A 55,965-nucleotide genomic window follows, 5' to 3' on the forward strand; every position below is an offset into this window, starting at 1 on the left:
CTTCGCGCGTCGCCATACGACCATGATCCCGCCGCGCGGGCCGCGGCGGGCCGGGTTGGCCTGGGACGCGGGCCGCGCGGGGCCGGTGCGCTCAGTTCTCGACGAGCGCCCGGCGCAGATCCGCCAGCTCGCGGTCGCCGAGGCCGTGCGCGCGCAGCCAGCCCGCCGCGCCGCCGTGGTCGGCCCGCAGCCGTTCGAGGAACTCGATCATCACGGCGGGTTCCACCGCGAGGATTCCGGTGCGCACCGGGGGCAGCCCGTGATACGACGGCAGCGCGTCGAGGCGGGCGCGGACCCGAGCCATCCGCTCGCCGGACAGGGCGTAGTCCGCCGCGATCACTTCCGCGGGCACGCCGACGGCGTCCAGCAGCACCGCGGCGAGCACGCCCGTGCGGTCCTTGCCCGCGGCGCAGTGGAACACCACCGAATGGTGGTCGGTGTCGGTGATCGTCCGCACGGCGGTCAGCACGGATTCGACGCTGCCGTCGAGGAGTTCGCGGTAGAGCGCGACCAGGTCGTAGTGCTTGGCGTCGGGCACCAGATCGGTGGGGGTGACGGTGGTCGCCGCCGCCTTGCGCACGGGCAGGTTGACCAGCCGGACGTCCGCGCCGGTGAGCAGGCCGTAGCCTTCCCGCTCGACCTCGTCGGGGTTGCGCAGGTCGATCAGGGTGCGCAGACCGACCCGGCCGGTCAGCAGGACCAGATCGTCCGCGGTCAGGTGCTGCGGGGTGCTGGCGCGGTACACCACGCCGAACCGGGTGACGCCGCCGGGCACGGGCAGCCCGCCGAGGTCGCGAACGTTGTCGATCTCGGCGAAGTCGACCCATCGCCGCGGGGAGCTGTCGGTGCGCATGTCAGTGGGCCCGGCCCGCGGCGGCCTCGTCGGCACGGCTGAGCCCGCACAGGCCGATCAGATCTTCGTGCAGCTCGAACCACACGGTGTGGTAGCTGTCCATGATCGGACGTGCCACCCAGGTGTGATCGCCGCCGTCGATGCGCTGCACCGCGCGCTCCAGGCGGCCCGCGTAGCGCGACAACCGCGGCGCGATCTCGCCGATCCGGCGCACCAGCGGAGCGACCTGTCCGTGCGCGGCGCGCAGACGATCGAGCACCGCGGTGTCGTAAGCACTGTCGGCGTGGTCGTTGACGGTCGCGGCGTCCTTCATCTGCCAGGCGGTGATGATCTCCTTGAGTTCGGTGTTGTATACGCAGAATTCGTCGTAGGCCGCCGCGATCACGGTGGGGTCCACCGTTTCGCGCTCCGCGGTGAGCAGGCGGGTGAGCTCGCCGCGGCCCTCTGGCGTGAGCCGCACGCCGACCGGGGTGACCGCGCACAGTCCGCGGGCGACCAGATCCGCACAGGCGGTCTCGGCCGCATCGTCCGCGAGGCTGTCCGCTACGGCGTCGGGGGCGACCCGGCCCTTGATGCCGATCAGGCGAAGCAGGTCGAGGTCGGAGGCGGGAAGGCGAACGGGGGTGGTGTGCTGCTGTGTCCGGCTGTCGCGCGGGGTGGTGTGCGGCAGAGCGTGATCGGACACAGGCGAAATCCCTGCTGTCATTCGTCCATTCTCGATCGAATGTGTTGCGGACGAGGGATTTTCGGCATCGGGGGACCGTGCGGAGAGCAGGCCGACCAGTTCGTCGGGAGACACCGTGGCCCAGCGGGCGAGCTGCGCCACGTCCTCGATCACGCTCTGGTCCACGGCCTTTCCGGCGATTTCGCCCAGCCACACCGCGCCTGCGCCGCCGTCCACGGTGACCACCTGTCCGGCGAGCGCCGCCACCACGCCGGGTCCGCAGCCGACCACGCACGGCCTGCCCAGTTCCCTGCTCACCAGCGCGGCATGCGAAGTGGCGCCGCCGAGTTCGGTGACGATGGCCCGCGCCGCGATCATCCCGTGCAGGTCGTCGGGGCTGGTGGTCGGCCGCGCGAGCACGACGGCTTCGCCTGCGGCGGCGCGGGTTTCGGCCTCGTCCGGGTCGGTGACGACGACGCCGGAGGCCAGGCCGGGGCAGGCCGACTCGCCGCGGGCCAGCGGCGGCCGATCCGTCTCCGCGCCGGAGGCCGGTCGCAGCACCGTGCGCACCTGCTCGGCCTCGACGCGGCGCAGTGCCGTCGCCGGATCGATGAGACCCTCGCTCGCCATGGCGACGGCGGCGCGTACCGCGGCGCGGGCCGAGCGCTTCGCGGGCCGCGATTGCAGCAGCCACAGCCTGCCGGATTCGACGGTGAATTCGATGTCCTGGATGTCGCGGCCGTCGCGTTCCAGCAGGTCGGCGGCGGCGAGCAGTTGCTCGTGCACGTCGGGCATGGTGACCGCGAGATCGTCGAGCGGGCGCGGGGTGGTGCGGCCGGAGACCACGTCCTCACCCTGACCGCCGATCAGCCATTCGCCGAACACGACGCGCTCGCCGGTGTTCGGGTTGCGGGTGAACAACACGCCGGTGCCGGAGAGCGCGTCGAGATTGCCGAACACCATGGCCTGCACCGTGACCGCGGTGCCGAGGTCGTCGGAGACGCCGCGGCTGCGGCGATAGGTCTTGGCCCGCGCGGAATCCCACGATCGGAAGACCGCGGCGACGGCGCCGCGCAGCTGCTCCCACGGGTCGCGCGGGACCGCGCTCTCCGGGTCGCCGAGCACGATCTCGCGGTATTGCGAGCGGAATCGGCGGTGGGTGTCCGCGGCGTACCCGGGGTTGCGGGTCTCGGCCGCCAGCGCACGTTCGACGTCGTCGTTGATGCCGAGGTTGAGGACCGTGTCCATCATGCCGGGCATGCTCACCGCGGCGCCGGAGCGCACCGACACCAGCAGCGGCCGTTCGGGGTCACCGAAGCGCCGGCCGGTGCCGCGCTCGAGCGCCGCGACGCCCGACCGCACCTGGAGCCAGATCTCCTCGCTCAGCGCACCCCGCGCGCGGAAGTCGGCCCAGCCCTCGGTGGTGACAGCGAACGCGGGCGGCACCGGCAGGCCGAGCGCCCGCATGTGGTCGACGCTCCACGCCTTGCCGCCGATGCGGTCACGGCTCAGCGCGCAGGTGCCGTCGAGTTCGGCAACGGTCGGTGCGGTGCTCTTCAGGGCGCTTCGGGGTCGCTCCACGGGCTCCACTCCGGTCGTCATGTCACTCCTCTTGGTTCACGTTCTCGACTCACCACCGCGGTCGGCGGGGGACGCGGGCCGATGACCGGGGCGCCCGGAAAGCGGCCCACCGGCGTGCCGGGCGAATGGCACAGCATCGGCGCGTCTTTCAGCCTGCCCGCGCGCATCGGCAGGTGCGTACCCGTCGTCCCGGTCAGCAGGACGAGCGCGGGCGCTATGCTGCCGCGGCGAGGCTGCGGCGCAGGTAGTCCGCGGTGATCGACCGCTGGTCGGCGACGAGGTCCGCGGGCGTCCCCGCGAAAACGATCTCGCCTCCGTGCTTGCCGCCGTCGGGACCCAGGTCGACGACCCAGTCGGCCCGTTTCACCACCTCGAGGTCGTGCTCGATGACGATCACCGTGTTGCCGCCGTCCACCAAGCGGTCCAGCAGCGTCATCAGGGTGTCCACGTCGGCCATGTGCAGTCCGGTGGTCGGTTCGTCCAGCACGTACACCCCGCCGCGGCGGTGCAGGTGATCGGCGAGCTTCAGGCGCTGCCGTTCGCCGCCGGACAGCGAGCTGAGGGAACGGCCGAGGGTGAGGTACCCGAGCCCGACCTCGTGCAGTGCCCGCAGCGGCGGCAGGATGCGGTCGCGCCCGCGCCAGAATTCGATGGCCTCGGCGGCGGTCATGTCGAGCACGTCGGCGATCGACGCACCGCGCACCGTGTAACCGAGCACCTCGGGGCGGTAGCGCCTGCCGTGGCAAGCCCGGCACACCGTGGTCACCGGATCCATGTACGCGAGATCGGTGAAAATGATTCCCGCGCCGCCGCATTCGGCGCACGCGCCGGCGGAGTTGAAGCTGAACAGCCCTGGCTTCACCCCGTGCGCCGCCGCGAACAGCTGACGCAGCCGGTCCATGATGCCGAGATACGTCGCGGGACTGGACCGCCGCGATCCGCCGATCGCCGACTGGTCGACCGCCACCGCGTCCGGGTGCGCGGCCAGGAACGCGCCCGACACGAGCGTGCTCTTGCCCGATCCGGCCACGCCGGTGACGGCGGTCAGCACGCCGACCGGAAAACGCGCGGTCACATTCTTCAGGTTGTACCGATCGGCCCCGGTCACCGTGAGCCAGCCCGCGGGCGTGCGCGGAGTGTCCTTGACCGGTCGCGTCCGGCGCAGCCGTTCTCCGGTGAGCGTGCCGGAGGCGCGCAGCTTCTCGACACTGCCCTGGAACACGACAGTGCCGCCGTCGCCGCCCGCGCCGGGACCCATGTCCACCACGTGGTCGGCGACCGCGATGACATCCGGCGAGTGCTCCACCACCAGCACCGAATTACCCTTGTCCCGCAACTGGATCAGCAGATCGTTCAACCGGTGCACGTCGCGCGGGTGCATGCCGACGCTCGGTTCGTCGAAGATGTAGGTCATGCCGGTGAGGCTGGAGCCGAGGTGGCGGACGACTTTGAGGCGCTGCGCCTCACCGCCGGACAGCGTGGATGTCTCGCGGTCGAGGGACAGGTAGCCGAGGCCGACGTCCTCGACGCGACGCAGCCGGGCGATCGCCGCGCTCGCGATCGGCGCGCCCACCGGATCGTCGATCGCGGCGAGCACGTCGACGAGATCCGACACCTCCATCCGGCCGTAGTCCGCGATGCCGAGTCCGTCGATGCGGCTCGCCAGCGCGGCCGCGTTCAGCCGCGCCCCACCGCAGGACGGGCAGACCTGTTCGCCGACCACCGCCAGCGCCGCCGCCCGGTTCTTCTCCGACAGCGCGCTGAGATCGCGTTTGATGTAGAGCCGGTCGAAGCGTTCCAGCAGGCCCTCGTAGGCGTTGTGCCCCATCGAACCGGTCTTGTTCAGGCGCGGCACGCGAAAGCCGTTGCCGCGCAGGAACAGCTCCCACTCCTCGGCGGTGAAGTCGCGTAGCGGCTTGTCCGGATCGAAGAGGCCGGATTCGGCGTAGATCTGCCACTGGAAGGTGCCGACCGCGAAGGGGGAGAAGCGGATCGCACCCTCGTTCAGCGACTTTCCGGTGTCGAGTAGTTTGTCCAGATCCGCGCGCACCACGTGACCGAGGCCGCCGCACTCCGGGCACATGCCGAGCGGGTCGTTGAACGAATACCGGGTCGCCTCGCCGGCGCTGGGCACGCCGTGCCGGGAGAACAGGACGCGGATGATCGACTGGATATCGGTCATGGTGCCGACCGTCGAGCGGGAATTGCCGCCGATCGGCTTCTGGTCCACCACCACGGCGGGCGCCAGGTTGTCGATGACGTCGGCGTCCGGGCGCTCGTACTTGGGCAGCCGGTTGCGGATGAACCAGGTGAAGGTCTCGTTGAGCTGGCGCTGCGACTCCACCGCCACGGTGCCGAACACCACCGACGACTTGCCCGAACCGGACACTCCGGTGAAGACGACGATCTGGCCCTTGGGAATACGGAGGGTCACGTCGCGCAGATTGTGCACCCGTGCTCCGACTATCTCGATGGTCTCTGCGTTCACCAGCGCCACGGTAGGCGGCAATGAGGTCTGATTCGGTCCTCATTGCGGGGCATACTAGGGGCCGTGACCGACACCGCCGCCCGGCTCCTCCAACTCCTCGCTCTGCTGCAGACGCGGCGGGAGTGGAGCGGGCCCGAGCTGGCTCGGCGGCTCGGCGTCACCGTCCGCACGGTGCGCCGCGATATCGAGCGCCTGCGCGAGCTGGACTATCCGGTGCGCTCGGGTCTCGGCGCGGTCGGCGGCTACCGGCTGGAATCGGGGGCCGCGCTGCCGCCGCTGCTGCTCGACGACGACGAAGCGGTGGCGATCACCCTGGGCCTGCGCCATGCCGCGTTCGGCGGTGTGGCGGGCAGCGAGGAGTCGGCCGCGCGGGCGCTGGTGAAACTCCAGCAGGTGCTGCCGGATCGGTTGCGCAGGCGGGTGGACGCCGTGCAGACCAGCACCGTCGATCTCGCCGGACCGCCCACGGGTCCCTGGGTGGACCCCGAAACGCTGGTGACGTTGGCGGCGGGGGCGCGCGATCACGAGCGAATTCGCTTCTCCTACCGCGACAAAGACGGCGCCGAGTCACGCAGGCTGGTCGAGCCCCACAGCCTGGTGTCGGCCGGGCGACGGTGGTATCTCGTCGCCTGGGACGTCGACCGCGCGGACTGGCGCACCTTCCGCGTCGATCGCATCGCGTCCCCGCTGCCCATCGGCGTCCGTTGCCCACCACGAGAACTCCCCGACGCCGATCCCGCCGCCTTCGTCACCCGCTCGCTCGCGTTGGCCCGCCCCGTCCAGCACGTCGAACTCCTTGTGCACGCCTCCGCCGCCGAACTCACCGACCGCTTCCGCGTCCGCACCACCGAAATCGAGCCCCTGGACGACCACACCTGCTTGCTCCGCACCACCGCCGACTCCCTCGAATGGACCGCCCTGCGCATAGCCCACCTCGACCTCCCCTTCGAAGTCCGCCACCCCCCGGAAATGTCCACCCACCTCCGCACCCTCGCCACCAAACTGCTCCGCGCAGCGGGCGATTCGAGTTGACTCCTCGTAGGCCTGAGACGGCATAGACCCCGGTCCATGCGGCTCGGGGTCGCCTCTCGGTCCGTCGAACCGGCTCTTCACGCCAGGGACGCACCTGATATGAAGATGCGGGTGGGACGTAAGAAGTTGCTGGAGCCGACCCTGACGGAGTTGCCGCACGGGCCGCATGGCCTGGCTCGTGAACTGGTGACCGGGTCGCAGCGGCAGCGGCTCTTGTACGGGGTGACGGTCGTCGTCGCGGATCGCGGCTATCTCACCGCGACGATCGCGGATATCGCTGCGGCGGCGAAGGTTTCGCGACGGACGTTCTACCAGCACTTCCCGGATAAGGAAGCGTGCTTCCTCGCCGCGGCCGAGACGGGTCGGGATCTGATGATCGAGCACCTCGAGCGCGTGATGAGGGAGGTATTCGCCGAACCGGTGGAGCCGCTCGAGGCACTGCGGCTCGGAATTCGCGAATACCTCTCCTTGTTGCGTGACGAACCGTCGTTCGCCCGCTCGTTCTATCTGGAGACGGCCCCGGCCGGGTCGCGCGCGATCGAGTCGTTCGAACGATGCCAACACTGGTTCGCCGGGTTCATCCGATCGTGGCGTGCAGGGGCAGGCCCCGTTGATCCATCGGTGCCGGACGATGCGTATCTGGCGGTGACCGATGCGACCAACGAGGCCGTCCGCAGGACCCTGCGCGCCGGAGGTGACTTGCTCGAGCTCGAGGACATCGTGCTGTACATCCACCGCACGCTGCTCGGGCTGGCAACCCCTGCCGGCTAGGGCACCACTTTGTCGCCAGGCCCGGTGAGGTCGCAGGAAGTATCGTCGCTGGTATTGCCGCCTTCAGAAACAATCCTCGCGAACACCTTCGCGCAGTTGTCCCGAACGGTGCCGGAGGTGTTTCCCCTGATAGTGGAGTTCCGCAATACTACGGTGCCCACTGGAACATTGATCACATCCGTCAACAGGCGTGGAAGGGTGTCGAGGTAGGCGGGCGCCACGTTGATGCCGCCGCCCGAGTCCGAGGCACTGTTTCCGGTGATGGTCGCACGATCGAAAGTCACGACGCCCCGGCCCCGGATGTCGACGCCGCCGCCGCGTCCGGCGAATCCGCCTGGGCGGTACCAGACTCCGGGATTGACCACGCGGTTGTCGGAGATCGTCGAGTCGGTGAAGGTGCAGGTATTATCGCATCGCACGCCACCCGCCTCGCCGGATGTGTTGCCGGTGATGATCGTGTTTCTCGTCTGTAGGTCCGACCCCGGCACGTTGAAGATCCCGCCGCCGTACCCGGCGCTGTTACCCCGGACCACGACATCATCGAGTACGAGGTTCGACGAATTGGAAATTCCGCCGCCGCCGGTGTCGTAATACGGGATCTCGTGCTGCGCGGTGACTCCGCCGGTCACGGTCGATCCCGTCAACGTCACGGGCGCGGAGATACTGAGCACCCTGTCGATCCCATTGGCATCCAGCACTGTCCGGTCGCGGCCCGCGCCACGCAGCGTTGTCGGCGCTGTGAGGTTCAGGTCTCCCGTGGTCGGATCCGGGTTGCGGCCCTGCACTTTCCGTGGGTCGGGAGGGATCGTCAAGATGTAGCGCCCCTCAGGCACCACGATTGTGCTCCCGGGCCGGGCATTGGCCGTCTGAATTGCCGCTCGCAGTGTGCAAGTGTTGGCGGCAGTACGGCATAGCCCGCTTTGTGGATCGGCCGCGACGCCGTCTGCCGTGGTGTCGACCGTGACCACCGTTGGTGAACCGGGTGCGTTGTCGGCGGAGGCCGCCCCGGGAAATCCGCCTGCGGATCCAACGATCAAGGCTGTGATGGCAACGGCGCGGGCCGCCGCCGGAGATGTGCTCGTCCTCATACAGTTTCTGATCCAATTCACGAACATGGAGTAAGGTACGCCCGCGTATGAGTGGGGTACGCGAGCGTCTACCACTATGTCGTAGCGCGGTGCGCCTCGGGGGTGTTTCCGGAAATCCGTTTCGCAGTTACCGATTCGCCTCGGTCGGCCCGGCGCACTTCCGAGATCGACCGTTCCCCGTGACACAGCGAAACGGCTTCACAGGTGTCGATGTGCCGTGATCCCGCAAGGCGGTAGCCGCAGGCGTTCGACCGAATTCTCAGCCCCGCCGAAACCACTCGAGACTGTGCCCGTGCGGCCCCGAATAGGCCACCGGCATACCGTCTTCGGTGAGAACAAACCGATCTCGCGTCTCCGAGCACGGTTTCGGCAGGAGACCCGGCCGACGGGAACAACGCCGCAGCCCTCATCGGCGATCCAGGCGCTTGAACCCATCGAACGGCCCTGACGTGCGCCGACATACCGTGCCGAGGCCAGCACGAGATTGGGCTGACGCTTGGCGGCGGGCAGCTCCTCGACGAGCGCGAGCACTTCCGGGTCGTCGGCGATCCGCCGCGACCGGTCCGCGTAGCACGGTGAGTGGCCGTACGCCTCGAAGCGTGCGAACCGTCGATAGCGTTGCGCGGTATCCACTTTCACCCCCCCGGGATGTACTGGGCAGCGCCCCGTACTGCCGACGCTATCAGGCGGTGTTCACAGGGCGGGGTGGAAGTCGATGTCGCGGTGGGTGCCGGGTGGGCGGTGTTCGGCGAGGGGGTAGAGCCAGCGGACGGAGGCGCGGAGGGGTTCGAGGTCAGGGAGCTCGATGGGATGGCCGTCGTTGTCGAAGATCATGCCGAGCAAGTGGTATCGGCCGTCGGGGAGGCCGAGACCGGCGGCTTGTTCGGCGGTCAGGTCGACGCGGGTGACACTGTGCCGTGTCACCCGCAGCGCTTCGACGGTGGCAGGGCGCACGGTGGTGTCGAGGGCGGTGACGACCGCGCGGAAGCGACACCCGCGCAGCCGCCACAGTTCCCACTCCCCGGCGCGCATTCTCGCGGTGCGCGCGGGCAACCGATGGGGCACCTCGACTACATAGAGTTCCCCGATTCGGACATCCCGGGCACGCACAACTCCAGCTTGCCACCGGTTGCCGGGCCCGTAACGCCCTGTTTGCTCAGTTGACCTCGTTCTTCATCTGTGCCGTGATGATGCGCTGATACCCGGAGCCGAAAATCCGAGGGAGCAAATCGATGACGCGGGCGTCGGCGCCGACGAGGATCTTGGCCTTGTCCTTCTGGATGCCGCGCAGGATGATTTTCGCCGCGGCTTCGGGCGTGGTCTTGGCCAGCCGATCGAAGTTGGCGGCGAGGGCGTCGCGGTCGCGATCGCCGCCTGCGCGGGCCTTCCAGGCGATCTCGGTCTTCACCATGCCCGGGTGCACGCTGCTCACCCCGACCGGATGTCCGGCGATCTTCATCTCCTGGCGCAGCGCGTCGGTGAAGCCGCGAATGCCGAATTTCGTTGCGTTGTAGGCGCCTTGGCTCGGGCAGGCGGCCAGGCCGAACATGCTGGAGACATTGGCGATGTGCCCGTCACCGGAGGCGATCACCTGCGGAAGGAACGCCTTGGTGCCGTACATGACGCCCCAGAAGTTGATGTTCACGATCCATTCGAAGTCCTCCCAGGTGAGTTCCTCGACGGTGGCCGTCAGCGAGACGCCCGCGTTGTTGACCAGCAGGTTGGCCGGACCGAAGTCGGCGTGCACCTCCTCGGCGTGCGCGTAGAACGCGGCGCGGTCGGTGACGTCGAGCTTGTAGGCGCGCGCCTTCGCGCCCGCCTGCTCGCACAGCGCGGCGGTCTCGCTGACATTGGCCAGGTCGCGCCCGGACAGCGCGAGACGCGCTCCGCTGCGCGCCAATTCGAGCGCGAGCGCCCGCCCGATGCCCGCCCCGGCGCCGGTGATGACGGCGACCTTGTCCTGGAAGTTCTTCACAGCAGTTGTCCTCGTGTCATTTGGTCGTGAAGCCGCCGTCGGCGACGAATTCCGCGCCGGTGCAGTAGGCCGACTCGTCGGAGATCAGGAACAGCACCACGTTGGCCAGCTCCTCGGGGGTGGCGGCGCGGGGCAGCGGCTGGTCGTGCACCATCGAGTTGGAACGGTCCGACGCGGCGGTCATCTCGGTGGCGACGACGCCGGGATGCACCGAGTTGACCCGGATTCCGTCCACGCCGAACTCCTGGGCGGCGGCCTTGCTCATGCCGCGCACCGCCCATTTGGACGCGACGTAGCCGAGGATGTTGGAGAACGCGATGATGCCGCCGATCGAGGAGATGTTCACGATCGAGCCGCCGCCCGCCCGGCGCATCGACGGCACAACGGCTTTCATGCCGAGGAACACGCCCACCTGGTTGACGTCGATCACCTTGCGGTAGTCCGCTTCGGCGAGCTTCTCGATCGGATCGACGTGCACGATGCCCGCGTTGTTGACCAGCCCGGCGACCGGTCCGAATGCCCGTTCGGCCTCGGAAACCACCGACTGCCACGCGCTTTCGTCGGTCACGTCGTGCGGAAGGAAGAGCGCCCGCTCGCCGATTTCGGCGGCGACCGCCTTGCCCTCCTCGGCGAGCACGTCGGTGATCACCACCGACGCGCCATGATCCGCGAGCTTGCGCGCGAACGCCGCGCCCATGCCCCGCGCTCCACCGGTCACGATGACCGTCTTATCGCTGACCCTGTCCATGTCCTGTCCTTTCACGCTCGATCGAGATCGGCGAGATGGTTGGCGGCGATGTAGCCGAACACCATGGCCGGGCCGATGGTCGCGCCCGCCCCCGCGTAACTGTTGCCCATGACAGCGGCCGAATTGTTGCCCGCCGCATACAGTCCCGCGATCGGTGCACCGTCCGCGCGCAGCACCCGGGAGTGCTCGTCCGTGACCAGACCGCCCTTGGTGCCGAGATCGCCCGGCACCATCTCCACCGCGTAGAAGGGCGGCTTCTCGATCGGCGCGAGGCAGGGGTTCGGCTTTACCGTCGGATCGCCGTAGTAGCGGTCGTAGGCGGATTCGCCGCGATGGAAGTCCTCGTCGCGTCCGGCGAGCGCGAAGCCGTTGAAACGCTGGACGGTCGAGGTGAGCGCGTCGACGGGGATGCCGATCTTGTCCGCGAGTTCTTCGAGGGTGTCGGCCTTCTTGATGATGCCCGCGTCGAAGTACTTCTGCGGGATGGCCTGCTTCGGGAAGGTGCCGAGGAACAGGTACCGGTCGCGGAAGCGCTGGTCCATGATGAAATGCGCTGGCACGTGGCCGATTCCGGATTCGTGCCGCTCGTACATGGTGTGCACCACGTCGACGTAGCTGGCCGATTCGTTGGTGAACCGCTGTCCCGCGTCGTTGACCATGATGGCGCCTGGCTGCGAGCGTTCGGCCAGGCAGAAGAACGGCGGTCCGTCGGGGTTGCGCACCGACGGGCCCCACCACGCGTCGTCCATGAGATCGAGTGCGGCGCCGACGTTCTCGCCCGCACGAATGCCCTCGCCGACGTTCTCGGTGGCGCCGACGGTCCACTCCGTGCTCACCGGCTCGGCGAAGAACTCCTTGCGCATCTCCAGGTTGTGCTCGAAGCCGCCGGCGGCGAGCACAACGCCGCGCCGGGCCCGCAGCACGATCGGCACGCCGTCGCGCTCGGCGCGGACGCCGACCACGGCGCCGTCCTCGGTGATCAGTTCGGTGAGCGGCGTGTTCAGCCACACCGGCACGCCCGCGTCGCGCAGCGCCAGCCACAGCCGGGCGACGAGCGCCTTGCCCAGGCTCAGCGGCAGGCGGCCGCGCAGCTTGTTCATGACCGCCTTGGCGCCGACCTTCATAGCCGTGCGCTTGCCCTTCCAGGTGCGCGCGATCATATTGAGATCGTGGAAGTCGCTGACGGTGAAGGCGATTCCCTTCGGACCCGACATCGTCGGCTGGTTGATCAGCGCCAGGTCGTCGCCGAGTAGGCGACCGTCGACGATGGCGGGCTCGATGCTGCGTCCCTGGGCAAGGCCGCCGGGCAGTTCCGGGTGGTAATCGGAGTAGCCGCGGTCGTAGACGAATTCCAGGTGCGGGGTGCGGCTGGTCAAGTACGACATCATGCGCGGGCCGTTGTCCAGGAACGCGTCCTGCTTGGCCTGCGGAACCCGATCGCCCACCACGGATTTCAGGTAGACGCGGGCCAGATCGGGGCTGTCCGGCACGCCTTCGCGCACCAGCACGGGATTGTTCGGGATCCACACACCGCCGCCGGAGCGGGCGGTGGAACCGCCGAAGGTGCGGCTCTTCTCGATCAGCACCACCGACAGGTCGCGGTAGGCGGCGGTCAACGCGGCGGTCATGCCCGCCGCGCCGGAACCGACGACCACCACGTCGTAGACGGCCTCCGTGGACTTCTGCTGAGACATCGGTCTGCCTTTCTGGTTCAGTAGCCCGCGCCGGTGAGCATGCCGCCGTCGACGACGACCTCGGTGCCGGTGCAGTAGCCCGCGGCGTCGGAGGCCAGGAAGACCACCGCCTCGGTGACCTCCTCCGGCTTGCCCCAGCGCGGGATCGGCAGCCCGGCGAAGAACTTGTCGCCGTCCACGCCGGAGGACGCGTTGGCGGTCATCGGCGTGGCGATGCCGCCGGGATGTACGGAATTCACCCGGATGCCCGCCTTGCCCAGCTCGCGCGAGGCCGACTTGGTGATGCCGCGCAGTGCGAATTTGCTTGCGCTGTAGGCGGAAAGCCCCGCCGCGCCGATGAATCCCTCGACCGAGGAGATGTTGACGATGGAGCCGCCGCCTGCCTCGGTGAGCGCGGGCGCCGCGGTCTTGATGCCCAGCCAGGTACCGGTCACGTTGACGTTCATGATGGTGCTGAAATCGGCCAGGCTCATCTCCGCGATGCTCTGGAAGCGCAGGATGCCCGCGTTGTTCACCAGCACGTCGAGCTTGCCGAACGTCTCGACGGCGGTGGTCACCGCCGCGGTCCAGTCGGCTTCGCCGGTCACGTCGTGGTGCACGTAGTGGGCGGCCGCGCCGAGCGCGGCCGCGAGCTGCGCGCCCTGCTCGTCGAGCACATCGCCGAACACCACCCGCGCGCCTTCGGCGACGAAGCGGCGCACGTGTTCGGCCCCCATACCGCGCGCGCCACCGGTGATCAGCGCGACCTTGCCTTCGAGTCGACCCACTGCGGTCCTTCCTTTCTGCTGCCTCGCTTCGAAGCTAGGACCCGGGCATCGGCGCGGGCGTCCGCAGTCTCATCCAGCGAGACATGCACCTGACCTCAACGGCAGCATCGGAAATATTCCTACTAGGCATATTGAGAAGTGGAGGCAATGCATGAAGTTCTCGATGATCTTCGAGGCGCAGATGACCGACCCGTCGGCCGAGCACGAACGGCAGGTGCTGCGCGACTGTGTGGAGCAGGCCGTGCTGGCCGAGGAGATGGGCTTCGACACCGTCTGGGCCGTGGAGCATCACGGGTTGAAGTGGTACGCGCACATGAGCGCCCCGGAGATCTTCCTGACCTGGGTGGCCGCGCGCACCGAGCGTATCCGGATCGGTCACGGCGTGGTCTGCATGCCGTTCAACTTCAACCACCCGGTGCGCGCCGCCGAACGCGCCGCCATGCTCGACGTGCTCTCCAACGGCCGGGTGAACCTGGGCGCGGGCCGCGGCGCGACCCCGCAGGAGACGTCCATGTGCGGCGTCGACCCCGACCGCACCTACCAGGAGGTCGAGGAGTCGCTGCGCATCATCGGCAAGGCCTGGCAGGACCCCGAGGGCGAATTCGAGTGGCACGGTGAGCTGCTCGACATCGACCCGCACCCGATGCTCCCGCGCCCGGTCCAGCTGCCGCACCCGCCGCTGTTCATGGCGTGCACCAAGAAGGACACCCTGAAGCTGGCCGCCGACTACGGCATCGGCGCGCTGGTCCTCGGTTTCGCGGGCGTGGAAGAGATCGCCGAGCTGCGTCGCACCTACGACCAGGCCATCGCCGAGCGCACCGGCGAGAAGTTCGTCTCCACCGTGGTCAACGATCATTTCGCCGCGCTGTGCCCGACGATCGTGCTCGAGGACCGCGAGAAGGCGCAGCAGATCGGCGCGCGCGGCCAGCGGTTCTTCGCGCAGTCGATCAAGCACTGGTACGGCGCGGGCCCGGTGCCGGACGAGGCCGTCGACCCCAACGCCGACGAGATGGCCGCCATCAAGCAGGCCGCCGACGACCACGTGGCCTACCTGCACGAGGCCAAGATCCCGGTGAAGACCGGCGCGACCTCGGTGTTCAACGCCGCGCACGCCTACGGCTCGCCGGAGGACGCCATCGCCTACGTCGAACGGCTGAAGGAGGCGGGCGCCGACGAGATCCTGTGCCTGATCCAGATGGGCACCGTGCCGCAGGAAGCCTGCCTGGAGACCATCCGGCACTGGGGCGAGACGGTGATTCCGCACTTCCGGAAGAACGAGGAGTGAGTGTGATGACCACTCTCGACGGGAAAGTCGCGATCATTACGGGCGCCGCCCGGGGGCAGGGCGAGGCCGAGGCGCGGCTGTTCGTCGAACTCGGTGCGCGCGTGGTGATCACCGACGTGCTGGCCGACGAAGGCAAGGCAGTCGCCGAATCCCTCGGCGAGGCAGCGCGTTTCGTGGCACATGACGTGAGCAGCGAAGCCGAGTGGGCGGCCGCGGTGCGAACCGCCGAAACCGAATTCGGCCGCCTCGACGTGCTGGTGAACAACGCCGCGATCTACACCACCAAGGCGCTCACCGACACCAGTGCCGAAGAGCTGGAACGGATTCTGCGGGTCAACCTGGTCGGCTCCTTCCTCGGCATCAAGGCCGTTGCGGGTCCGCTGGCGGCCGCGGGCGGCGGTTCCATCGTGAACATCTCCTCGCAGGCCGGTCTCCAGGGTCTGATGGGGCACGCCGCCTACGGCGCGTCGAAGTGGGGGCTGCGCGGACTGACGAAGACCGCGGCGCTCGAGCTCGGTCCCGCGGGCATCCGGGTGAACTCGGTGCATCCCGGCCCGATTCACACGCCGATGATCGGTCACCTCGGATTGAGCACCGGCCCTGGCAGTTTCCCTGCCTTGCCGCTCGGTCGGGTTGGGCTGCCCCGCGAGGTCGCGGATCTGGTCGCCTTCCTCGCCTCGGACGCCTCGGCGTTCGTCACCGGCGCGGAACTCGCGATCGACGGCGGACTCTCCGCCGGGCAGTTCATTCCACCCGGCGCGCAGCTGCCGGGCGTGGAGTGAGGAGCGGATCGTGCCGTTGAAACCCGAAGCCCGCGTCATCGTGGAGCTGGCCTCGGCCTCCTTCCCGAAGCTCGGCACCGAGGTGCTCGACGCCGCCGAGGCCCGTCGCCTGCTGGCGGCGCGGCCCGCGGCGGCCGTCGAGCCGATCCCGGTCGGCCGGGTCGAGGAGCGGACGGTGCCGGGGCCGGACGGAGCGGCGGAGGTGCCGGTGCGGATCTACTGGCCCGCCGATGCAGGGCCCGGCCTCCCCGTGGTGGTGTTCTGTCACGGCGGCGGATTCACCATTTGCAGCCTGGACAGCCACGACCAGTTCTGCCGGACGATGACCAACGGCATCGGCGCGATCGTGGTCTCGGTCGACTACCGCCAAGCTCCCGAGCACCGCTTCCCCGCGGCCGCCGAGGACGCCTACGCGGTGGTGCGCTGGGTCGCCGGCCACGCGTCGGAGTTCGGCGGCGATCCCGCCCGGATCTCCGTGGCGGGCGACAGTTCCGGCGGCAACCTCGCCGCCGTGACGGCGCTGATGGCCAGGGACCGCGGCGGGCCCGCGCTGGCGCATCAGCTGCTGATCTACCCGATGCTGGATCCGTCCTGCGACACCGCCTCGTACCGCGACAACGCCGAGGGGTACTTCACCACGGCCGCGCACCTGCGGTGGTACTGGGAGCAGTACCTGGGCCCCGATGGCGACGGCGACCACCCCTACGCCGCGCCGCCGCGCGCGGCCGACCTGTCCGGACTGCCGCCCGCCCACGTCCTCACCGCCGAATTCGATCCGCTGCGCGACGAGGGGGAGGCCTACGCCGCCCGGTTGCGCGCGGCGGGCGTCCCCACCGAAACGGTCCGCTACGACGGGGAGTTCCACGGTTTCGTGAGCATGGCCGATCATCTGCCCGACGCCGGAAAGGCGGCCGCCGCAGCATTTTCGGCCGTCCGCCGCGCCTTCGGGAGCGACGAATGAGCATCGAACGGATCGGGACGATCCTGCCCACCGACGATCTGCCCGCGACCGTCGCGCTGCTGAGCGCGCTGTTCGGCGTCGCACCCACCTTCGTGGAGGGCGATCGGTGGGCGCAGTTCGACGTCGGTCCGGCCCGCGTCATGGTGGCCGGAAAGGATCGCGAAGGGGACGCGGCAGCGCTCTCGGTCAAGGTCGCCGACCTCGATGCCGCCGTCGCCGCCTTGCGCGGGGCGGGCGTCGCGCTCGCGGATCCGGTCACCGGTCCGCACGAACGGCGCGCCGCGCTCGAAGCGACGCCGGGCACGCCGTGGTCGGTCGTGCTCTACGAACCTTATGATTGCGCAAAGATTTCGGGCTGAGCACGCCGCGAGCGCAACTCCGTCGCGAAACCGGGCGAATCGGGCGCGCCGCGTTGGTATCTTCGCACGATGTCCGACACGCGGGACCATCGGCTCGACGAGGAGCTGCCTGATCAAGGGCAGCGGCCTGCGATCGACACGCTCGAGGTGGACGATGCCGAGCGACCTGCTCGCGAACTGAGCGGGTGGCCCGAGCGGGTGGTGGCGGTCGCGGCCTTCGCGATCGCGATCCTCGCGGTGTGGCAGGTATTTCGGCCGCTGTCGCAGGGCAGTCAGTACTACCTGGTGGTGTTCCTCGCAGGCACGCTGCCGCTGGTCTTCCTGGCGTATCGCTCGGGACTTCGGCTGCTCGACCGGGCCTCGGGGCCGGGTGTGCTGGACTGGGCGCTGGCGGGGCTGGCGCTGGTGGTCTGCCTCTACCCGGTGCTGCCGTTCGAAATCGGTTCGGGCGGCGGCGGATACAACGAGTTCCTGGATCGGCAGGGTCTGCTCGACCCGATGGACGTCGCCATGGGCACGGTGCTGCTCGTGCTGGTGCTCGAAGCGTGTCGCCGGACCACCGGGTGGGTGCTGCCCGTGGTGTGCCTGGCGTTCCTCGCCTACGGCTACTACGGCGGGCTGTTGCCGCAGCAGTGGACCATCGCGCACGCCGGTCTGGACTTCGGCCAGATCGTGGACGCGCTCTACAACTCGGGCAGCGGCTTCTACGGCACCCCGCTCGACGTCGCGGCCACCTACATCGTGCTGTTCACCCTGTACGGCGCGGTGCTCGAATTCTCCGGCGCCGCACAGTTCTTCGTCGATCTGTCGGTGGCGGCGTTCCGTCGCTCGCGCGGCGCGGCCGGGCGCACGGCGGTGGCCTCCGGCTTCCTGCTCGGCACGGTGTCCGGCTCCGGCACCGCGACTGCGGTCAGCGTCGGCGCGGTGACCTGGCCGATCCTGAAGCGCGCGGGATATCCGCCGGAGCAGGCGGGCGGCATGCTGGCCGCGGCCGGTGTCGGCGCGATCCTGTCGCCGCCCACACTCGGCGCGGCGGCCTTCATCGTCGCCGAGTATCTCGAGGTCTCCTACGTGACCGTGCTCGGCTGGGCGCTGATCCCGACCGTGCTCTACTACCTCGGCATCCTGCTCGCCGTGGAGATCGACGCCCGGCGGCTCGGCACGCGTCCGGTGGAGATCGGCGGCGCGTCGGCATGGAAGCTGCTGGCCCGCTTCGGCTATCACTTCCTGTCGCTGATCGTCATCGTGGTGCTGCTGCTCCTCGACGTCAGCGCGACGCGGGCCGTCGTCTACGCCACCGCGCTGGCCTTCGCCCTGTCGTTCCTCGACGCGCGCACCCGCAGCCTCGCGCGTTCTCCGCGCGCGATCTTCCACGCGCTCGGCGGCGGCGTCCGTTCCGCGCTCCCCGTGGTCGCGGTGTGCACCGCGGCGGGCGTGATCACCGCGATGACCACCAAGACCGGACTCGGCGCCCAATTGGCCGCGCTGCTGGTGCGATTCGCTTCGGCGCTGTCGGACAACCAGACCGTGGTGCTCGCGTGCACGGTGGTCTTCGCCGCGGTCGCCCTCGCGCTGCTCGGTCTCGCGGTGCCGGTCACCGCCTCGTTCATCATCGGCTGGGCGATCATCGGGCCCGCGCTGCTCGCGCTGGAGGTGCCCGCTCCCGCGGCGGCCATGTTCGTCTTCTACTACTCGGTGCTCTCCGAGGTCACCCCGCCGACCGCACTGGCCGCGGTCGGCGCGTCGGCCGTCACCGGCGGCCGCACGGTGCCGACCATGTGGCAGGCGCTGAAGTACGCGTTGCCCGCGTTCCTGGTGCCGATCGTGTTCGTACTCACCCCATCCGGCGAACATCTGCTCGGCACCGGGCCCGCGCTCGACGTGCTGTGGACGAGCGTCGTGGCCTGTGCCGGCGTCGCCGCCCTGGCCTGCGCCAGCGGCGGCTGGGTGCTGGGGATCGGCCGTGCGCCGACGCCCGCGCGCGTACTCGCAGCGGCGGGCGGACTGGCGCTGCTGTACCTGGAACCCGCCGCGCTGATCGCCGGGCTCGCCGCGCTCGCGGCCGCCGCCGGGTACACGATGCTCGTTCGAAGGAGGACGAAGTGAGAAGAGTCGCAACGATTGTCGCCGTCGCCACCGTGACGGCCGGACTGCTGGCGGGCTGCGGTGGTCGCCAGGACGCGCCGCGCACCGACGCGGGCGGCGCGGTGAACTGCGAGGTGAAGCAGGATTCGCGCGTCGGCATCGCGACGGGCAACGCCACCGGCGTCTACTTCGCGCTCGGCAACGCCTACGCGGAGCAGGTCGCGCAGGCAACCGGGGGCACGGTGAAAGCGACCGCGGCGGAGACCGGCGCGTCGGTGCAGAACATCCAGCAGCTGGTGGCGGGCACCTACCAAGTGGCCTTCTCGCTCGCCGACACCGCCGCCGACGCCGTGCTCGGCACCGGCGGATTCGACGGCAAAAAGCAACCGGTGCAGGCGCTTTCGCGGCTCTACCCGAACTACACCCAGGTGATCGTGCGGACCGGCGCGAATATCTCCTCGGTCGCGGACCTGCGCGGCAAACGCGTCTCCACCGGATCGCCGAAGTCCGGCACCGAGGTCATCGCCCAGCGGGTGCTGACCGCTGCGGGTCTCGACCCCGAACGCGACATCTCCGCGCAGCGGCTCGATCTCACCAAGACCGTCGACGGCATGAAGGACGGCTCCATCGACGCCATGTTCTTCTCCGGCGGCCTGCCCACCCCAGGCATCACCGACCTGTTCACCTCGGCGCGCGACAAGGTCCGCTTCCTCGACATCGCCGACCTCGCCCCGCGCCTGCGCGAGGTGAACCCGGTGTACGAGCCGGGCACGATCCCGGCCGCGGCCTACGGGCTGCCCGCCGACGCGGCGACCATCGTCGTCCCGAACGTGCTGCTGGTTCGCGACGACCTCGACGCAGACCTGGCCTGCGTGCTCACCAAGACGCTGTTCGATCGCAAACCGCAACTGGAACAGGCGAATTCGGCCGCCAAGGGGATCACGCGGGACACCGCCCGGGAGACCGCGCCGGTGCCGCTGCATCGCGGCGCTGAACACGCTCTCACCAACTGAGCGATCGGTGGCCGGCCGTCGGCGCTGTCCTTGCGTCGACGGTTGGCCCGTTGGTCGGCGCGCTTGGGAGCGACAGTCTTGGTTCGCCTGCTACGCAGCATGTTGCGCCCGCTGCCGCTGCCGCTGATTGCTCGCCGCGCTCGATCGTTCACTGCGCCGCGATGGCCGCTGTCAGCGCTCGCGCGGCGGTCTGCGTCGCGGCGATGTACTCGTCGCGTTCCGGTTTGGTCGTGCTCGTCCGTAGCGGCCCCAGCTGCACCTCGAAGCAGGCCGATCCGTTCGCGTCGAACACCGGGGCGGCGAGGTAGCTCAGCGGTAGGTCGGCGTCGGAGTCCAGCTCGCTCCTGGTGAACGGGCGCGCGGTGAGCGCGGCCAGCTGGCGAAGCGCCCGCGCGCGCAGATTCGGTTGCAGCAGTTCGCTTCCGACGGCGGTGAGCAGATCGGCGAGCAGGTCGACCAAGCTCGCGTCGTCGGCGCGCGGCCGGAACAGCGCGACACCGCGCTCGCGCACCAGCGTCAGCAAGGCGCTCGCCGTGCGCCGGTCCGGTTCGGCCGTGGTGGCCAGCCAGGTGTTCTGCTCGGCCGCCGAACGCCACGGCATGACCGCCGCGCCCGCCGGGAACTGGAGCGGAATGCGGTGGCCGACAGGGATTCCCGGCACCGTGCGATCCGGTCCGTGGCGGACGTCGAGCACGGTGAGGTGATCGGGTTCGATGCGGCTCAGCGTCGCACCGCACCGTGTCTTCGTGGTCAGCTCGGTGAGAATCTCGCCGATCCCGCGCGGCAGCCTGGTCGTGGTCAGCGCGACGAGCGCGGGGCCGATGCGATAGCCGCGGTCGGTGACGCGCACCGCCCAGTCCGCGGCGTCGAGTTCGGCGAGCACCGCGGTCGCCGTGGCCCTGGCGATGCCGAGGCGTTCGGCGATGGTCGCGACGGGCAGCGGGTCCGTCGCGCTCGCCAGCAGCGACACGATCTCGACCACGCGGCGAGTCGGTGGCGAGGGCGATCGGCGCGCGCCGTCGACGGGCTCGGTGTGCTGCATCGGTCTTCCCCTTGTGCCGGTCCGGTCGTCGAACTTACGATGACGAATATAGGACAATGTGTGTCGAATATTCGACACCTGATCGGAGCGCGCATGATTCTCGATCGGTTTCGCATCGACGGGCAGGTCGCCGTCGTCACCGGCGCCGGACGCGGGCTGGGCAGGGCCATCGCCCTCGCGTTCGCCGAGGCCGGCGCCGACGTGCTCGTCGCGGCCAGGACCGAGAGCCAGCTGGACGAGGTCGCCGAACAGATCGCGGCCGTGGGCAGGCGAGCCCACGTGGTGCCCGCCGACCTGAGCGATGCCGACACGGCCGCGAGCCTGGCCGCCACGGCGGTGGACCGGTTCGGCAGGCTCGACATCGTCGTCAACAATGTCGGCGGCGCGCTGCCGTGCCCGCTGCTGGACACCACGCCCGAGGCGATGGCCGAGGCGTTCGCGTTCAACGTCGGCAACGCGCACGCCTTGGTGCGCGCCGCGGTGCCGCACATCCTGGAAACCGCAGGCGGCGGTTCGATTATCAACATCACTTCCACCATGGGCCGGTTGCCCGGACGCGCCTTCGCCGCCTATGGCACCGCGAAAGCCGCACTCGCGCACTACACCCGGCTGGCCGCGCTGGACCTGAACCCCCGCATCCGGGTCAACGCCATCGCGCCGGGCTCGATCCTGACCTCCGCGCTGGAGATAGTCGCGGCGAACGACGAAATGCGCACCCAGCTGGAGACCAAGACGCCGCTGCACCGCATCGGCGAACCGGAGGACATCGCCGCCGCCGCGCTCTATTTGGTGTCCCCGGCGGGCAAGTACCTCACCGGCAAGGTGCTCGAACCCGACGGCGGACTCATCACCCCCAACCTCGACCTCCCGATCCCGGACCTGTGACATGACCTATCGCGTAGTGCAATGGGGCACCGGCAATGTCGGTCGCCACGCCTTGGCGGGCGTCATCGCCAACCCCGACCTGGAACTCACCGGCGTGTGGGTCTCCGGCCCGAAAGCCGGGACCGACGCGGGCATCCTCGCCGGTCTGGACCGGCCCGTCGGCGTCGCCGCCACCAACGACGTCGACGCCGTTCTGGCCGACCGGCCAGACTGCGTCGTCTACTGCTCGATGACCGACAACCGGCTGCCCGAGGCGATCGAGGACCTGCGGATGCTGCTCGCGGCGGGCGTCAACGTGGTCGCGTGCGCGCCGGTGTTCTTCCAGTACCCGTACGGCGTGCTGCCGGACGAGCTGCTGAAGCCGGTGCAAGAGGCTGCGGCGCAAGGCAATTCGTCGCTCTGGGTGAACGGCATCGATCCCGGTTTCGCCAACGACCTGCTGCCGCTTGCGCTCGCGGGCACCTGTCTGCGCATCGATCAGCTGCGCTGCATGGAGATCGTCGACTACGCCAGCTACGACAACCGGGCGGTCATGGTCGACATCATGGGCTTCGGCAAACCGCTGGACGAGACGCCGATGCTGTTGCAACCCGGGGTGCTCTCGCTGGCGTGGGGCAGCGTGGTGCGCCAGCTTGCCGCGGGCATCGGAGTGACGTTGGACGCGGTCACCGAGACCTACGAACGCGTTCCCGCGCCGGAATCGTTCGACATCGCCACCGGACACATCGCCGAAGGCACCGCCGCCGCACTACGTTTCGAAGTGCGCGGCATGGTCGGCGAGCGGGCCGTCACGGTGCTGGAACACGTCACCCGCCTGCGCCCCGACCTTTGTCCGGACTGGCCGCAGCCAGCCCACCCCGAAGGTTCCTACCGTGTGGAGCTCACCGGCGACCCCAGCTACGCGATGGATTTGGTGACCTCCAGCCCGCGCGGCGACCACAACTACGCGACGCTCTTGGCGACCGCCATGCGCATCGTTAACGCGGTGCCCGCGGTGGTTTCGGGCCCGCCCGGGGTGTTGACCGCGCTCGACTTGCCGTTGATCACCACGCCTGCAACTAGGTCCTGATTGCAACGGATCCGACGACGCCACGACACCGATCCCGACTGTAGCCGCACCGTCGTTCAGTCCCAGAGAGCAGCGCAGGGCAGCGGCGGCAGATCGTCACGGACGTCGTCATCCACCGTGACAACCAGGTCCGGAAGGCTGTGCCAGTGCGGCTGCCACGCACTGCACCTGATCGGCGCTGGCCTGGTAGTCCAAGGTCAGGGCGACGAATTCGATGTCGATGTGCCGGATACGCCGGGAGGGGCGAGGTGCCGCAAAGCTGATCACCGTGGCCTACTGGCGGAAGGCACGACGCGGCCAGCGGCGATCAGAGTGTGGAGTGCGGCTGAGCCGGGGTTCGAAGTCCAGGGGTGCCGACCGGTACCGTTTCGTTGCTCGATGTGTGAGCCGCCGCAGGGAGGGAAGGGCGATGTCGAAAGAGCTTGGTGGGAAGCAGTTCCGGCCGCCGGAGGTCTATCGTCCGGGCGGCTGGGAGCGGTTCGACCGGGGACACCGCTACCGCTACGGATCGGTAGCATCACGATCGCCCGATTGCACTGCGGTTCAGACGATTTCGACACCGAACGAATCACGTGCCGAGCGTGTGTGCGAGCTGTTGGGCGACGGCGCTGATGTCCTCGGTGTTCGGGTGTAGGAGTTGCCCACGGCAGCGATCAGCCCCTCGTCCGGTGCGTCCGAGTTCAGCGGACTGTTGAAGTCGCATGTCACTTTGGCCCTAGCTGCGGTCGTAGCGGTAGGCGATCGGGCGGCCGGTGCAGTTGATCTAGGACTCCAGGGTGATGCGCTGGCCGATATCGATCGACAAGGTGAGTCGGGTGAGCACCACCGATATCGGCAACATTCAGCCCGGCCCCGTCCGCACAATGCAGTCGCCGACCACCGCGAGGGCCTGGGGCGCACTCGGCGTCTACGTGCTGTCCACGCTGGCTGCCTCGGTTGTTCTACTTGCGGTGCAACCTCATTCAGGCATCGACCCTGCGGCGCTGTCACTGGTCCAGTTCGGCCCGACGCTGGGCGTGCTGGCAACCTGGCTGACGTTCAGGAAGACCGTCGCCGGACTGCTGCCCGCAGCAGAATCGTCCCGGCGAGTAGGCGCGAGTGTCGTTGCGGTGGTTACGGCTTGCGTGTTGTTCTGGGTTTTGATCACGATGGCGGCTGTCGTGTCGGGCACCGCGCTTGTCGGCCCCGCGGCGGTCGGGAGTCTACCTTTCGCAGTGTTTCTGCTGCTCCAACTCCTCGGCGCGGGCGGGGAGGAGATCGGTTGGCGAGGCTTGATGCAGCCGATGCTCGAATCTCGAATGACCAGGTTCGCGGCAATTTCGACGACCGGGGTGACCTGGGCACTGTGGCATGTCCAGGCATTCGAGGCGGACCTGGTGACCGCAGCCTGCTTCTTCGTCTCGACGATGGCGTTCGCCATAGTGCTCGGATACCTGAGCAATGGGAGTTTCCGCCAGCGTGTGCTGATCGCGTCGATCGGGCATTGGCTGATCAACATCGCAACGTATCTGCTAGCCGGTGACAACACTTTGGATCGGCCACAGATCGTGTTCATCGCCATTGCCGCGGTGCTCATCGCCGCAGGCTCCATGACGATACATGCTCGGCAACAGTAAGCGGCACCGCCCCGTACTCGCTGGCGGACCGCGCTCAGCTTCGGGCCGTGAGCCATTGAAGCCGACTGTGCCACATTGTCATCGATGTAGCCGATCTCGACCGAGCGGTCGTGTTCTGGGGCCACGCGCTCGACGCAACCGAGGAGGCCATTGACCCCGGCAGCCGTCGCATCTACCGGCGTCTGCGTCTGCCCGATTCCGAAGTTCGGATCTTGCTGCAAGCGACCGCCGACGACAAGGTGTCGAAGGAACGGGTACACATCGACATCGAGACCGACGAGGTGGAAGCCGAGGTGCTTCGCCTCGAGGCACTCGGCGCAACCAGGTGGGACCACCAGCAGGAGCGCGGCTACGACTTTTGGGTACTGCGAGATCCCTGGGGCAACGAGTTCTGCGTACTGCAAACAGAATTCCCTGACCTGCTGTCACGGCGCCCGGTCTGGGGTTAGCGCCACAGACCTTTCACACGCTTCGCAGAGGTTGTAGAGGCTGCGAAGCGTGTGAAGGCTCTGCGAAGACCGCCTTCGCGGCGGTCGTGCGGTGCGGGGTGCAGGGAGCGATTACGGCTCCAGGGCGTTCAGGGCGCGGTACACGTCGGTCTCGTCGTTGTAGAGGTGGAACGCGAAACGCAGCGCGCCCGCCCTGGCCGAGGCGATGACGTCCGCAGCCTCCAGCTGTGGCGCGAGATCGGCCGCGCCGGGGACCGCGACGATCGCCGACCGCCCGGGCACGGGCTCGCGGCCGAGCTCGATGAGTCCCCGACAGAAGCGGTCGGCCAGATCGAGGTTGTGCGCGTTGATCTTTTCGACGGTCAGCTCCTCGATGAGGCTCAGACTGGCCGAGGCGGCGACGACGCCCAGCCAATCGGGCGTCGCGTCGAAGCGGCGGGTGGTAGCGGCCAGCTCGCGCGGATCGTAGATCTCGGCCCACCGGTCCTCGGCCGCGTACCAGCTCGGTCCGATCGGGCGCAGTCCGGCGATGGCTTCGGGCGCGGCGGCGAAGAACGCCACGCTGCGCGCGCCGATCAGCCATTTGAACGTCGCGCAGACCCAGTAGTCGGCGTCGGCGAAGTTCAGCGGTAGCCAACCAGCGGCCTGGGTGGCGTCGATGAGTAGCCGGGCCCCGTGCGCCGCGGTGGCGGCGCGGAGTTCCGTCAGGTCGGTGACCCGGCCGTCGGCGGACTGCACGACGCTCACCGCCACCAGCGCGGTCTCCGGCCGCACCTGCGCGGCCAGCTCGTCCAGCGGAACCATCCGCACCGCCAGATCGCCGCGGTGCACGAAAGGCATGGACACCGAGGAGAATTCGCCTACCGCGAGCAGCACCTCCGCGCCGGGAGCGAGCGCGGCGGCCACCGGACCGATGAGTCCCGCGACCCCGCTGCCCAGTGCGATGTGGTCGGGCTGCGCTCCCACCAGCAACCGGGCGAACCTCGCGCGAAGCTCGGGAACCAGCGCGTCGTCGGCCGTCGGCGCGCCCCGTCCCGCGGCCCAGCGGGCGTTGACCTCGGCCAGCGCGGTCAGCGCCCGCTGTGTGGGCAGTCCGTGCGAGGCGGTGTTGAGATAGGCGGTCTCGGAACGGAATTCATCGGGCGCTAACGAGGACATGCCTTGCAGCATGCGACCTCGATGCCCATCCGTACAGCGCCAGCGGCCCGAAAGTGGACCCAAATGTGGGACTCACCCGCGTCGCCGACCAGCGCCCGCCGCGCCTCGGCCCACGGGCGATCGCCCAGTTCGGTGACGCACGATTCGCCATGAAGGCGCTGGACAGGGGGTGGGCGCGGCCAGCACGTCGAGGCTGGCGAGCAGCGTCTCGCGGTCGCCGTGGCCCTCCAGATATCCAGCCCACCAGCAGTTCTAGCCGAGGACGATCGTGTCGCCGGTGAACAGGTACCGGTTGCCGGAGGTGGTGGCCAGGTAGCTGGCGCTGCCGATCAGGTGGGACAGCGCATTGCCCGCGGCATCGTAGACCGCCGCCCACTGCCCGCGCGTCGCGACGCGGCGCAGCCCGCGCAAGATGTGAACCCAAGGCCAGAACCCCGGCGTGCCGTCGCCATGCCGTCGCGGTGAGTACCAGCGCCGCGTCCGTCCGACCTCGCCGACGCGCGCGGTCTTGCCGATCCCGGCCGCACCGGACACCAGCACCGAGCCGCCGTGGCTGGACACTCTGCGGCGCAGCGTTTCCCGCAGCAGCGCCGCCGGATGGTCCCGGCCGATCGGCGGGATTCGTCGCCTCCTCGATGGTCTCCGACGAGACTACCCACAGGGACCATCGGGCAGGGCGGACTCAGTTCGTGAAGGCGCCCGCGCCGGGTGCCGCGCCGATGGCGACCGGCGATCCGCTCGGCCGCAGCGTCGCCGCGTCGAGGGAGATCACCGAACTCGGTCGGCTGCTCGCCACCACCAGGGGCTGGAGCAGCGAGGTCGCGTCGAAGCCCGCGACCGGCGCGATGACCGGACCGGCCTGCGGGCCGAGGCTGCCCACGTAGAGCTTGGCGCCGTCGGCGGTGAAGCCGATCGAGACGGGTGCGTCCACCGGAACCGCGCTCGTCACACGGTCGGCCGCCACGTCGACCACCTGGACGGCGTTCGCGCCCGGCGTGGCCACCAAGAGCCGATCGCCGTCGGGGCTGAACGCGCCCGAAACCGGGGCGCTGCCCGGCGGCAGCGCGATGGCGCCGAGCCGCCGCCAGGACGCTGTGTCGATCACCGAAACGTTGTCGCCGAGCGCGTTCATCGCGTAGAGCTTGTGGCCGTCGGGGGAGACCGCGGCGAACGCGGGCACCGAGCCGTCGATCTGGATGCGTTCGCCGAGCTGGAATCCCGACTCGGGGTCGAACACGGCGGCGGTCGAGTCGGCGAACACGGCGTAGAGGCGTCCGCCGTCGGGCGAGATGGCGGCGGCGAGCGCCAGCGACGGTAGCGGCATCGAACGCACCAGCGTGTTCGACGTGGTGCTGAGCACGTCGATGGAGGGGCGGGCGGTGATCACGTAGACCAGGTCCCTGACGGGATCGGTGATCGGCCGCGCCATGCCGTCGGTCCCCGTGATCGGGATGCGGGCGGTAACGCTGTCGGTGGCGCTGTCGATTACGGCTATGTCGTCAACGCCGACGAACGGCGGGTTGAACGCCTGGACATAGAGATGGCGTCCGTCCCGCGAGGCGGTCACTGCGGACGCCTGCGGTCCGACTCCTTCGACCCGGCCCACGATCCGGTCGGCCGCCGTGTCGACCACGACCACCGCGCCCTCGCCCGCCACCGGGATGTAGGCCAGCGGCCCGGTGTCGGCGGCCCCTGCGGTCGGCGCGAGCAGCGACAGAGCGACCGCGGCGAGCGCCAACGCGCGCGACGATCGCCGCCGGAACCGGTTTGCCATCGTAGGACCTTTCTGACGGGTATCCGAACGGACTATTCCGCGTAATCGCCGCCGCCGCAAGCGGTTGCCACGCAACCGGGCCGAATTGTGGCGGTGACGGGTCGCTTCCACGCCGGTTCTTCGCGCGGCGGAACCGTTCAGACCTTGTCGGCCCACATGTTGCTGAGCAGCCGGTGACTCGGTGTGTCGGCGAGCGATTGGCTGGATTCGTAGATCCGCCGATAGCCCGTCTCGGTGATGCGCCACCGACCGTCGGCGTCGCGCCGGTATCGGTCGTCGTAGTACCCGGCGCCGCGGATCAGCACGCCGTACTCGGTGGCGATGACGGTGTCCTCGAAGGCCCACGATCCGGTCGCGGTGTCGCCGTCGACGGTGATCTCCGGATGGTTGGCTATGTGCACCGTGAGGATGCCGGGGCCCAGATTCTGGCGCATGAAGTCGGTGATGGCGGCGCGGCCGTCGAGCGCGAGCGGTTCGCCCAACGCGTGTGTGCCATAGCGCCCGACCGCGTCGATCGCGAGCGTGTCGGCGAACTCCGCCCAGAGCTTGAGATCGAGGGTCCGGAAGTAGCGGTACTTCAGCTGGCGCACGGCTTCGATGGCGGCGAGATCCATTCGCTCAGCCTGGCACGGGGCGGCCCGCTCGACAAGAACGTGTTCTCATTTCGTCGCGCGGGTGCATCGTCGCGGGCGAATGGGTACTCGACAAGCGGGTGCGGAGCGCCCCTCCGCGCCGCTGCCGTGCACAGACCCGTCACGAGGAGGAACCGTGACCGAGACGCCCGTACCCGCCGACCGCCCCGCCGAGCCGTCCGTCGACCAGCAGCACGCCCTGCGGACCGCCGCCGCCCGGCTGGCCGAGGAATTCGACGGCGTCGCCCCTGAGACCGCCATCGATCAGTTCCTGCACGCCGCCTACGACCACATGGCAGGCCACGCCACCTTCGACAACTTCCTCCCCCTGCTCGCCGAGCGCTACACCCGCGAGTGGCTGCACGCCTTGGCCGAAGCCGAAACCTCGGCGTAGGCCGTCGATTTCGTAGCCGAGCAGCACGAGAAGCCCCATTGGCGGCAACGCTGCTCTGCCGCAGTCGTGTGCCCTGGCCGGCCACGAAATCTATGCGGAGACACGGGCCGAACCGATCAGGAATCGAGAAGCACCGGTCACCCGGCCGCGATTAGCGTTGTCGCCATGAACATCGCCCCCGATCAGACCGCCATCGACTCCGTCATCCTCGAGGTGCCCGACCCCACGGCCGCCGCGGCTTTCTACGACGCCGCGTTCGGTCTCGGCGACAAGGTGCGCCTCCGCGCCTCGGAGGCGCCGACGACCGGCTTCCGTGGCTTCATCCTGTCGCTCGTCGTGTCTCAGCCGAGCACTGTCGACAGCCTCGTCGGCACCGCTCTCGACGCCGGCGCGACGACGCTGAAGCCTGCCAAGAAGAGCTTCTGGGGATATGGCGGCGTCATCCAGGCTCCGGACGGGACGATCTGGAAGATCGCGACGTCGGCGAAGAAGGACACCCGCCCGCCCACCCGGGAGATCGACGACTTCGTGGTGCTCCTCGGGGTCGACAACGTCAAGGCGACCAAGCAGTTCTACGTCGACCACGGCCTGGCCGTGGGGAAGAGCTTCGGCAGCAAGTACGTCGAGTTCGACACCCCGCCGTCTACGGTCAAGCTGGCGCTCTACGGGCGCCGTGCCGCCGCCAAGGATGCCGGCGTCTCCCCGGAGGGCACCGGGTCGCACCGGATCGCCATCGCCGGCGGTTTCGGGGCATTCGCCGACCCGGACGGGTTCGAGTGGGAGGGCACCCCGGCTTGAGCGGTGCCGGCACTCAGGGTGTGGGGTCGAGAGCCTCGGACGCGTCGGCGGCGTAGCCGGCGAGGTCCTCGGCCATTCGCTGCATCACACGGGGAAGGATGAAGGGCATGAGCCAGCCGATGCCGGGTCGCATCCGCCAGGTGCCGTGCCAGGTGATCGTTGTGCCGCCCGTCGCGGTCGGCTTCAGCTCGACCACGGCGCGGTAGTCCTTCAGTGCGAAGTTGAAGGCGTCCTCGTACGAAAGACGTCGATGCCGAACCAGCTCTGTCAGGCGCTCGCCTGTCACGACTCGGCCGGTGCGGAACGCGCGGACCGCTCCCACTCCGTCCCGGCCGTGCGGATCGAGTCCGCTCGAGCGTTCCTCGATCAGTTCATCCAGCCCGGAGGACCACCGAGGCCAGCTTCGGCCATCGATGAGCAGGCTCCACACTCTGGTGACAGGGGCCGTGCTCGTGGAGCTGACTCGATAGTGGGGCATTTCTCGTCCTTTCGACGTTCGGTTCGATCCACCTGAAACACGCCGGCGGGGGTGCTGTGCGGCACCCCACGCCAGACTGGGGGCGGGGTTATCCGTCGAGGAAACGCAGCAGCTCCGCGGTGACGAATTGGGGGTTCTCCTCGACGAGCCAGTGTCCCGCGTTCGGCACATCCACGGCGCGAACGATGTTGGTGATGCGCGGCTCCGCGGTGGCTCGGACCGGGTCGAGCTGTCCCTGGGCGGTCATGAGCAAGGTCGGAACACGTACCGGTGCTGCTGCCGTGGCATCGCGGACGTCCTGGTCGAGGGCGCGGTAGAGCTCGAAGCCGCCCGACAAGGCCTCGGGTCGGCGGTAGGTCCGCGCGTACTCGTCGATCTCGGTGTCGGTGAACGGGGATCGGTCCGAGCTGCCGCCGAACGCCGTGCCGCCGAACGAGACCTGCGGGTAGAACAGCGCCAGGTACTCGCGGACGTCGTCGCCCACCACCGCCTCGGGAACCCGGCGCTGGGAGTGAAAGGCGATGTGCCAGCTCAGTGTTCGGTAGGTGGACCCAGCGATTCCGGGCCCGGGGAGCGGCAGGTCGAGGTAGCCGAGGCGTGCGGTGTCGGCGGGGAACTGGGCGGCGTACTGGAACGCCACCGCGGCGCCGAAATCGTGCCCGACGACGCGGGCGTCACGCACCCCGAGCCGATCGGCGATCAGGGTGTGCACGTACCGCGCCAGCGTGGCCTTGTCGTATCCGGTCGGTGAGCCGATGTTGTCGCCGAGTCCGGGAAGGTCGACGGCGTAGACGGTGTGGTGCTCGGCGAGCGCGGGCATGATCGGCCACCAGCCGAACCAGGTCTGCGGCCAACCGTGGATCAGCACAACCGGCGGCCCGCTTCCGCCGGTCACGTAGTGCATCCGGACGCCGTCGACATCGGCGAACTCGTGCCGGAAGGCGCTGGTGAACTGCGGATCGTCCCGCGTGACGGCAGCGTAGGCGGGAACGTCGTCGGCGGCTGGTGTGCCGCAAGCCCCGGTGCCGATCGCGAGCAGGAGGGCGAGTGCGGCGGTCGCCACTGCGCGGGCGGATCGGCCGGAGTGGTGCGACGACGGTCGCGGTGCGGTGATCATGAATTGGTGTCCTCGATTCGAGACTGCGAGTGGAGTCAGCGCCCGGTCGCGCCGTCGATCAATTCGCGGAGGATGTCCGCGTGACCGGCGTGGCGGCCGGTTTCCTCGATCATGTGGGTGAGAGCCCAGCGGACACTGGGAGCAGGTCGGCCGGGCCGGGGGACCGGTGCGCCGGGGTCGGTGCACCCGTCGAGAACTTCGTTCGCGCGCTCGACCGTCTGTCGGTAGCGGCCGACGACGTCGGCCACGCTGTCGGTCGGCGCGACCCGGAACGTCGCCTGCCAGTCGGTGACCTTGTCCCCGAGGAACATCGAGCGCTCGACGAAAGTGAGGTGCTCGAGCAGGCCGAGCAGGTTCGTGCCCGACGGCACCGCGGCCGTTCGGACCTGCGGTTCGGGGACGCCGTCGACCTTCGCGGCGATCGAGGTCCGCAAGTAGTCGAGGAAACCGCGCAGGGTTTCGATCTCGCTGCTTCCGGTCCGGGGCGGCGGGGTGTCGGTGCGGCGGGCGACGGTGGGCATGGTGGCCTCCTTTGCGGAGCGGGTCAGGCGGTGCGTCGGATGAGCAAGACGTGGTCGGTGACCTCGGCGGTGCGCCCATCCGGTCCGGTCGCGATCCGGCGGGGCGCGTCGGCCCGCTCGACCACCCACCTCGCCGGGTCCAGCTCGATACCTGCGGCGACCTCCCGCGGGCTCGGGTATCGGACGTCGGGATCCTGGTTCCACGACCACGGCGCGGTCGAGCCGTGGTCGACGATCAGCAGCAGCCCGTCCGAGCGCAGCCCGTGCGCGGCCGCACGCAGGACTGTTGCCCTGTCCAAATCGAAGGGAGTGTGCAGGTAGTGGGCGCAGATCAAGTCGAAACTTCCCTGCGGGAAGGACTCGCGCAGGTCGAGCCGCTCGGCGACGACCCGGTCGTTCAATTCGTATGAGCGGGCAAGGCGGGCAAGCCGTTCCACCGCCACGGCCGAGATGTCGACGGCGGTGACATGCCACCCCCGGCGGGCGAGCCACAGCGCGTCCCCGCCGTCGCCGCATCCCAGGTCCAAGACGTGGCCGGGAGACAAACCCGAAACCGTCTCGGCGAGACGGTGATTCGGCTTCGGGTCGGTCGTAGCCGGGCGGGTCGCATAGACGCCGTCCCAGAATATGACCGCATCGGTCGTGCTCATCGAGACTCCTTCTGTCGAGACGCGCTCAGTCTCGCCCAGCTCAGCAGCATCTGGCACGCAATCTTGCGGTTCCGGCAAGATGGGCTCGTGTACCGCGATACAGGCACAGGGACCGAGGCTGCGTGCACTGCGCCGCGACCGCGGCATCACCCTCGCCGACGTCGCGACGACGACGGGAATCTCGGAGAGCGCGCCCTGTCCCGCAATCTGCTTCTGGGAGTGGGGATTCCATTGAGGAAGCGACTCGGCTGGGGAGTTCTGTGCTCCGCATTCGACTGGCCGGTCAGGTCGTTGCCCACGACGCTGACCTGCGGCCAGATACGCTGACCCCCGGCGCCTTCGGTTTCGCGCTCAACCGCTACGACGGCTGACCTCAGCCCCGCCGGACACCTGCCCGGCCGGGCAGCGGTCAGAACCTCACACCTTCTCTGGGCTGATGTGAATCGGCAGAGCACCTGTGCGCCAAACGATCCGCAGGGCCAGCTCCGAGAATCGCCATCCCGCGCTCGTTCGCACAGCGTGCCCGTCGAATACGCCGCCTGCCAGGAAGTGCGATTCGAGTGCAGCCTCGTCACCGGTGCCGGATGCCCATAAGTGCATGGCGGTCACGTTGGCCTGTAGGCGCGCGCTGTCACCCTCGATTCTGATGATGTGATCGGTGGTCATGTGATGAGTGGCTCGGAACAGAGCTATGGCCTCGATCTGCTGAGCTGTAATGGCCTCGAAACCGATCCTTGCGAGGCCGGTTGGACTCACCCAGCGACCGTCCGCCGCGAATGTCTCCTCTACGAGAGTGCGATCGACCCGCTTGTCGTCGACCGCTCGGTAGTAGCGACTGAGCAGCGCGCTGACCTCTGCCCGATCTTCTGACTCGACTGTTGCTGTCATGGCATCAACAGTGGAGAACTCGCCTTGCACGGTACTTGCATGCCTCATGCAGCCTGGCCGCCACCACAGGCAGCCGTGATGAGCTGCCACCGCCGTTTCGCATGAACGCCCACTGATTTCGTCGGCGCATCGGGGCGAATACCGCGTGGTGTTCGCTGTGTCACAACCTGAAGCTGGAGTTCGGTGACCGGCACGGCGCTGCGCTCACGACACAGCATCCGCGCTCCAACAACAGCTCGGCCAAGATGAGGGCTGAAGTCAGAGACATCATCAGATCTGAGGCCAGGCCAGCGTCGAGTATCCATGCCAGCGGCGGTGTCGCGATATGCACGCGCCCGCTCCGATCGAAGCGGGTCCGGTTTCCATGGCAGGAGAGGAAGGCGAGCTCGTCGCCGCCTGTGTGCTGCCCTCGAGTGCATCGATTGTCCCCGATTCTGGCAGCGCTCCACGAGGAAGATGCCCAACAGGCCGCCGCGGCGGGCATAGCGGGCTCGCCCACGCTGCCGGTCGATGGTAGAGACCCGTTCGCGGTGCCGGGCCGTATCCCCGGCATGTCGTGCCGCTCTACCGCACGGCTTACGGCGGGATCGACGGCGCCTGCTCGGTCGCAAGGGTTCCGTGATCGGCGAAGTCGTGGTATCCGCCAGTGGGGACGGCTAGTTCGAGCTGGGCAGACCCCTTTCCAGCGACATCAGAATCGGTCTAGACAGCCAGTGGTGGTGATCCCGGAGCGGGCTGGTCAGGTGGTTCATAGCTCCGCCATGCCTCGGCCAAGCGGCGTGCGGCCTCGCGGAGGTTGTCGGGATCAGCGACGAAGCTGATACGGACGTATTCGATACTGCCGCCGGAGGCGTCGAGACCGGCACCGGGCAGGATCGCGACACCGTGTCGCAGGGCACGCTGGGCGAAGGAGGTGCCGTCCCCGCGGGGTAGGCGGATCCACAGCGTCTGACCGCCGGACACTGCGGGGACCTCCCATTCCGGTAGGCGGTCGGTCAACTCGGTAACGAGTATGTCGTGGCTTTCCTTGCGCTGCTTCGTGATTCGTTCACGCAGCGCGTCCAGATCGCGAAGCAGCCAGGCTGCGGCCAACTGAGCTGGGATGTTGCCGCCGAGGTCGTGCACTGCGCGCAGCCGAGCCAACCGGGCGATCACCGGGATCGGCGCACGCACCCAGCCGACACGCAGTCCGCCCCAGACGATCTTGCTGAGCGAACCGATGGATATCACGGAGTCGTCGTAGGCGGCCAACGGCGGTGGTGGCGGATCGGTGCCCGGAAATCCGAGTTCGGTCAGCACCTCGTCGTCGATCAGCGGTACCCCGGCTGTTCTCGCCGACTTGACCAGTGCTCGCCGGGCCAGCGCGGAAAGCACTGCGCCCGTGGGGTTCTGGTAGGTCGCCACGACGTAGGCGAGCGCAGCCGGGGTCACCGCGCCGAGGCCAACCGGGCCCGTCCGCAGCATCGCCGCGACCTCCCGAAACGCCTCCAGCGCACCGGGATAGGTCGGCGCCTCCACCAGAACCCGGTCGCCAGGCCTGAGTAGTGCGTGGGCGAGCAAAGACAGCGCCTGCTGTCCCCCACCGGTGACGAGAATCTGCTCCGGATCGGTCGGCACGCCACGTGTCAGGTATCGATCAGCAATCATCTTGCGCAACAGCGGATGTCCAAACGGCCGATAACCGATGTCGCCCTCGACCGCAGCGAGTTCGGGCAGGATGTGCTGATATGCCTGAGCCACCTCGGGTGGCGGTGTCGCAGGAGCCGCACAGGCGAGCGCGATGACATCGGCGTCCGGTTCGAGCAGCTGCAGAAACGCCGGAGAATGGGTGGTCTCCCGGGCCGGGAGCACTCCGGATCCCGCGACGCGGGTGCCGCTACCCTGACGGCGCACCACCCGACCCTCCACACTGAGCAGGTCGTAGGCCGCCACGACGGTGCTGCGCCCCACCGCAAGTGCTTTCGCAAGCCTGCGATCGGGCGGCAACCGCATGCCCGACCGCAGCTCACCGTCATCGATCAACGTCCGCAACCGCCCGGCCAGCCGCAGATACAACGGCCCTCGGTCGGCGGACCAGCGACCGAGCCTGTCGGCAAGTTCGATTGGCTCCATACGCAAACCATTCTGCCTCGATTGGCTCTAGGCTCGCGACCCGGCCGCCGTGAGGATGAGGTCATGAGCAAGATCTCCATCACCGATGTCATCGATGACCTGACCGGACCATGGCAGCCGCGGGACCTGGCCACGGCCAACGACGCCGTGGTGCGCATTGCCCGCTTCCACGGTGAATTCCCCTGGCACCACCACGAGGAGGACGAGTTGTTCCTGTGCTGGAGCGGCACCTTCCGCATCGAATTACAAGACCGCGAGCCGGTGACGCTCGGTCCCGGCGAAATCTTCGTCGTTCCACGCGGAGTCGAGCATCGGCCGGTGGCCGAGGAACCGGCTCACGGGATCGTGATCGAACGGCCCGAAACCAAACAGTACGGCAACTGAACCCGATCCTGGCGGGTATGAGGCGTCGGCGTATGGGAGCGGCGGATGCTGATCGCTGGCCGTTGAGATCGGTGTATTCGGCGTCGAGAGGCCGCCGTTGGGGGAGGCGGACGTGCGTCGGGCCCGGGGCAGAGGGTGACGGGCCCGACGCACGGCCCTTTCACAGGTCCGGGCGGACCAGGATCTGGATGTGCCCGTCCGGATTGCGAAGGGCGTCGATGGCCTTCGCTACACCGTCCAGTCCTACCTGGTCGGTGATCAGCGACGCGGCGTCGATGGTGCCGTCCGCGATGCGGGTGAGCGTCCTCGCGTATTCCTCGTGCGGGTAGACCATGCACATCTGCAACGAGATGTCCTTGTAGATGCCGACGATCGGGCGGATGACGTCGTCTGTCATCACCGCGCCGATCTGCAAGATGGTGGTCTGCCGCGGCGCCGTGTACATCAGGTCGTTGATCAGGCCGGGCACCGCGGCGCACACCCAGATGTGCAGGAGCTGGCCGGGTGCGGCGGCCTCGCGCCACACTTCGATCGGATCCGCCATCTCGGGTCGACGACGCGATGTGCGCCGAGTCGTAAGGCCGTGTCGCGCCGCAGTTTCGACGGATCGGAGGCGACGATAGGTGCGACGCCGCGTTCCGCGAGCGCGGCGACCGTGCCCAAACCGACTGGACCGCAACCGATCACGATGCCCGACCCGGACGGCCCGATCCCGGTGCGCGCCACGTTGCCGAAGCCGACCGCGAGCGGTTCGGTCAGCGCCGCGATGTGCGGCGGCACATGCGACGGGATCGGCTCGAGCGCCATGGCCTGCAAGACCATGCGCTCCCCGTAACCGCCGGGGAATTCGTTGGAGAATCCGACACCGTGGATCTGTCCCGCATGGTCCACCGCCCACGGCAGGGCGACCACGAGCTGTCCGGGCTCGTGCGGTGTGTCCGGCCCGGCCGAGACGACGCGGGCGGCGATCTCGTGGCCGAGCACCACGTCCCGGCCCGGGTCGAACTCGAAGGTCGGCACGCCGCTGTCGCGTGAGGCCTGGAGGAACTCGTCGGTGAAATCGAGCGCCTGCTTGTCGGACCCGCAGATCCCGCAGGCCACCGTCTCCACCAGCACCTGGCCGGGACCCGGCACCGGATCGGGGACCTCGTCGACGACCAGACGGCGATCCCGCATCACCACCGCGCGCATCAGTGGCCCTCCTCGTCGGTGTCGGCGCCGAGTGCGGCAGCCAGCGTCCGGCCGTGTTTGTCGAATGCGCTCTGAATACCCGCCTGCAGACCGCCGATCATGCGTTCGCTGTTGGCCTCCGCCCACTCCAGTGACGCGACCCGGTTCCGGTTGGCGCGGGTGAAGTGCGGGATCACGTATTCGGCGAACAGGCGCGCGGACCGCTGGGTGGCGTCCCAGTCCGCGATGTTCAGCCCGAGCAGCAGGAAGGTGCCGAAACCCCCGGACTGTTCGGTCAGCTTCTCGATGGCGGCGATCGCGTCGTCCGGTGTGCCGATGGTGGCGCGACCGAAGGCCGGGAAGCCCTCACCGACCCACTGCCGCACGGCATCTCGCGGCGATCGACCCCACGGCGCGGTCCGGCCGCTGAGCTTCTCGATGTACTCGACGAGGTGCCCGACGCCCCACTCCGCGTCCCGCATCGCCTGCTCCCGCGTCTCCGCGAGATGCATCGGCGCGACCAGCCGCCACCGCGACCGGTCCACCGCGTGCCCGTGCTCGAGCAGGGTCTTCTCGTAGACCTTCCAGTTCGGCACCAGCGCCTCGTAGCCGCTGGGATCCGAGGCGGCCAGCGACAGCAGCCCGGCGCCGTGCCGACCGGCCAACACCGCACCCGAAGGCGAAATAGTCGACGCCACCGCCATTTCCATGCCGCCGGGCTGGTATGGCAGCAGTTGCAGCCGCGCCTCGCCGAGGCGATACCAGTCGGTCTCCGCGGTCACCGTCTCCCCGCGCAACAGTCGCACCAGCACCGCCATGGACTCGTGCATCATGTCCCGCTGCCGCACCGGATCGATCCCGAGCATGGCCGCGTCGGTGGCCAGCTGGCCGGGGCCGACGCCCATCATGGTGCGGCCCATGGTGAGGTGGTCCAGCAGGCACAGCCGGTCGGCGAGCATCAGCGGCTGGTGATAGGGCAGCGAGTTCACCCCGGTGCCGAGCCGGATGCGACTGGTGCGCTGCGCCGCGGCGGCGAGGAACACCTCGGGCGCCGCGATGATCTCCAGTCCGGCCGAATGATGTTCGCCGACCCAGGCTTCCGCGTAGCCGAGCCGTTCGGCCAGCGATACCAGTTCCAGATCGCGGTGCAATTGCAGTGTGGGATTGCCGGTGAGGGGATGGTAGGGCGCGAGGAAGAAGCCGAACCGAGTGGGTCCGGACGCCGCGGTGTCGTTCAATTCAGTTGTCCTGACTTCGAGTTCGGGTCCGTCAGCGCGACCAGTCGTGGCCCCAGTAGCTGTCCGCGGTGATCTCCTCCGCGGTGTAGGTGGATTCGTCCACCAGCAGCCCCTCGGTGCCGAATTCCAGATCCCAGCCGCCCGGGGTGCGGACGTAGAAGGAGATCATCTTGTCGTTGGTGTGCCTGCCCAGCGTGGAGGACAGGTGGTAGCCGGCCTTGCCGACCCGGTCCAGCGCCCGGCCCACGTCGTCGAGCGCATCGACCTCGACCATGATGTGCACCAGGCCGGAGCCTTCCTTGCCGCCGGAGGGAATCAGCGCCAGGCTGTGATGCCGCTGGTTGACGCCGAGGAACCGCACCCGCATCGGGCCGTACTCTGGCGGAGTCGGCAGCCGGAACGCGCCACGCGGCAGGAAGCCGAGCACGTCGGTGTAGAAGCGGAACGCGACGTCCAGATCGGGCACCGGCAGCACCACGTGACCGAGGCCGAGTCCCTCGGTGACGAAACGGTTTCCGTGCCGGGTGACGACCGGGCTGTGGTCGAGCACCGGACCATGGAACACCTCGACGGGTGTGCCCGCCGGATCGGTGAAGGCGATCGCCTCCTCGACGCGGCGTGCGTCGGCCTCCTCGACCGAGAGCGTGGTGACCTCGATCCCCGCTGCGAGCACCGCGTCACGCGCCGCGGCCAGCGCCCGGTGGTCACGGACCTCCCAGCCGACGGCGACCACCTTGTCGGTGTCGCCGGGCACCAGCACCAAACGCGCGCCGCGCTCGTCCATCCGCAGGTAGATCGCATCCGGGTCGGGCCCGCTGCCCTCGGCGAAACCCATCACGTCGAAGGCGAAGGTGCGCCAGGCGTGCGGATCGCTGACCGCGACCTTCACATAACCGAGCGAGCTGATGACAGCCATGGGGTGGTTCTCCTCAGTCATAGGTGATCCGGACCGTGTCGGTGACCGGAATCGCCTGGCAGGCAAGCACATAGCCGTCGGCCAGGTCTTCTTTCTCCAATACGTCGTTGCGCAGCAGCTTCACCTCGCCGTCGCTCACGCGGCACACGCACGCGCTGCACGCACCCTCGCGGCACGAGTACGGCGCCTCGACGCCGCGGGCGAGCAGCACGTCGAGCAGCACGGTCTCGCGCGGCCAGCCGAATTCGTGGGTCTCGCCGTCGATGTCGACGGTGACGGCCGCGGCGTCCTCGTGCCCCGCGTCGGCGGCGGGCACCGGGGCGAACGGGTCACCGGTGAGGGAAATGAACCGCTCCGAGTGCACGCGGTCGACACCGAGTGCGGCGGCGGCCGACTCGACCGCATCCATGAAAGGCTCCGGCCCGCAGACGAAGACGGCGCGATCGGCCCACGGCGCCAACAGCGACTCGAGCTGACGCGCGGAAGGCAGAGCCTGCACGGTCTCCAGCCAGTGCACCACGGTGAGGCGGTCCGGGTGGGCCGCCGCGAGCCGAGCCAGTTCGGCGGCGAAGATCACCGAACGTTCGTCCCGGTTGGCGTAGACCAGGGTGCAGCGGCCCCGTCCTTGCGCCAGCGCCGCTTTCGCGATGGACAGCACCGGCGTGATCCCGCTGCCCGCCGCGAGCAGCAGCAGGTCGTCGTCGAGTGAGGCCGGAGTGAACACCCCTGCCGGGGGCAGGCTTTCGAGCTCCATGCCTTCGGTGGCGTTGTCGCACAACCAGTTCGAGCCGTAGCCGCCTGCGGTCCGCTTCACGGTCACCTTCAGCGGCCCGTCCTCGTGCGGTGCGCTCGACAGCGAGTACGAGCGCGCCACCGACCCGGTGCGGTCGCTGGGGATCCGCAGGGTGAGGAATTGACCGGGCCGGTACGCGGGCCGCGGGCCCTCGGCGACCAACTCCAGCGACACCGCGTCAGCGGTCTCGGCGATCACGCGCGCGACGCGCAACCGGATACTCACGACTCCACCTCGCTGGTACTCGGTTCCACAGTGAGCAAAGCTGCTGCGTGCCTGGCTCGCTCGCTCACAGCAGATCCTGCTCTCGGGTGCTGAGTCCGAGCGCGCCCGCGATGACCGCGTTGTCGATGCTGCGGCGCAGCGCGGCGCAGCCCGGCACCGGTCCGCCGCCGTTGCCGTTGCCGCCGAGCTCCGCGCACTGGCGCGCCGCGGCGGCGGTCCACTGCACGCTCGTGTGCGCCGGGCTGAATTTGACTACGGCGACCCGGTTTCCGCAGGCCTGACAGATGACGGCGTCCATGGCGCTGCGCTCAGGCCTCGCTGCTCGCGCGCTGTGTGGCCAGGTTCTCGGCGACCTCGGCCTCCCACGCGCTGATCGCGCGGGTGGTGTCGACCTCGAATTCGAAACGGGCCGTCATCTTCTCGTCCACCTCGGCGACGTCCCGGTAGAACTGCTCGTACCAGCGGCGCAGCTGGTACACCGGCCCGTCCTCCTCGCACAACAGCGGGTTGTCGATGCGGGTCTTGCGCTTCCAGATCGCCACATCCTGCTCGAAGCCGCGGCCGAGCCCGCCCGCGAACCGCACCGCCATCGCGTCGGCGTCCTCGGGGGACAGTCCGGGCAGCTTCTTGACGATCGCGCCGTACTGAAGCACGAACTCGGTCGGGCTGACCGGGTAGTGGCAGTTGATCAGCACCGCCTCCACGGTCTGGCCGTTGGACTCGTTGACCAGGTTGTCGATCATGTAGGAGGGGCCGTAGTAGTGCGCCTCGGAGTGCAGCACGTTCTTGCCGCCCGCTTCCTTGGCCAGCTCGCCCTGCATGTCCTCGCGGCCGATGGAGGTCATGTACTGGCTGGCGACGTGGCCCTCGAAGACGTTCTTGAAATAGGTCGGGAAGGCGAAGTGCACGTAGAAGAAGTGCGCCATGTCGACGACGTTGTCGATGACCTCGCGGCAGTTCGCGCCGTCGATGACGATCTGGTTCCAGGTCCAGTCGCTCCACTCGTCGCTGAACGCGCCCTCGATGCGCGGGATGGTGACGCCCTCCGGCGGCGGGTTGCCTTCGGGGTCGTGCCAGACGAACAGCTGCCGGTTCTGCTCGAGCGTGGTCCACGCCTTGGTGCGGGCCAGCGGCGGCACCCGGCGCGCGTACGGGATCGCGGCGCAGCGGCCGTTGCCCTTCCAGCGCCAGTCGTGGAAAGGGCAGGCGATGGTGTCGCCCTTGATCGTGCCGTCGCCGAGGTTGCCGCCCATGTGCCTGCAGTAGGCGTCGAGCACGTTGAGCGTGCCGTCGGTGCCCGCGAAGACCACCAGTTCGGTGCCGAACGCGGTGATGGTGTGCGGTTTGCCGTCGCGGAAGCTGTCGGCGAGGCCGAGGCAGTGCCAGCCGCGCGCGTAGCGGGCGGGCGGGGCGCCGGTGTCGATCACGCGCACCTGATCGTCGGTGTTCGCCGTGCTCATGATGTCGGGTCCTCCACTGGTATTTCGCTCAGGCCTATGTCGTTCCGGGCTATTTCGATGCTGTGACGGCGTTCGCGGCGCCGGTAGGCGTGGTCCCACTGATCGGGAGGCGCTCAGACCACCGCCAGCCGCTCGTAGCCGGACCGGTAGAACAGCAGCGGCGCGGCCTCGCGCTGCTCGCCGAGATCGGTGACGTGCGCGACGACGATGGTGTGATCGCCGCCGTCGACCTCCCGCTCCACGGTGCAATCGATCCAGGCGAGGGAACCGTCGAGCAGCGGCGAGCCGTTGGGGGAGCGGCGCCAGCGCAGGTCGGCGAACTTGTCCTGGCCGCTGCGGCCCAGCTGCCTGCACACGTCTTCCTGATCGTCGGCCAGGATGTTGACGCAGAACCGGCCGACCTCGCGGATGCGCGGCCAGGTGGTGGACGTGCGGGCCGGGAACAGGGCGACCGCGGGCGGGCTCAGCGACAGCGCGGAGAACGACTGGCAGGCGAAGCCGAGCGGCTGGTCGCCTTCGAGCGCCGTGATCGCGGTGATGCCGGTGCAGAATCGGCCCAGGACGGCCTTGAAGTCGAGATCGACGGCCATGGTGCTCCTAGTTTCGACTAGAAATATTCCGTTTCGTCATGACCGTAGGCGGCGGGGTGTCGGAGGTGTCAAGCACGGGTTCCGGCTACCGAGAAAGATCCGTACCGATCTCCGTAGTTTCCGGGATTCAGGCTCGACGCGGGCGCGGCACTGTGATGGGAGACACAAACACATGTGCCGAAATTGCACATGCCTAATCGAAATACTTCTAAGCTTGATTCGCTACACAATGGAGGTGAGCCATGACGGTCGAGATGCTGACCCATCCCGAGTCCGGCGAGTGGACGGGTACGGGTCGTGCGACCGCCAAGCCGGCCCAGCCGCCGGTGTCGATGATCGAACGAATGACGCTGATCCTAGATGCGTTCGACGGCGCGACACCGACTTTGACCCTGCTAGGTCTCGCCGAGCGGACCGGGCTGCCCCGTTCCACGGTGCACCGCATCCTGGACCAGATGATTCGCCTGCGCTGGCTCGCGCACGCTCCCGGCGGCTACCGCCTCGGCATGCGCACCCTGGAGCTCGGCGGACTCGCCGCCGACCACAACGAGATTCGCGATGTGGTGAGCCCGCTGCTGCACGATCTGTGTCAGCGCACCGGGATGGTCGGACACCTCGGCGTGCTCGACGGGCGCGAAGTGCTCTACCTCGACAAGGCGGGTGGACGCCTGGCCGCGACCATCCCGACCCGCCTCGGCGGCCGAATGCCCGCGCACAGCACGGCATTGGGCAAGGCGCTGCTCGCGACGCTGGAACCCAGCATCGTCGAAGCGTCGTTCCGTGACCGGCTGCCCCAGCTGACGGCCCGAACTGTCTGCGACAGAGGCGAACTGCACCGGGAACTGAACCGGATCCGGCATCGCCAGGGCGTCGCCGTCGACAACGAGGAATCGGTCAACGGCATCGCGTGCGTGGCCGTGCCGGTGCGCGGGCGCGGCGCCGCAGTGGCCGCGCTGTCGCTGTCCGGGCAGGTGAGTGGTGAGCGGCCCGCGTTGGATACCGCTCGGCTGGCGCGGGTTCTCGTCGAGGTCGCCCACGAGGCCGGTCGCGCGCTGTTCCCGCGGCACGCTCGCTGGCGCTGAGCGCTTCGGCGCAGCGCTCACTCGATGACAGGACGGCGGGCGACAAACACGTATTCGGTGCTGTTGTCAGCAAACGGTTCGCCAGCGAATCCGCCATACAGCGCCTCCAATTCGAGGCCGGCGATATCGAGCAGCCCGAGCCATTCGTTCTTCGTCGCCCACCACAGCGAGCTTCGGGCGCCGCCGTCGCGGGTGATGTCGATCCTGTTGTCGCCCACCGAGTACCGGATCGTGTGCGGTTGCGGTTCGTCCTGATGCACGCCGTCGACGCGGGCGGCGATGTGGTGGTCGAAGGCGAACGCGTTCCAGGCGAACCGCCCGCCTGGCCGCAACGAGGCGGCCACGCGCTCGAACGTGCGGCGGCGATCGGCCCACGTGGCCAAGTGGAGCAGCGCGCGGAACGGGCAGTAGACCAGCCCCGCCGGCTCGTCGAGGCGAAGGTCGCGCATGTCAGCTGCGCGCAGATCGAGTACCACGCCTACATTGCTGGCACGAATACGGGCCTGCTCGAGCATCGCAGGCGACGAGTCGAGGCCGATCACCCGCTGCCCGGTCGCACGCGCGACCGGGATCGCGACACGGCCGTTCCCCACTGCCAGCTCGACCACCGGCCCGTCGGCCTCCCGCGCCAGACCGACGTAGAACGCAACGTCCTCGGTCATGTGCGCCGACCACTCCTCATAGCCGACCGCGAATGCCTCGTCCCAGCTCATGCACCGAGGCTGCCACGTCACGACCTGGCAAAGCCAGTCGATTCCAGGCACCCGCTCGGTGCCGACAAGCCAGTTCGGGGTGCGGATTTCCACGACACGGAGTCCGTGTCAGATCGGAAGAGCCGGTGAGGTCGGAGGCGATCCTAACCGGACATTCGCAGCGCCGCGGGCCGGAACTCGGGGCGTAGCCGGGAGCCTTCACCGCGGCACGAATCAGCGCGGCCACTCGGCCGACATGATGCGACCGATCCCGCGTGGGGATGCGGACGATGGTGGCGGCCGGCAATGCCGTCTCGACGGCGCAGGATCAGTGCGGGATCGAATCGATGAGTGCGCGAGCGCCTTGGCGGAGCAGGTCGGCGCCGACGAAGAAGCCGAGGGCCTTCGGGTCCTCCGGCACGCCCCAGTGTTTGGCGTCCAGCCAGCGGCTGCCGTCGCTGTCGAAGACCTTGCCGTGCAAGGTGAGCCGGCCCGCGGGGTCGGTGGTGGCGTAGCCGGCGATGGGGGAGTTGCAGTGGCCCTGTAGCGCGTGCAGCATGGCGCGTTCGGCGTCGGCGTGCCGGTGTGTCTCCGGATGATCCAGTTCGCCGCCGACGTCGAGCAGCCAGGCGTCGTCGGCGCGGCATTCCAGCGCGATGACGCCCGCGCCGACCGGCGGGCACATGGTGTCCAGATCGAGGATCTCGGTGATGCGGTGCTCTTGGCGTACCCGGTGCAGCCCGGCGACCGCGCAGATGAGCACGTCGACGTGTCCCTCCTCGAGCCGCGCGAGCCGGGTGTTCACGTTGCCCCGCAACGGTTTCACGGTCAGCTGCGGGAAATGCAGCTTCAGCTGTGCCGCCCGGCGCACCGAGCTGGTGCCGACCACGGTGTCCTCAGGCAGCTCCGCCAGCGGCGCGCCGCTCGCGGTGATCACCGCATCGTGCACGTCCTCGCGGGCCAGGAATCCGGCGAAGGCCAAGCCTTCCGGGACCGGGATGTCGCCAGGGATGTCCTTGAGGCAGTGCACCGCCAGGTCGGCCTGGTCGGTCTGGAGCGCGAGGTCGATCTCCTTGACGAACGCGCCCTTGCCGCCGAGCTTCGACAGATCCCCCATCCAGCGGTCGCCCGCGGTGGTCACCTTCACCAGCTCGCTGTCCACCCCCAGCCCGGCCAGCAGTGCCGCCACGTGCTCGGCCTGTGCGAGCGCCATGGGGCTGGATCGGGTGGCGATGCGAATGATGCGCGTCCGCGACATGGGCAGCAGACTACTCCCGGGGTGATCGCCCCGTCGCCGAGGGCAAGGAGAAGTGATGGGCTGGAACGCCGCCGGACTGCTGGTGGAGGGGGAGGTCGGGGCCGATGTGCTGGCAGCGCTGCCGGGCGCGCCCCAGGAATCGGGCGAAAAAGGTTCGGGCGACGAGGTTTTCAGCAGCGGCTTTCCGGCCGATTACGCGGTCGCGACGGTCGGCGGCTGGACCGTACTCGCCGATCCGTGGATCAGCGCGCTCTACGACGAGGAGCTGTCGCCGCGCTTGGCCGAAGGACGCCGGGTGCTGACGTTCATCCTCAACGGGGTGGCCGACACATACGGCGTGGGCTGGTACGTCGATGGCGCCGTCGTGCGCGACGTGCTCGTGGTCGAAGGGGAAACGGTCGCCGAGGAAGGGGTCCCGCTGCCCGAAGAGGACGGGATCGGCCTGTGCGAGGAGGATGACGTCTTCGCCCTGACCGCCCGGCTCACCGGGGTGGATTTCGGAACCATCGCCGAGGCCGAGTATCGCTTCCTGCGCAATACCGCGCCGGAGTGACGCACAGCGGGGCCGGTCGGTGACCGGCCCCGCCGCGAGCGTCGGCATCAGTAGGCGGTGCCGCCGGTCGCCGGTGTGCGGCCGTGCCGCATGACCAGCGCGATCAGCAGTGCGAGCGACGACGCCCCCGCCGCGACCCAGAAGCCCAGCTCGTAGCCGTTGTCACCGAAGATGCCGGGGACCGGGCTCGGCGGAGCAGGTTGACCGCCGACACTGACCAGCGCCCGCATCGGGCTGGCGTGCAGGAACGCCGTGACGATGGCCAGTCCGATCGCCACGCCCATGGACTGCATGACCCCGAGCATGCCCAGGCTGATGCCCTGTTGTTCCTGCGGGACCGCCTCGACCATGAGGATCGGCATGGCCGCGTAGTAGAACCCGAATCCGACGCCGAACGCGGCGCTCACCCAGAGGAACGTCACCCAGGTGTGCGGGAGCATGGCGTAGCAGACCCCCGCGCCGACGAACAGCGCGAGCGCCACGATCAGCGGCAGCCGGGCGCCGATCCGGCGGGCCAGCGCACCGGCCAGCGCGCCGCACAGCATCGCGAGCACGGCTTGCAGCAGGGCGATGCGGACCGCGAATTCCAAAAGGGTGTAACCGTTTCCGTAGGTGTAGCCAGGATCGAGGGTCACCTGTACCGCCTCGGGCGGTATCGGTTGTCCGGTCTGCTGCTGAACCTGCGCCAGCGTGGCCTGTTGCACGCCCGCGGTGACGGTGGCCTGGTCGGGGGTCTGCGTCATGTAGCCGAGCGCATAGGACTGCACGCCGATCAGGAACGACGCGAACAGTGCGCCGGCGAGGACGAGCGCGACCCTCGGGTGGAACAGCAGCCGCATGTCCATGATCGGCCTGCTGACCCGGTTCTCGATCACCACGAACAGCATGAGCAGCACGAGACCGGCCGCCAGCCAGGCCAGCGTCGTCGGCCTGCTCCAGCCCCAGTCCTGGCCCTTGTCCAGGTAGATCAGGGTGAGCCCGGCGCCGGCGGACAGCAGCACCGCGCCGGCGACGTCGATGCGTTCGGGCACGCGGAGCTTGGACTCGGGCACCACGAACCAGACCAGCGGCAGCATCAGCAGCGTGAACCCGGCGAGGCACCAGAAGATCGCGCGCCAGCTGTAGTTGTCCACCAGGAACCCGCCGAGCAGCGGACCCGCGATGGCCGAGAGGCCCAGGCCCGTCGCGGTGATACCGAGGCCGATCGGAACGTACTTGCGCGGCATCAGATCCCGGATCAAGCCATAGGCGATGACGGCGGTCGCGATGGCCGTCGCCTGCAGGCCGCGCCCGATCAGGAACAGCGCCCAGTTCGAGGTGATCGCGTCGAGCACGCAGCCGAGCATGAACAGCACGCCGCAGACGAGGAACATTCGCTTCTTGCCCCAGACGTCGCTCATCTTGCCGATCAGCGGCGAGGCAGCCGCACCGATGAGGCCGAAAACGATGATGGCCCAGTTGATGTTCGCGCCGACGCCGGGGAAGGTCGGCGCGATCTTCTGCAGCGCGGCGGCCACGATCGTGTACTGCATCGGGGCGACCTCGGTGAACAGCACGATGACCGCGAGCACGGCGAAGATCCTGCCGCGCGACGCGCCGTCGAGTCGTCCGGTGTCGTCGGCGGATTCGGAGACGACACCCGGACTTTCGGTAGTCGCGGGGTCGCTGGGAATGGTGGACATGGGTCGCCCTCCGATGCTCTGGTGATACGTGTTGTGAAACCTGTCACATCGGGGCCGGATCGATGCCGTGTGAATCCCACTCAACGGGATTTCTCACCTGTCATATGCCTAGGCGATATAGTCCTAGCGTGACCGATGCCAAGCCTGTTTCCGTGGACGCCGGGGTGCCCGACCTACCGACGACGAGCTGGGCGGTGCTCGGAATGCTCTCGCACGCCGAGGAATTGTCCGGCTACGACCTGAAGAAGTGGGCCGACTGGAGCCTCCAGTTCTTCTACTGGAGCCCGTCGTTCAGCCAGATCTACGCCGAACTCAAGCGGCTCGAGAAGCACGGCTTCGCCACCTCGCGCACCGTGCTGCAGGACGACGGGGTGCGCGGCAAGCGGATGTACGCCATCACCGAGGCCGGTCGCACGGCGGCCGCGCACTGGGTCAATCACGCGCCGGTGGAGGCGCCCGTTCTCAAGCACAGCGTGATGCTGCGCGCCTGGCTCGGCCATCTCGCCGAACCGGACCGGCTGCGCGAAATCCTCACCGAGCACATCGGCTACGCCGAGCGGATGCGCAAGCTCGCCGAGGTGGACGCCGAGGGCGCCGAGGAGAATCCGGACTGGGCCTATCCCGGCGCGGTGCTGCGCTGGTGCGTGCGCCACTACGAGGCCGAGCGGGACTTCGCGCGGGAACTGCTGGCCGACGTCGACAAGCTCGCCGAGGGGCGGCGGCCCAAGGGCGCCGCCAAGGGCAAGGGGCGCCGCGCGTCCTGAGTCGGGAATCCGCCCAATGCGCGCCGCCGGGCGGAGTCCGCCGCGTGGCGGGAGCACCCGGAACGGCCCGCTGAGCGGGACTGCCGCTTTCTATATCGATTAGGGATATTTCTACTAGTCATATAGGAGGAGGTGGTCATGCGTACCGAATTCGCAGGACAGCGGACGTTGGATCCGGTCGAGACGGCGATCGCGGCGATCGCCGCGGGCGGGATCGCGGTCGTCGTCGACGACGAGAACCGCGAGAACGAGGGTGATCTGATCCTCGCCGCCGAACTGGCGACCACGGAGTCCATCGCGTTCCTGGTGCGCCACACCAGCGGCGTGCTGTGCGCACCGATGGCGGGCCCCGATCTGGACCGCCTGCTGCTGCCGCCGATGACCGCGGTCAACGAGGACCCGAAAGGCACCGCGTACACGGTGTCGGTCGACGCGGCGCACGGCGTCAGCACCGGCATCTCGGCCGCCGACCGCGCCCACACGCTTCGCACGCTCGCCGACCCGCGCACCGAGGCGCGCGAGCTCACCCGTCCCGGGCACGTCTTCCCGTTGCGCGCCCACCCGAGCGGCGTGCTCGGCAGGCCGGGGCACACCGAGGCGGCGGTGGATCTCGCCCGCCTCGCCGGACTGCGTCCGGCCGGGGTGATCGCGGAGGTCGTGCGCGACGACGGCGCCATGGCCAGGCTGCCGGAACTGCGGGAGTTCGCGCGCGCCCACGGGCTGCCGATCATCTCGATCGCCGATCTGATCGAGTACCGCCGCCGGGTCGAGCGAACGGTGACCCGCGTGGTGCAGACCAGGATGCCGACCGAGTACGGCGAGTTCCGCCTCGTCGGCTACCGCGACGAGCTCACCGGAACCGAGGCGCTCGCCATGGTTTTCGGCGAACCGGGCCCGGACGCGGTACTGGCGCGGCTGCATTCGGAATGCCTCACCGGCGACGCGCTCGGCTCGCTGCGCTGCGATTGCGGCGACCAGCTCGACGCCGCACTGCGCGCGGTCGCCGCCGAGGGCGGCGGCGTGGTGGTGTATCTGCGCGGGCAGGAGGGGCGCGGCATCGGACTGCTGAACAAGTTGCGCGCCTACGAGCTTCAGGACCTCGGCGCCGACACGGTCGAGGCCAACGTCGCGCTCGGGTTGCCGGTGGACGCGCGCCGCTACGCCGCGGGCGCGCAAGTGCTCGCCGATCTCGGTGTCCGCTCGGTGCGCCTGCTGAGCAACAACCCGGCCAAACAGGCCGGGCTCGAGGAGCACGGCATCGCCGTGGTGCGCAGGGTGCCGCTGCAATCGACACCGACCGAGCACAATATCCGGTACCTGCGTGCCAAGCGCGATCGGATGGACCACCGGCTGTCCGAGATGGACGCGGAGCTCGAGCGCGCCAGCTCCTGAAAGCGGTACGCCATCACCAGACAACCGAGCTGAATCGCTCACTGTCTCCCGTTGCGGACCGACCATTCTGTCGCGGTGAAAAATTTCCGTTCGGGCCGCGCGGTATGAATTCTGCTGGTTTCCTTGACGAGTCAGGATCGACAGTCCGCGAGCGAGGAGAGCCTGGAAGCCGGAGACAGCGGTGCACCGAATACCGATACAGCAGGGTCGTTTTCGGATGGGCTGGGTGTGGTCGGTCGTCGGCGCGGTGATCGCGGTGGTCGGCGTCGCGGTATGGGCGACGCGGCCGGAAGCGGTCGCGTGCGAGCCGGCGGCGGACGGCGGCGTGCATGCCGTCCCGACGTGGTCGCCGGTGACCGGAAACAATTCCGGTGCGCCCGCGCGACATTGGCCGCCGCTGCCGCCGATGCCGGGTGAGGCGCGCTACTACTCGTCCAGGTCGATCGCCGCGTGCTCGTTCGAGGATCTGCCCGCCGACGGGCTCTACGCCGGGCTCTCCACCGCGGAGTTCGGCCGCGCCGACCTGTGCGGCGGCCACCTCGACGTCCGGGGTCCGCGCGGGGCGGTGCGCGTGCTCGTCGCCGATCGTTGCCCGGGATGCGCTCCGGGACAGCTGGACCTGAGCGTCGCCGCGTTCGACCGGATCGCCGACCGCGCCGACGGCGTTGCCCAGATCAGCTATCGGCTGGTGCGAGACCCGGAGCCCGTCCCCGAACTCGGCTTCACGGTGAAGCCGGATTCGTCGAGGGGCTGGCTTGCCCTGCTGATCACCGGCACCGGCAACCCGATCCGCCGGGTCGCGTTGCGCGACGAGGCGGGCGAGCAGTGGCGCGAGCTGACGCGCGGGACGGACAACTACTGGACTCTCGTCGGGGCCGGATCGGGACCCTTCATCGCGCGGATCACCGATGCGTACGGGCACGAGGCCGAGATCGTCGGGGTGACAATCGATTCCGGCGCACGCCGAACCGGCGTGCGGCTGTATTCCGCCGCGACCGCCCCCACGCCGATGATCGTGCCCGCCACCTCGCGGGTGCGAGCTCAACCGTCGGTCGCTTCGCCCTGCGTTCGCTAGCCAAGGCTTCTTCGGTCGCGGTATCGCCGTCGCCTCGCGCGGCCGCGGCGGCGATGCGCAGCTGGTCGAGTTCGACGCTGACCTCGTCGATATCGCCGGGAGGGACGCGCAGCCACCCGGCTACCGTTGATCCGCGAGATCGAGATCACCGCGAAGTTGGTGCGGGATCTGCTGCGTGACCAGCACCCCGACCTGGCCGATCACCCTGTGCGGCTCGGCGCACGTGGCTGGGACAACCAACTGTGGCGGCTCGGCGACGATCTCGCCGTCCGGCTGCCCTGGGCGACGGAGTCCGCGGACGCGCTGCTGCGCAAGGAGCACACGTGGCTGCCAGCCCTGGCCCCGCGCCTTCCTCTACCGGTTCCCGCAGTCGCAGCCCGGCGCGGCCGGATGTGTGGCCCGCCGCCTCGGAATCAGCTGGACGTCGGCCGCCGATGCCGGTGTACAGGCCGCCGCCGGTTGCGCGATCGACTCGTCTTGGATCGCCAACCGGCCAGCGCGGGACCTCGGGAACGCGCGACGCGCCCGGTGCGGCCAGGGGAGTAGCGAGGAGTGGGCCCGTGGCGGCGAGATCGTGCCAGACTGGTCCGAGCCCGGCACATCGCGAAGAGGTGATTCGGAGTGAACCGATGATCGCGTGGCGCGTTCGCCGCCCCGGCCCGATCGACGATGGGCCGCTGGAGCTGGTGCGCGAACCGGCGCCCGAGCCGGGCACTGGTGAACTGCTGGTGCGGGTGCTCGCCTGCGGGGTGTGCCGCACGGATCTGCACGTGGCGGAGGGCGATCTCCCGGTGCATCGGGCCGGTGTGACGCCCGGGCACGAAGTGGTGGGCGAAGTCGTCGCGCTCGGTCCCGAGGCGGCGGTGTCGGCCGGGCGGCCGTTCGCGCCGGGCGACCGGGTCGGCATCGCCTGGCTGCGCCGCACCTGCGGAGTGTGCCGCTACTGTCTGCGCGGCGCGGAGAATCTCTGCCCCGACTCGCGCTACACCGGCTGGGACGCCGACGGCGGATACGCCGAGTTCGCCACTGTTCCAGCAGATTACGCACATCATCTGCCCCCGGGCTACGACGACGCCGAGACGGCGCCGCTGCTGTGCGCCGGCATCATCGGCTACCGCGCGCTACAACGCGCCGACCTTCCCGAGGGCGGGCGGCTCGGGATCTACGGCTTCGGCGGCAGCGCGCACATCGCCGCGCAGGTCGCGCTGGCCCGCGGCGCCGAAGTGCATGTCATGACCCGCGATCCGGCCGCGCGCGAGCTCGCCCGCGAGCTCGGCGCCACCTCGGTGCAGGGCGCCGCGGATCCGCCACCGGCGCCATTGGATTCGGCGATCCTGTTCGCGCCCGTCGGTGAGCTGGTGCCGCCTGCGCTCGCGGCGCTGGACCGCGGCGGCGTGCTCGCGATCGCCGGAATCCATCTGAGCGATGTCCCGGCGTTGAATTATCAGCGACACCTGTTCCAAGAGCGGGAAATTCGCTCGGTCACCGCGAATACCCGAGCCGATGCGCGGGAATTCCTGGCCCTGGCCGAAAAGCACCGGATAACCGTGACGACGCGGGGGTACTCCCTGGACAGGGCGGATCGGGCGCTCGCCGACCTCGCGCACGGACGGTTCACGGGCGCAGCGGTTCTCGTCCCGTAGCGCTCGCACCGCACCGGGCAGCCTTCGCGCACAACGATTGTGCGATGACTCGGTCTCGCTTGGATTGAGTTGCTTGACGCAACTCACTGCCGTTCTTACCTTCGCGGATATAGCCGAGTGATAGTCACTGACAACCGTCACTCGGTGTTCTCACAACGGCGTGAGTGGGTGATCGTCATGGCCAACCGGAAGGTAAATCTGTTCCGAAATCGACCTGTGGCAAGGGCATTCGCGGTGCTATTGCTCATAGCGGGGTTCGGAGCTGCGACAAGTCTCGGCACGCAGGCGTCTGCGGACGCGTGCGCTGCGGTGGACGTGGTCGTGGCCCGAGGTACCGGGGAACCGGGATGGTTGGGAAGTGTGGTCGGCGATCCGCTGTACGGCACACTGCTCCAAACGCTTCCGGTCGACTCCACCGCGTACGCGGTGAACTACCCGGCGAACCTGCTCGTTCCGTCCTCGGTGAGCGACGGCACGCGGGACATGACCGCGCACATCATGGCCCAAGCGGCGATGTGCCCGGATCAGCGGTTCATCCTGGTCGGTTACTCGCAGGGCGCGGTCGTCACGCACGGCGTGCTCGGCACCGGCATCGTGACCGCGCTGCCCGGCATGTACGTCCTGCCGTACGAGCTGGAATCGAGGATCGCCGCGGTGCTGCTGTTCGGTGATCCGGTTCGCCTGATCGGATGGAATGTGCCGGGGTTGTACGCCTGGCGCACCGCCAATTACTGCACCGGTGGTGACCCGGTGTGCGGCGGCGGTTTCGATCCGGCGGCGCACGGCAACTACGGTTGGGCGATGTGGCCCGCCGCGGAATTCGCGGCCGCCCACGTCTGAGCACCCGGCCGGGAAATCCGGGACGTCGGGGCATGGCGGCGACGCCAGGCCCCGACACTTGTGTGCGCACTCGACTGACCGAAGTGTGCGACCAGCTCGGTGCCACCTTCGCCGCTCTCTCGCTCGCTGCGGGCGCGGATTGTCATCCCTCCTGCGGCAAGGGCAGGCGAAGTTCGGTGACGGCGATGCGGGCAGTCTCGGCGATGGCGGCGTCGACGACGGGCAGGTGCGGATCCGCACGGGCCGCACGGGTGAAAATCGCTACCGCGACGGGGTATTCGCCGGGAAATTCGACAACCGCGACCTCGTTGCGGATGACCCCGATGGTTCCGGTCTTACCCGCTGTCGACACGCTGCGATGGGGGAAGCCTGCGGCGACGCGATGCGGCCAGACCTGGAGACGCATAACGGAGCGGACGAACTCGGTCTGCTCTGCGGACAGCACCGTGCCGCTCCACAGGGCGCGCAGCAGTCGGGTCATCTCCTCCGGCGTCGTCGCGCTGGTGTACGACGGGTCGTACGCCGACACCGACCACGCGTCGTCGTTCTCCGCGAGCACCGCGAATGCCTCGGCAGTGGTATGCGCGTCGGTGTCGCGGACGAGACTGCGGTGCAGGTCGGCGGTGCCACCCACGATGCGGGTGCGGGTCAGGCCGAGATCGTCCAACAGGCTCTCGACGGCACCGAGGCCCGTCTCGCCCAGCAGGACATCGGCCGCGGCGTTGTCGGAGACGGTCATCATCGACGCCGCGAGGTCGCGCAGGCTCATGGTCACCGGATCGCGCAGGGCAGCGATGCCGGTCGGACCCGGCGTGCAGTCGGACGGGGTCACCGTCAGCCGGGTAGCGGGATCGATGCGCCCGGCGTCGACATGGCGGCAGAACGCGACGAACAGCGGCAACTTGTACACCGACGCGAGCACGACCCGCTCGTCGCCGCCCACGGAGATCTCGGTCGAGGAGCCGTCGCACCGGCGGGCGTGCAGCCAGCCGCTGCATCCGGCATCGGCGAAAACGGCGCGGATTCGGTCCTCGGCGGTGCTCACCGCAGTCGCTCCCGGTACAGCACCCGGTCGACCGCGTCGGCATGGGCGTCGGCGCCGGGACGGTGGACGACGCGGACGCGCAGAGCAACGGATTGCGGTGCGATGCGCAGCCACGTCACGCCGGGCATCGACGACGGACGCATGGCGGTGAGCCCGAAACTCGTTCCGGCCGCCACCGCCGCGAACATGGTGCGATCGTCGGGCGCGGGCACGGTCGGCGCGTCCAGGCCCCGCTCGCGCAGCAGGTCCACGACGGTGTCGAAGGCCGGCGGGTTGGCCGAGCGCGGCGGACAAGCGAAACTCAGTCCGCCGAGCATGGGGAAGGCGGGGCGTTCGGTGCCCGCGCTGCGATGATCCGACGGCACCACCAGCCACCGCGGCACCTTGACGACCGGCCGGACCTCGACCCCGTCGACCAAGGCGGGATGCTCGATCACCGCGACATCGCACAGTCCCGAGCGCACATCGGCGACCAAGTCGACACTCGTGCCCACCGTCGTGGACACCGCGGCATCCGAAGCCACCACGGTACGCAATGCGCCCACACACGCCGTGACTACCCGATCGGGCAGCGCCGCGGTCGCGCCCCAGTGCACCGCGCCGTGGGCGTTCGCGATGCGATGCGCCTCGGCGAGCAGGCGCTCGGTGTCGTCCACGAGCAGCCGAGCCCGCGGGAGCAGTTGCAGACCGGCCGACGTGAGCACGGCTCCCTGCCGGGTGCGGTGAATGAGGTCGACGCCGAGGTGCCGTTCGAGCCGGCGGAGTCCCTGCGACAGCGGTGGCTGGGTCATATCCAGCGCGGCCGCCGCCTTGCCGAAATGTCCTTCGTCCGCGACCGAGACGAAGAAGCGAAGGTGGCGGATCAGGTCCATGCGGTCATTGAACCAGGGGGTTCGCGGACCTCGGTTTCGCTGTCCGACCGCGCGGTCTGCGCCAGGGTCGAAGTGCACGCGAACCTGCGACGATATCCAAGTCGACTCGCCCGCGCCGGAGCCGGATATTGGTGTCGGCGGGCGTGTCGATGGTGTGGTGCGGCGGTGAACTTTTCTGTCTTCACCAGCCCTGGCCCGCTCGGTCGTCGTCGGCTCCTCGCCGCCGTGGCGGTGTCCGCGTTGTCCGTCGTCACCGCCGCGTGCGGGTCCGGCACCGATGTGCCTGCGGCCGCGAACACCACACCGGCGGCCGCGACTACGTCGTTCACCGAGATGGAGGCAACGCACTCCGCACGTCTGGGGGTTTACGCGATCGACACCGGCTCCGGCCGCACTGTTGCCCATCGAGACGGGGAGAGGTTCCCGATGGCCTCCACATTCAAGGGTCTCGCGTGCGGCGCCCTGCTTCGCGACCACCCGCTGTCCACGGGCTACTTCGATCAGGTGATCCACTATTCCCGCTCCGAACTAGTCGAGTACTCGCCGGTGACCGAGAAGCACG

Annotated in this window: 59 protein-coding genes and 1 pseudogene (2 of these 60 cut by a window edge); 25 read left to right on the top strand and 35 right to left on the bottom strand. The window is 69.0% G+C overall.

Annotation, left to right across the window (positions count from 1 at the left end):
• The 4 genes from AB0H50_RS12635 to AB0H50_RS12650 form a co-directional block, all read right to left on the bottom strand.
• On the bottom strand, positions 1-16 hold the 5' portion of the coding sequence (locus AB0H50_RS12635) for a family 43 glycosylhydrolase (RefSeq protein ID WP_357450539.1). Its footprint begins 866 nt before the window's first position; 16 of the gene's 882 nt are visible here — the first part of the coding sequence; it begins with the start codon at positions 14-16; its stop codon lies beyond the left edge, outside the window.
• Positions 17-91: 75 nt separating this feature from the next.
• Positions 92-853: a tyrosine-protein phosphatase gene (locus AB0H50_RS12640; protein ID WP_357450541.1), complete on the bottom strand. Its 762-nt coding sequence runs from the start codon at positions 851-853 to the stop codon at positions 92-94.
• Between the two features lies 1 nt (position 854).
• Positions 855-3,119, bottom strand: a complete 2,265-nt coding sequence (locus AB0H50_RS12645; RefSeq protein ID WP_357450544.1) for a pyruvate, phosphate dikinase — start codon at positions 3,117-3,119, stop codon at positions 855-857.
• A 193-nt stretch (positions 3,120-3,312) separates the two neighbouring features.
• Positions 3,313-5,586 (bottom strand): excinuclease ABC subunit UvrA, encoded by a 2,274-nt coding sequence (locus tag AB0H50_RS12650; protein WP_357450547.1) that lies wholly within the window; start codon positions 5,584-5,586, stop codon positions 3,313-3,315.
• A 63-nt stretch (positions 5,587-5,649) separates the two neighbouring features.
• On the opposite strand from AB0H50_RS12650, the gene AB0H50_RS12655 reads away from it, so the two are divergent.
• Complete coding sequence (locus AB0H50_RS12655) at positions 5,650-6,618, top strand: YafY family protein (protein WP_357450549.1); 969 nt, start codon at positions 5,650-5,652, stop codon at positions 6,616-6,618.
• A 111-nt stretch (positions 6,619-6,729) separates the two neighbouring features.
• Positions 6,730-7,389, top strand: coding sequence for a TetR/AcrR family transcriptional regulator (locus AB0H50_RS12660; RefSeq protein ID WP_357450552.1), 660 nt, complete (start codon positions 6,730-6,732; stop codon positions 7,387-7,389).
• Here AB0H50_RS12660 and AB0H50_RS12665 read toward each other — a convergent pair.
• The 7 genes from AB0H50_RS12665 to AB0H50_RS12695 form a co-directional block, all read right to left on the bottom strand.
• Entirely contained in the window at positions 7,386-8,357 is a 972-nt protein-coding gene (locus tag AB0H50_RS12665; RefSeq protein ID WP_357450554.1) for a CSLREA domain-containing protein, read from the bottom strand. The genes AB0H50_RS12660 and AB0H50_RS12665 overlap by 4 nt on opposite strands.
• Before the next feature lie 318 nt (positions 8,358-8,675).
• Positions 8,676-9,116, bottom strand: coding sequence for a DUF2332 family protein (locus AB0H50_RS12670; RefSeq protein WP_357450557.1), 441 nt, complete (start codon positions 9,114-9,116; stop codon positions 8,676-8,678).
• A gap of 54 nt (positions 9,117-9,170) precedes the next feature.
• A complete protein-coding gene (locus tag AB0H50_RS12675; protein WP_357450560.1) occupies positions 9,171-9,587 on the bottom strand; it encodes a hypothetical protein in 417 nt (138 codons plus the stop codon).
• Between the two features lie 46 nt (positions 9,588-9,633).
• Positions 9,634-10,452: an SDR family NAD(P)-dependent oxidoreductase gene (locus AB0H50_RS12680; protein WP_357450562.1), complete on the bottom strand. Its 819-nt coding sequence runs from the start codon at positions 10,450-10,452 to the stop codon at positions 9,634-9,636.
• A 16-nt stretch (positions 10,453-10,468) separates the two neighbouring features.
• The gene (locus AB0H50_RS12685; RefSeq protein WP_357450565.1) at positions 10,469-11,200 is read right to left on the bottom strand and encodes a glucose 1-dehydrogenase; all 732 of its coding nucleotides are present in this window, start codon (positions 11,198-11,200) and stop codon (positions 10,469-10,471) included.
• Between the two features lie 11 nt (positions 11,201-11,211).
• Positions 11,212-12,894: a 3-oxosteroid 1-dehydrogenase gene (gene kstD, locus AB0H50_RS12690; protein ID WP_357450568.1), complete on the bottom strand. Its 1,683-nt coding sequence runs from the start codon at positions 12,892-12,894 to the stop codon at positions 11,212-11,214.
• A 17-nt stretch (positions 12,895-12,911) separates the two neighbouring features.
• Positions 12,912-13,661, bottom strand: a complete 750-nt coding sequence (locus tag AB0H50_RS12695; protein WP_357450571.1) for a glucose 1-dehydrogenase — start codon at positions 13,659-13,661, stop codon at positions 12,912-12,914.
• A 151-nt stretch (positions 13,662-13,812) separates the two neighbouring features.
• On the opposite strand from AB0H50_RS12695, the gene AB0H50_RS12700 reads away from it, so the two are divergent.
• From AB0H50_RS12700 to AB0H50_RS12725, 6 genes are all read left to right on the top strand, one after another.
• On the top strand, positions 13,813-14,946 hold the full coding sequence (locus AB0H50_RS12700) for an LLM class flavin-dependent oxidoreductase (RefSeq protein ID WP_357450574.1): 1,134 nt from the start codon (positions 13,813-13,815) through the stop codon (positions 14,944-14,946).
• A 5-nt stretch (positions 14,947-14,951) separates the two neighbouring features.
• Positions 14,952-15,728: a glucose 1-dehydrogenase gene (locus AB0H50_RS12705; protein ID WP_357450577.1), complete on the top strand. Its 777-nt coding sequence runs from the start codon at positions 14,952-14,954 to the stop codon at positions 15,726-15,728.
• A gap of 10 nt (positions 15,729-15,738) precedes the next feature.
• The gene (locus AB0H50_RS12710; RefSeq protein ID WP_357450580.1) at positions 15,739-16,689 is read left to right on the top strand and encodes an alpha/beta hydrolase; all 951 of its coding nucleotides are present in this window, start codon (positions 15,739-15,741) and stop codon (positions 16,687-16,689) included.
• Positions 16,686-17,048: a hypothetical protein gene (locus AB0H50_RS12715; protein WP_357450583.1), complete on the top strand. Its 363-nt coding sequence runs from the start codon at positions 16,686-16,688 to the stop codon at positions 17,046-17,048. The genes AB0H50_RS12710 and AB0H50_RS12715 overlap by 4 nt, the downstream gene beginning before the upstream one ends.
• A gap of 69 nt (positions 17,049-17,117) precedes the next feature.
• Positions 17,118-19,154, top strand: a complete 2,037-nt coding sequence (locus AB0H50_RS12720; RefSeq protein WP_357450586.1) for a TRAP transporter fused permease subunit — start codon at positions 17,118-17,120, stop codon at positions 19,152-19,154.
• Positions 19,151-20,146, top strand: a complete 996-nt coding sequence (locus tag AB0H50_RS12725) for a TAXI family TRAP transporter solute-binding subunit (protein WP_357450588.1) — start codon at positions 19,151-19,153, stop codon at positions 20,144-20,146. The genes AB0H50_RS12720 and AB0H50_RS12725 overlap by 4 nt, the downstream gene beginning before the upstream one ends.
• Before the next feature lie 148 nt (positions 20,147-20,294).
• Here AB0H50_RS12725 and AB0H50_RS12730 read toward each other — a convergent pair whose 3' ends face one another.
• Positions 20,295-21,188, bottom strand: coding sequence for a helix-turn-helix domain-containing protein (locus AB0H50_RS12730; protein WP_357450591.1), 894 nt, complete (start codon positions 21,186-21,188; stop codon positions 20,295-20,297).
• 93 nt (positions 21,189-21,281) lie between these two features.
• Between AB0H50_RS12730 and AB0H50_RS12735 the strand changes: the two genes are divergently transcribed.
• From AB0H50_RS12735 to AB0H50_RS12750, 4 genes are all read left to right on the top strand, one after another.
• Entirely contained in the window at positions 21,282-22,073 is a 792-nt protein-coding gene (locus AB0H50_RS12735) for an SDR family oxidoreductase (RefSeq protein ID WP_357450593.1), read from the top strand.
• A 1-nt stretch (position 22,074) separates the two neighbouring features.
• Positions 22,075-23,142 (top strand): diacylglycerol kinase, encoded by a 1,068-nt coding sequence (locus AB0H50_RS12740; protein ID WP_357450596.1) that lies wholly within the window; start codon positions 22,075-22,077, stop codon positions 23,140-23,142.
• 911 nt (positions 23,143-24,053) lie between these two features.
• Positions 24,054-24,758: a type II CAAX endopeptidase family protein gene (locus tag AB0H50_RS12745; RefSeq protein ID WP_357450599.1), complete on the top strand. Its 705-nt coding sequence runs from the start codon at positions 24,054-24,056 to the stop codon at positions 24,756-24,758.
• A 74-nt stretch (positions 24,759-24,832) separates the two neighbouring features.
• A complete protein-coding gene (locus tag AB0H50_RS12750) occupies positions 24,833-25,207 on the top strand; it encodes a VOC family protein (protein WP_357451538.1) in 375 nt (124 codons plus the stop codon).
• A gap of 111 nt (positions 25,208-25,318) precedes the next feature.
• Here AB0H50_RS12750 and AB0H50_RS12755 read toward each other — a convergent pair whose 3' ends face one another.
• From AB0H50_RS12755 to AB0H50_RS12770, 4 genes are all read right to left on the bottom strand, one after another.
• Positions 25,319-26,365 carry an aminotransferase class V-fold PLP-dependent enzyme gene (locus tag AB0H50_RS12755; protein WP_357450602.1) on the bottom strand — a complete coding sequence of 349 codons (1,047 nt, stop codon included), beginning with the start codon at positions 26,363-26,365 and terminating at the stop codon, positions 25,319-25,321.
• A gap of 252 nt (positions 26,366-26,617) precedes the next feature.
• Positions 26,618-26,986 carry an ATP-binding protein gene (locus tag AB0H50_RS12760; RefSeq protein WP_357451541.1) on the bottom strand — a complete coding sequence of 123 codons (369 nt, stop codon included), beginning with the start codon at positions 26,984-26,986 and terminating at the stop codon, positions 26,618-26,620.
• Positions 26,987-27,047: 61 nt separating this feature from the next.
• The gene (locus AB0H50_RS12765; RefSeq protein WP_357450605.1) at positions 27,048-28,139 is read right to left on the bottom strand and encodes a YncE family protein; all 1,092 of its coding nucleotides are present in this window, start codon (positions 28,137-28,139) and stop codon (positions 27,048-27,050) included.
• 137 nt (positions 28,140-28,276) lie between these two features.
• Positions 28,277-28,753 (bottom strand): nuclear transport factor 2 family protein, encoded by a 477-nt coding sequence (locus AB0H50_RS12770; RefSeq protein ID WP_357450607.1) that lies wholly within the window; start codon positions 28,751-28,753, stop codon positions 28,277-28,279.
• A 154-nt stretch (positions 28,754-28,907) separates the two neighbouring features.
• Here AB0H50_RS12770 and AB0H50_RS12775 point away from each other — a divergent pair, with 154 nt between their 5' ends.
• Together AB0H50_RS12775 and AB0H50_RS12780 are read left to right on the top strand one after the other, a co-directional pair.
• Positions 28,908-29,165 (top strand): three-helix bundle dimerization domain-containing protein, encoded by a 258-nt coding sequence (locus AB0H50_RS12775; RefSeq protein WP_357450610.1) that lies wholly within the window; start codon positions 28,908-28,910, stop codon positions 29,163-29,165.
• 165 nt (positions 29,166-29,330) lie between these two features.
• Positions 29,331-29,963, top strand: coding sequence for a glyoxalase (locus AB0H50_RS12780; RefSeq protein ID WP_357450613.1), 633 nt, complete (start codon positions 29,331-29,333; stop codon positions 29,961-29,963).
• A gap of 13 nt (positions 29,964-29,976) precedes the next feature.
• Here the strand turns inward: AB0H50_RS12780 and AB0H50_RS12785 are convergent, their stop codons facing one another.
• The 4 genes from AB0H50_RS12785 to AB0H50_RS12800 form a co-directional block, all read right to left on the bottom strand.
• Entirely contained in the window at positions 29,977-30,441 is a 465-nt protein-coding gene (locus AB0H50_RS12785; RefSeq protein ID WP_357450616.1) for an SRPBCC family protein, read from the bottom strand.
• A gap of 88 nt (positions 30,442-30,529) precedes the next feature.
• Complete coding sequence (locus AB0H50_RS12790) at positions 30,530-31,558, bottom strand: alpha/beta hydrolase (protein WP_357450619.1); 1,029 nt, start codon at positions 31,556-31,558, stop codon at positions 30,530-30,532.
• 35 nt (positions 31,559-31,593) lie between these two features.
• Positions 31,594-32,079, bottom strand: a complete 486-nt coding sequence (locus AB0H50_RS12795) for a DinB family protein (RefSeq protein WP_357450622.1) — start codon at positions 32,077-32,079, stop codon at positions 31,594-31,596.
• 23 nt (positions 32,080-32,102) lie between these two features.
• Positions 32,103-32,729, bottom strand: coding sequence for a class I SAM-dependent methyltransferase (locus AB0H50_RS12800; protein WP_357450625.1), 627 nt, complete (start codon positions 32,727-32,729; stop codon positions 32,103-32,105).
• 79 nt (positions 32,730-32,808) lie between these two features.
• Here AB0H50_RS12800 and AB0H50_RS12805 point away from each other — a divergent pair.
• Positions 32,809-32,933 (top strand): annotated as a pseudogene (locus tag AB0H50_RS12805) (helix-turn-helix transcriptional regulator); the annotation flags it as partial.
• Between the two features lie 213 nt (positions 32,934-33,146).
• On the opposite strand, the gene AB0H50_RS12810 reads toward AB0H50_RS12805, so the two are convergent.
• Together AB0H50_RS12810 and AB0H50_RS12815 are read right to left on the bottom strand one after the other, a co-directional pair.
• A complete protein-coding gene (locus AB0H50_RS12810; protein ID WP_357450627.1) occupies positions 33,147-33,647 on the bottom strand; it encodes a nuclear transport factor 2 family protein in 501 nt (166 codons plus the stop codon).
• 672 nt (positions 33,648-34,319) lie between these two features.
• Positions 34,320-35,729 (bottom strand): PLP-dependent aminotransferase family protein, encoded by a 1,410-nt coding sequence (locus AB0H50_RS12815; protein ID WP_357450630.1) that lies wholly within the window; start codon positions 35,727-35,729, stop codon positions 34,320-34,322.
• A 63-nt stretch (positions 35,730-35,792) separates the two neighbouring features.
• Between AB0H50_RS12815 and AB0H50_RS12820 the strand changes: the two genes are divergently transcribed.
• Positions 35,793-36,113: a cupin domain-containing protein gene (locus AB0H50_RS12820; RefSeq protein ID WP_357450632.1), complete on the top strand. Its 321-nt coding sequence runs from the start codon at positions 35,793-35,795 to the stop codon at positions 36,111-36,113.
• Between the two features lie 160 nt (positions 36,114-36,273).
• Here the strand turns inward: AB0H50_RS12820 and AB0H50_RS12825 are convergent, their stop codons facing one another.
• The 8 genes from AB0H50_RS12825 to AB0H50_RS12860 form a co-directional block, all read right to left on the bottom strand.
• Entirely contained in the window at positions 36,274-36,582 is a 309-nt protein-coding gene (locus tag AB0H50_RS12825) for a hypothetical protein (RefSeq protein ID WP_357450635.1), read from the bottom strand.
• The gene (locus AB0H50_RS12830) at positions 36,570-37,304 is read right to left on the bottom strand and encodes an alcohol dehydrogenase catalytic domain-containing protein (RefSeq protein WP_357450638.1); all 735 of its coding nucleotides are present in this window, start codon (positions 37,302-37,304) and stop codon (positions 36,570-36,572) included. The genes AB0H50_RS12825 and AB0H50_RS12830 overlap by 13 nt, the downstream gene beginning before the upstream one ends.
• Positions 37,304-38,521, bottom strand: a complete 1,218-nt coding sequence (locus AB0H50_RS12835; RefSeq protein ID WP_357450641.1) for an LLM class flavin-dependent oxidoreductase — start codon at positions 38,519-38,521, stop codon at positions 37,304-37,306. Before AB0H50_RS12835 ends, AB0H50_RS12830 begins: the two co-directional genes overlap by 1 nt.
• Before the next feature lie 31 nt (positions 38,522-38,552).
• Positions 38,553-39,437, bottom strand: coding sequence for a VOC family protein (locus AB0H50_RS12840; protein WP_357450644.1), 885 nt, complete (start codon positions 39,435-39,437; stop codon positions 38,553-38,555).
• A gap of 13 nt (positions 39,438-39,450) precedes the next feature.
• The gene (locus AB0H50_RS12845) at positions 39,451-40,455 is read right to left on the bottom strand and encodes a ferredoxin--NADP reductase (protein ID WP_357450646.1); all 1,005 of its coding nucleotides are present in this window, start codon (positions 40,453-40,455) and stop codon (positions 39,451-39,453) included.
• A gap of 64 nt (positions 40,456-40,519) precedes the next feature.
• A complete protein-coding gene (locus AB0H50_RS12850) occupies positions 40,520-40,753 on the bottom strand; it encodes a hypothetical protein (RefSeq protein ID WP_357450649.1) in 234 nt (77 codons plus the stop codon).
• A gap of 10 nt (positions 40,754-40,763) precedes the next feature.
• The gene (locus AB0H50_RS12855) at positions 40,764-41,915 is read right to left on the bottom strand and encodes a Rieske 2Fe-2S domain-containing protein (RefSeq protein ID WP_357450651.1); all 1,152 of its coding nucleotides are present in this window, start codon (positions 41,913-41,915) and stop codon (positions 40,764-40,766) included.
• A gap of 113 nt (positions 41,916-42,028) precedes the next feature.
• Positions 42,029-42,505, bottom strand: a complete 477-nt coding sequence (locus AB0H50_RS12860; protein WP_357450653.1) for a flavin reductase family protein — start codon at positions 42,503-42,505, stop codon at positions 42,029-42,031.
• Positions 42,506-42,747: 242 nt separating this feature from the next.
• Between AB0H50_RS12860 and AB0H50_RS12865 the strand changes: the two genes are divergently transcribed.
• Complete coding sequence (locus AB0H50_RS12865) at positions 42,748-43,587, top strand: IclR family transcriptional regulator (RefSeq protein ID WP_357450656.1); 840 nt, start codon at positions 42,748-42,750, stop codon at positions 43,585-43,587.
• Between the two features lie 17 nt (positions 43,588-43,604).
• Here the strand turns inward: AB0H50_RS12865 and AB0H50_RS12870 are convergent, their stop codons facing one another.
• On the bottom strand, positions 43,605-44,393 hold the full coding sequence (locus tag AB0H50_RS12870) for a class I SAM-dependent methyltransferase (RefSeq protein WP_357450658.1): 789 nt from the start codon (positions 44,391-44,393) through the stop codon (positions 43,605-43,607).
• 214 nt (positions 44,394-44,607) lie between these two features.
• A complete protein-coding gene (hemC, locus tag AB0H50_RS12875) occupies positions 44,608-45,537 on the bottom strand; it encodes a hydroxymethylbilane synthase (RefSeq protein WP_357450660.1) in 930 nt (309 codons plus the stop codon).
• Positions 45,538-45,592: 55 nt separating this feature from the next.
• Between hemC and AB0H50_RS12880 the strand changes: the two genes are divergently transcribed.
• Positions 45,593-46,090, top strand: coding sequence for a hypothetical protein (locus AB0H50_RS12880; protein ID WP_357450662.1), 498 nt, complete (start codon positions 45,593-45,595; stop codon positions 46,088-46,090).
• Positions 46,091-46,137: 47 nt separating this feature from the next.
• Here the strand turns inward: AB0H50_RS12880 and AB0H50_RS12885 are convergent, their stop codons facing one another.
• Positions 46,138-47,772: an MFS transporter gene (locus tag AB0H50_RS12885; RefSeq protein WP_357450664.1), complete on the bottom strand. Its 1,635-nt coding sequence runs from the start codon at positions 47,770-47,772 to the stop codon at positions 46,138-46,140.
• 128 nt (positions 47,773-47,900) lie between these two features.
• On the opposite strand from AB0H50_RS12885, the gene AB0H50_RS12890 reads away from it, so the two are divergent.
• The 6 genes from AB0H50_RS12890 (at position 47,901) to AB0H50_RS12915 (ending at position 53,486) form a co-directional block, all read left to right on the top strand.
• Positions 47,901-48,536 carry a PadR family transcriptional regulator gene (locus AB0H50_RS12890; protein WP_357450665.1) on the top strand — a complete coding sequence of 212 codons (636 nt, stop codon included), beginning with the start codon at positions 47,901-47,903 and terminating at the stop codon, positions 48,534-48,536.
• Between the two features lie 138 nt (positions 48,537-48,674).
• Entirely contained in the window at positions 48,675-49,928 is a 1,254-nt protein-coding gene (locus AB0H50_RS12895; protein ID WP_357450667.1) for a bifunctional 3,4-dihydroxy-2-butanone-4-phosphate synthase/GTP cyclohydrolase II, read from the top strand.
• 217 nt (positions 49,929-50,145) lie between these two features.
• The gene (locus tag AB0H50_RS12900; protein WP_357450669.1) at positions 50,146-51,003 is read left to right on the top strand and encodes an expansin EXLX1 family cellulose-binding protein; all 858 of its coding nucleotides are present in this window, start codon (positions 50,146-50,148) and stop codon (positions 51,001-51,003) included.
• A gap of 126 nt (positions 51,004-51,129) precedes the next feature.
• Positions 51,130-51,549: a hypothetical protein gene (locus tag AB0H50_RS12905; RefSeq protein ID WP_357450671.1), complete on the top strand. Its 420-nt coding sequence runs from the start codon at positions 51,130-51,132 to the stop codon at positions 51,547-51,549.
• Positions 51,550-51,632: 83 nt separating this feature from the next.
• Entirely contained in the window at positions 51,633-52,646 is a 1,014-nt protein-coding gene (locus AB0H50_RS12910; RefSeq protein WP_357450673.1) for a zinc-binding alcohol dehydrogenase family protein, read from the top strand.
• 309 nt (positions 52,647-52,955) lie between these two features.
• Complete coding sequence (locus AB0H50_RS12915; RefSeq protein ID WP_357450676.1) at positions 52,956-53,486, top strand: cutinase family protein; 531 nt, start codon at positions 52,956-52,958, stop codon at positions 53,484-53,486.
• Between the two features lie 142 nt (positions 53,487-53,628).
• On the opposite strand, the gene AB0H50_RS12920 is transcribed toward AB0H50_RS12915, so the two are convergent.
• Together AB0H50_RS12920 and AB0H50_RS12925 are read right to left on the bottom strand one after the other, a co-directional pair.
• Entirely contained in the window at positions 53,629-54,531 is a 903-nt protein-coding gene (locus tag AB0H50_RS12920) for a serine hydrolase (RefSeq protein WP_357450679.1), read from the bottom strand.
• Positions 54,528-55,403: a LysR family transcriptional regulator gene (locus tag AB0H50_RS12925; RefSeq protein ID WP_357450680.1), complete on the bottom strand. Its 876-nt coding sequence runs from the start codon at positions 55,401-55,403 to the stop codon at positions 54,528-54,530. Before AB0H50_RS12925 ends, AB0H50_RS12920 begins: the two co-directional genes overlap by 4 nt.
• Positions 55,404-55,568: 165 nt before the next feature.
• Between AB0H50_RS12925 and bla the strand changes: the two genes are divergently transcribed.
• A protein-coding gene (gene bla, locus AB0H50_RS12930; protein WP_357450683.1) for a class A beta-lactamase crosses the window boundary here: on the top strand, positions 55,569-55,965 show its beginning. Its footprint extends 533 nt past the window's final position; 397 of the gene's 930 nt are visible here — the first part of the coding sequence; it begins with the start codon at positions 55,569-55,571; its stop codon lies off the right edge, out of view.

It is taken from the genome of Nocardia sp. NPDC050793 (assembly GCF_040654065.1).
Lineage (GTDB): Bacteria > Actinomycetota > Actinomycetes > Mycobacteriales > Mycobacteriaceae > Nocardia.

Coding starts and splice junctions, on each gene's coding strand:
- AB0H50_RS12640 (WP_357450541.1), bottom strand. CDS start 853: ATGCGCACCGACAGCTCCCCGCGGCGATGGGTCGACTTCGCCGAGATC.
- AB0H50_RS12645 (WP_357450544.1), bottom strand. CDS start 3,119: ATGACGACCGGAGTGGAGCCCGTGGAGCGACCCCGAAGCGCCCTGAAG.
- AB0H50_RS12685 (WP_357450565.1), bottom strand. CDS start 11,200: ATGGACAGGGTCAGCGATAAGACGGTCATCGTGACCGGTGGAGCGCGG.
- kstD (WP_357450568.1), bottom strand. CDS start 12,894: ATGTCTCAGCAGAAGTCCACGGAGGCCGTCTACGACGTGGTGGTCGTC.
- AB0H50_RS12700 (WP_357450574.1), top strand. CDS start 13,813: ATGAAGTTCTCGATGATCTTCGAGGCGCAGATGACCGACCCGTCGGCC.
- AB0H50_RS12705 (WP_357450577.1), top strand. CDS start 14,952: ATGACCACTCTCGACGGGAAAGTCGCGATCATTACGGGCGCCGCCCGG.
- AB0H50_RS12715 (WP_357450583.1), top strand. CDS start 16,686: ATGAGCATCGAACGGATCGGGACGATCCTGCCCACCGACGATCTGCCC.
- AB0H50_RS12720 (WP_357450586.1), top strand. CDS start 17,118: ATGTCCGACACGCGGGACCATCGGCTCGACGAGGAGCTGCCTGATCAA.
- AB0H50_RS12730 (WP_357450591.1), bottom strand. CDS start 21,188: ATGCAGCACACCGAGCCCGTCGACGGCGCGCGCCGATCGCCCTCGCCA.
- AB0H50_RS12735 (WP_357450593.1), top strand. CDS start 21,282: ATGATTCTCGATCGGTTTCGCATCGACGGGCAGGTCGCCGTCGTCACC.
- AB0H50_RS12740 (WP_357450596.1), top strand. CDS start 22,075: ATGACCTATCGCGTAGTGCAATGGGGCACCGGCAATGTCGGTCGCCAC.
- AB0H50_RS12755 (WP_357450602.1), bottom strand. CDS start 26,365: ATGTCCTCGTTAGCGCCCGATGAATTCCGTTCCGAGACCGCCTATCTC.
- AB0H50_RS12765 (WP_357450605.1), bottom strand. CDS start 28,139: ATGGCAAACCGGTTCCGGCGGCGATCGTCGCGCGCGTTGGCGCTCGCC.
- AB0H50_RS12770 (WP_357450607.1), bottom strand. CDS start 28,753: ATGGATCTCGCCGCCATCGAAGCCGTGCGCCAGCTGAAGTACCGCTAC.
- AB0H50_RS12780 (WP_357450613.1), top strand. CDS start 29,331: ATGAACATCGCCCCCGATCAGACCGCCATCGACTCCGTCATCCTCGAG.
- AB0H50_RS12785 (WP_357450616.1), bottom strand. CDS start 30,441: ATGCCCCACTATCGAGTCAGCTCCACGAGCACGGCCCCTGTCACCAGA.
- AB0H50_RS12790 (WP_357450619.1), bottom strand. CDS start 31,558: ATGATCACCGCACCGCGACCGTCGTCGCACCACTCCGGCCGATCCGCC.
- AB0H50_RS12795 (WP_357450622.1), bottom strand. CDS start 32,079: ATGCCCACCGTCGCCCGCCGCACCGACACCCCGCCGCCCCGGACCGGA.
- AB0H50_RS12800 (WP_357450625.1), bottom strand. CDS start 32,729: ATGAGCACGACCGATGCGGTCATATTCTGGGACGGCGTCTATGCGACC.
- AB0H50_RS12815 (WP_357450630.1), bottom strand. CDS start 35,729: ATGGAGCCAATCGAACTTGCCGACAGGCTCGGTCGCTGGTCCGCCGAC.
- AB0H50_RS12820 (WP_357450632.1), top strand. CDS start 35,793: ATGAGCAAGATCTCCATCACCGATGTCATCGATGACCTGACCGGACCA.
- AB0H50_RS12830 (WP_357450638.1), bottom strand. CDS start 37,304: ATGCGCGCGGTGGTGATGCGGGATCGCCGTCTGGTCGTCGACGAGGTC.
- AB0H50_RS12840 (WP_357450644.1), bottom strand. CDS start 39,437: ATGGCTGTCATCAGCTCGCTCGGTTATGTGAAGGTCGCGGTCAGCGAT.
- AB0H50_RS12850 (WP_357450649.1), bottom strand. CDS start 40,753: ATGGACGCCGTCATCTGTCAGGCCTGCGGAAACCGGGTCGCCGTAGTC.
- AB0H50_RS12855 (WP_357450651.1), bottom strand. CDS start 41,915: ATGAGCACGGCGAACACCGACGATCAGGTGCGCGTGATCGACACCGGC.
- AB0H50_RS12860 (WP_357450653.1), bottom strand. CDS start 42,505: ATGGCCGTCGATCTCGACTTCAAGGCCGTCCTGGGCCGATTCTGCACC.
- AB0H50_RS12865 (WP_357450656.1), top strand. CDS start 42,748: ATGACGGTCGAGATGCTGACCCATCCCGAGTCCGGCGAGTGGACGGGT.
- hemC (WP_357450660.1), bottom strand. CDS start 45,537: ATGTCGCGGACGCGCATCATTCGCATCGCCACCCGATCCAGCCCCATG.
- AB0H50_RS12880 (WP_357450662.1), top strand. CDS start 45,593: ATGGGCTGGAACGCCGCCGGACTGCTGGTGGAGGGGGAGGTCGGGGCC.
- AB0H50_RS12885 (WP_357450664.1), bottom strand. CDS start 47,772: ATGTCCACCATTCCCAGCGACCCCGCGACTACCGAAAGTCCGGGTGTC.
- AB0H50_RS12895 (WP_357450667.1), top strand. CDS start 48,675: ATGCGTACCGAATTCGCAGGACAGCGGACGTTGGATCCGGTCGAGACG.
- AB0H50_RS12900 (WP_357450669.1), top strand. CDS start 50,146: ATGGGCTGGGTGTGGTCGGTCGTCGGCGCGGTGATCGCGGTGGTCGGC.
- AB0H50_RS12910 (WP_357450673.1), top strand. CDS start 51,633: ATGATCGCGTGGCGCGTTCGCCGCCCCGGCCCGATCGACGATGGGCCG.
- AB0H50_RS12925 (WP_357450680.1), bottom strand. CDS start 55,403: ATGGACCTGATCCGCCACCTTCGCTTCTTCGTCTCGGTCGCGGACGAA.